51 protein-coding genes and 1 pseudogene (1 of these 52 cut by a window edge) are annotated in these 57,671 nt (G+C 69.9%); 31 read left to right on the forward strand and 21 right to left on the reverse strand.

Features of this window, described 5'->3' with window-relative positions:
• The 11 genes from INP57_RS16160 to INP57_RS16210 form a co-directional block, all read right to left on the reverse strand.
• A protein-coding gene (locus tag INP57_RS16160; protein WP_200071043.1) for an SDR family NAD(P)-dependent oxidoreductase crosses the window boundary here: on the reverse strand, window positions 1–481 show its 5' portion. The gene continues 263 nt to the left of window position 1, outside the view; only the first 481 of its 744 coding nucleotides appear in the window; its start codon is at window positions 479–481; the stop codon falls past the left edge of the window.
• 62 nt (window positions 482–543) lie between these two features.
• Complete coding sequence (locus tag INP57_RS16165; protein WP_200071044.1) at window positions 544–1,560, reverse strand: VOC family protein; 1,017 nt, start codon at window positions 1,558–1,560, stop codon at window positions 544–546.
• A 126-nt stretch (window positions 1,561–1,686) separates the two neighbouring features.
• Window positions 1,687–3,237, reverse strand: a complete 1,551-nt coding sequence (locus INP57_RS16170) for a 4-hydroxyphenylacetate 3-hydroxylase N-terminal domain-containing protein (protein ID WP_200071045.1) — start codon at window positions 3,235–3,237, stop codon at window positions 1,687–1,689.
• On the reverse strand, window positions 3,227–4,834 hold the full coding sequence (locus INP57_RS16175; RefSeq protein WP_200071046.1) for an acetolactate synthase large subunit: 1,608 nt from the start codon (window positions 4,832–4,834) through the stop codon (window positions 3,227–3,229). Before INP57_RS16175 ends, INP57_RS16170 begins: the two co-directional genes overlap by 11 nt.
• A gap of 64 nt (window positions 4,835–4,898) precedes the next feature.
• A complete protein-coding gene (locus INP57_RS16180; RefSeq protein WP_200071047.1) occupies window positions 4,899–5,708 on the reverse strand; it encodes a class II aldolase/adducin family protein in 810 nt (269 codons plus the stop codon).
• 24 nt (window positions 5,709–5,732) lie between these two features.
• Window positions 5,733–7,241: an FAD/NAD(P)-binding protein gene (locus tag INP57_RS16185; RefSeq protein WP_200071048.1), complete on the reverse strand. Its 1,509-nt coding sequence runs from the start codon at window positions 7,239–7,241 to the stop codon at window positions 5,733–5,735.
• Entirely contained in the window at window positions 7,234–7,638 is a 405-nt protein-coding gene (locus tag INP57_RS16190) for a carboxymuconolactone decarboxylase family protein (protein ID WP_307850111.1), read from the reverse strand. The genes INP57_RS16185 and INP57_RS16190 overlap by 8 nt, the downstream gene beginning before the upstream one ends.
• A gap of 113 nt (window positions 7,639–7,751) precedes the next feature.
• Window positions 7,752–9,674 (reverse strand): FAD/NAD(P)-binding protein, encoded by a 1,923-nt coding sequence (locus INP57_RS16195; RefSeq protein WP_307850112.1) that lies wholly within the window; start codon window positions 9,672–9,674, stop codon window positions 7,752–7,754.
• Window positions 9,675–9,738: 64 nt separating this feature from the next.
• Window positions 9,739–9,930, reverse strand: coding sequence for a tautomerase family protein (locus INP57_RS16200; RefSeq protein ID WP_200071050.1), 192 nt, complete (start codon window positions 9,928–9,930; stop codon window positions 9,739–9,741).
• A 62-nt stretch (window positions 9,931–9,992) separates the two neighbouring features.
• On the reverse strand, window positions 9,993–11,195 hold the full coding sequence (locus tag INP57_RS16205; RefSeq protein WP_200071051.1) for a YbfB/YjiJ family MFS transporter: 1,203 nt from the start codon (window positions 11,193–11,195) through the stop codon (window positions 9,993–9,995).
• A gap of 7 nt (window positions 11,196–11,202) precedes the next feature.
• Window positions 11,203–12,282, reverse strand: a complete 1,080-nt coding sequence (locus INP57_RS16210; protein ID WP_307850113.1) for a nitronate monooxygenase — start codon at window positions 12,280–12,282, stop codon at window positions 11,203–11,205.
• Between the two features lie 62 nt (window positions 12,283–12,344).
• On the opposite strand from INP57_RS16210, the gene INP57_RS16215 reads away from it, so the two are divergent.
• Complete coding sequence (locus tag INP57_RS16215; RefSeq protein ID WP_200071053.1) at window positions 12,345–13,217, forward strand: LysR family transcriptional regulator; 873 nt, start codon at window positions 12,345–12,347, stop codon at window positions 13,215–13,217.
• Between the two features lie 151 nt (window positions 13,218–13,368).
• Here INP57_RS16215 and INP57_RS16220 read toward each other — a convergent pair whose 3' ends face one another.
• Window positions 13,369–14,685, reverse strand: a complete 1,317-nt coding sequence (locus INP57_RS16220; RefSeq protein WP_200071054.1) for a family 43 glycosylhydrolase — start codon at window positions 14,683–14,685, stop codon at window positions 13,369–13,371.
• A 386-nt stretch (window positions 14,686–15,071) separates the two neighbouring features.
• Here INP57_RS16220 and INP57_RS16225 point away from each other — a divergent pair, with 386 nt between their 5' ends.
• Window positions 15,072–15,890 carry an SAM-dependent methyltransferase gene (locus tag INP57_RS16225; protein WP_200071055.1) on the forward strand — a complete coding sequence of 273 codons (819 nt, stop codon included), beginning with the start codon at window positions 15,072–15,074 and terminating at the stop codon, window positions 15,888–15,890.
• 241 nt (window positions 15,891–16,131) lie between these two features.
• Here INP57_RS16225 and INP57_RS16230 read toward each other — a convergent pair whose 3' ends face one another.
• Both INP57_RS16230 and INP57_RS16235 read right to left on the reverse strand, forming a co-directional pair.
• Window positions 16,132–16,392: a hypothetical protein gene (locus INP57_RS16230; protein WP_200071056.1), complete on the reverse strand. Its 261-nt coding sequence runs from the start codon at window positions 16,390–16,392 to the stop codon at window positions 16,132–16,134.
• A 217-nt stretch (window positions 16,393–16,609) separates the two neighbouring features.
• A complete protein-coding gene (locus INP57_RS16235; RefSeq protein WP_233627644.1) occupies window positions 16,610–17,359 on the reverse strand; it encodes a TetR/AcrR family transcriptional regulator in 750 nt (249 codons plus the stop codon).
• Between the two features lie 131 nt (window positions 17,360–17,490).
• Here INP57_RS16235 and INP57_RS16240 point away from each other — a divergent pair, with 131 nt between their 5' ends.
• Window positions 17,491–18,366 (forward strand): LLM class F420-dependent oxidoreductase, encoded by an 876-nt coding sequence (locus INP57_RS16240; protein WP_200071057.1) that lies wholly within the window; start codon window positions 17,491–17,493, stop codon window positions 18,364–18,366.
• 135 nt (window positions 18,367–18,501) lie between these two features.
• Here INP57_RS16240 and INP57_RS16245 read toward each other — a convergent pair whose 3' ends face one another.
• The 3 genes from INP57_RS16245 to INP57_RS16255 all read right to left on the reverse strand — a co-directional run bounded on the left by INP57_RS16245 (window position 18,502) and on the right by INP57_RS16255 (window position 21,616).
• A complete protein-coding gene (locus INP57_RS16245) occupies window positions 18,502–19,803 on the reverse strand; it encodes an amidohydrolase (RefSeq protein WP_200071058.1) in 1,302 nt (433 codons plus the stop codon).
• Between the two features lie 141 nt (window positions 19,804–19,944).
• Window positions 19,945–20,082 (reverse strand): MFS transporter small subunit, encoded by a 138-nt coding sequence (locus INP57_RS16250; protein ID WP_200071059.1) that lies wholly within the window; start codon window positions 20,080–20,082, stop codon window positions 19,945–19,947.
• Window positions 20,083–20,098: 16 nt separating this feature from the next.
• A complete protein-coding gene (locus tag INP57_RS16255) occupies window positions 20,099–21,616 on the reverse strand; it encodes an L-lactate MFS transporter (protein ID WP_200071060.1) in 1,518 nt (505 codons plus the stop codon).
• A 437-nt stretch (window positions 21,617–22,053) separates the two neighbouring features.
• Between INP57_RS16255 and INP57_RS16260 the strand changes: the two genes are divergently transcribed.
• The 9 genes and pseudogenes from INP57_RS16260 (at window position 22,054) to INP57_RS30360 (ending at window position 34,316) form a co-directional block, all read left to right on the forward strand.
• Window positions 22,054–22,461: a DUF485 domain-containing protein gene (locus INP57_RS16260; protein WP_200071061.1), complete on the forward strand. Its 408-nt coding sequence runs from the start codon at window positions 22,054–22,056 to the stop codon at window positions 22,459–22,461.
• Window positions 22,461–24,080, forward strand: coding sequence for a monocarboxylic acid transporter (locus INP57_RS16265; RefSeq protein ID WP_200071062.1), 1,620 nt, complete (start codon window positions 22,461–22,463; stop codon window positions 24,078–24,080). Before INP57_RS16260 ends, INP57_RS16265 begins: the two co-directional genes overlap by 1 nt.
• A 68-nt stretch (window positions 24,081–24,148) precedes the next feature.
• Window positions 24,149–24,382: a Scr1 family TA system antitoxin-like transcriptional regulator gene (locus INP57_RS30510; protein ID WP_374220951.1), complete on the forward strand. Its 234-nt coding sequence runs from the start codon at window positions 24,149–24,151 to the stop codon at window positions 24,380–24,382.
• Window positions 24,383–24,438: 56 nt separating this feature from the next.
• Window positions 24,439–24,573, forward strand: a pseudogene (locus INP57_RS16270) (DUF397 domain-containing protein); the annotation flags it as partial.
• 157 nt (window positions 24,574–24,730) lie between these two features.
• Window positions 24,731–25,060, forward strand: a complete 330-nt coding sequence (locus INP57_RS30355; protein WP_374220948.1) for a WhiB family transcriptional regulator — start codon at window positions 24,731–24,733, stop codon at window positions 25,058–25,060.
• Between the two features lie 39 nt (window positions 25,061–25,099).
• Window positions 25,100–25,684 carry a YbaB/EbfC family nucleoid-associated protein gene (locus tag INP57_RS16280; RefSeq protein ID WP_307850114.1) on the forward strand — a complete coding sequence of 195 codons (585 nt, stop codon included), beginning with the start codon at window positions 25,100–25,102 and terminating at the stop codon, window positions 25,682–25,684.
• Entirely contained in the window at window positions 25,684–26,007 is a 324-nt protein-coding gene (locus INP57_RS16285) for a WXG100 family type VII secretion target (protein WP_200071064.1), read from the forward strand. Before INP57_RS16280 ends, INP57_RS16285 begins: the two co-directional genes overlap by 1 nt.
• A 3-nt stretch (window positions 26,008–26,010) precedes the next feature.
• Entirely contained in the window at window positions 26,011–32,043 is a 6,033-nt protein-coding gene (locus INP57_RS16290) for a WXG100-like domain-containing protein (protein WP_200071065.1), read from the forward strand.
• Window positions 32,040–34,316 carry an ADP-ribosylglycohydrolase family protein gene (locus INP57_RS30360; protein WP_200071066.1) on the forward strand — a complete coding sequence of 759 codons (2,277 nt, stop codon included), beginning with the start codon at window positions 32,040–32,042 and terminating at the stop codon, window positions 34,314–34,316. The genes INP57_RS16290 and INP57_RS30360 overlap by 4 nt, the downstream gene beginning before the upstream one ends.
• 57 nt (window positions 34,317–34,373) lie before the next feature.
• On the opposite strand, the gene INP57_RS16300 is transcribed toward INP57_RS30360, so the two are convergent.
• A complete protein-coding gene (locus tag INP57_RS16300; protein WP_200071067.1) occupies window positions 34,374–35,516 on the reverse strand; it encodes a YDG/SRA domain-containing protein in 1,143 nt (380 codons plus the stop codon).
• Window positions 35,517–35,656: 140 nt separating this feature from the next.
• Between INP57_RS16300 and INP57_RS16305 the strand changes: the two genes are divergently transcribed.
• The 10 genes from INP57_RS16305 to INP57_RS16350 all read left to right on the forward strand — a co-directional run bounded on the left by INP57_RS16305 (window position 35,657) and on the right by INP57_RS16350 (window position 47,274).
• Complete coding sequence (locus INP57_RS16305; protein ID WP_200071068.1) at window positions 35,657–36,154, forward strand: 2Fe-2S iron-sulfur cluster-binding protein; 498 nt, start codon at window positions 35,657–35,659, stop codon at window positions 36,152–36,154.
• Window positions 36,151–37,131: an FAD binding domain-containing protein gene (locus INP57_RS16310; protein ID WP_200071069.1), complete on the forward strand. Its 981-nt coding sequence runs from the start codon at window positions 36,151–36,153 to the stop codon at window positions 37,129–37,131. Before INP57_RS16305 ends, INP57_RS16310 begins: the two co-directional genes overlap by 4 nt.
• On the forward strand, window positions 37,128–39,206 hold the full coding sequence (locus INP57_RS16315) for a xanthine dehydrogenase family protein molybdopterin-binding subunit (RefSeq protein ID WP_200071070.1): 2,079 nt from the start codon (window positions 37,128–37,130) through the stop codon (window positions 39,204–39,206). Before INP57_RS16310 ends, INP57_RS16315 begins: the two co-directional genes overlap by 4 nt.
• A 146-nt stretch (window positions 39,207–39,352) precedes the next feature.
• Window positions 39,353–40,327, forward strand: coding sequence for a DUF3048 domain-containing protein (locus INP57_RS16320; protein WP_200071071.1), 975 nt, complete (start codon window positions 39,353–39,355; stop codon window positions 40,325–40,327).
• 143 nt (window positions 40,328–40,470) lie between these two features.
• Window positions 40,471–42,684, forward strand: coding sequence for a helicase domain-containing protein (locus INP57_RS16325; RefSeq protein WP_233627645.1), 2,214 nt, complete (start codon window positions 40,471–40,473; stop codon window positions 42,682–42,684).
• Window positions 42,685–42,754: 70 nt separating this feature from the next.
• On the forward strand, window positions 42,755–43,576 hold the full coding sequence (gene mshB / locus INP57_RS16330; protein ID WP_200071164.1) for an N-acetyl-1-D-myo-inositol-2-amino-2-deoxy-alpha-D-glucopyranoside deacetylase: 822 nt from the start codon (window positions 42,755–42,757) through the stop codon (window positions 43,574–43,576).
• Window positions 43,577–43,683: 107 nt separating this feature from the next.
• Entirely contained in the window at window positions 43,684–44,637 is a 954-nt protein-coding gene (locus tag INP57_RS16335; RefSeq protein ID WP_200071072.1) for an ABC transporter ATP-binding protein, read from the forward strand.
• Window positions 44,634–45,437 (forward strand): ABC transporter permease, encoded by an 804-nt coding sequence (locus INP57_RS16340; RefSeq protein ID WP_200071073.1) that lies wholly within the window; start codon window positions 44,634–44,636, stop codon window positions 45,435–45,437. Before INP57_RS16335 ends, INP57_RS16340 begins: the two co-directional genes overlap by 4 nt.
• A 62-nt stretch (window positions 45,438–45,499) precedes the next feature.
• Complete coding sequence (locus INP57_RS16345; protein ID WP_200071074.1) at window positions 45,500–46,780, forward strand: amidohydrolase family protein; 1,281 nt, start codon at window positions 45,500–45,502, stop codon at window positions 46,778–46,780.
• A 152-nt stretch (window positions 46,781–46,932) separates the two neighbouring features.
• Window positions 46,933–47,274 (forward strand): type 1 periplasmic-binding domain-containing protein, encoded by a 342-nt coding sequence (locus INP57_RS16350; protein ID WP_200071075.1) that lies wholly within the window; start codon window positions 46,933–46,935, stop codon window positions 47,272–47,274.
• On the opposite strand, the gene INP57_RS16355 is transcribed toward INP57_RS16350, so the two are convergent.
• Both INP57_RS16355 and INP57_RS16360 read right to left on the reverse strand, forming a co-directional pair.
• Window positions 47,246–48,085, reverse strand: coding sequence for an SAM-dependent methyltransferase (locus INP57_RS16355; protein WP_200071076.1), 840 nt, complete (start codon window positions 48,083–48,085; stop codon window positions 47,246–47,248). The genes INP57_RS16350 and INP57_RS16355 overlap by 29 nt on opposite strands.
• A gap of 69 nt (window positions 48,086–48,154) precedes the next feature.
• Complete coding sequence (locus INP57_RS16360; RefSeq protein WP_200071077.1) at window positions 48,155–48,871, reverse strand: GntR family transcriptional regulator; 717 nt, start codon at window positions 48,869–48,871, stop codon at window positions 48,155–48,157.
• Between the two features lie 318 nt (window positions 48,872–49,189).
• Here INP57_RS16360 and INP57_RS16365 point away from each other — a divergent pair, with 318 nt between their 5' ends.
• The 9 genes from INP57_RS16365 to INP57_RS16405 all read left to right on the forward strand — a co-directional run bounded on the left by INP57_RS16365 (window position 49,190) and on the right by INP57_RS16405 (window position 57,065).
• Window positions 49,190–50,398, forward strand: coding sequence for an NRAMP family divalent metal transporter (locus INP57_RS16365; protein WP_200071078.1), 1,209 nt, complete (start codon window positions 49,190–49,192; stop codon window positions 50,396–50,398).
• Window positions 50,399–50,424: 26 nt separating this feature from the next.
• On the forward strand, window positions 50,425–51,195 hold the full coding sequence (locus INP57_RS16370) for a LamB/YcsF family protein (protein WP_200071079.1): 771 nt from the start codon (window positions 50,425–50,427) through the stop codon (window positions 51,193–51,195).
• A 4-nt stretch (window positions 51,196–51,199) separates the two neighbouring features.
• Window positions 51,200–51,808, forward strand: coding sequence for a 5-oxoprolinase subunit B family protein (locus tag INP57_RS16375; protein WP_200071080.1), 609 nt, complete (start codon window positions 51,200–51,202; stop codon window positions 51,806–51,808).
• Window positions 51,805–52,659: a 5-oxoprolinase subunit C family protein gene (locus INP57_RS16380; RefSeq protein WP_200071081.1), complete on the forward strand. Its 855-nt coding sequence runs from the start codon at window positions 51,805–51,807 to the stop codon at window positions 52,657–52,659. Before INP57_RS16375 ends, INP57_RS16380 begins: the two co-directional genes overlap by 4 nt.
• 13 nt (window positions 52,660–52,672) lie before the next feature.
• Window positions 52,673–53,458 carry a putative hydro-lyase gene (locus tag INP57_RS16385; RefSeq protein WP_255520879.1) on the forward strand — a complete coding sequence of 262 codons (786 nt, stop codon included), beginning with the start codon at window positions 52,673–52,675 and terminating at the stop codon, window positions 53,456–53,458.
• Between the two features lie 127 nt (window positions 53,459–53,585).
• Window positions 53,586–54,446, forward strand: a complete 861-nt coding sequence (locus INP57_RS16390; RefSeq protein WP_200071082.1) for an SAM-dependent methyltransferase — start codon at window positions 53,586–53,588, stop codon at window positions 54,444–54,446.
• A gap of 66 nt (window positions 54,447–54,512) precedes the next feature.
• Window positions 54,513–54,977 carry a hypothetical protein gene (locus tag INP57_RS16395; RefSeq protein ID WP_200071083.1) on the forward strand — a complete coding sequence of 155 codons (465 nt, stop codon included), beginning with the start codon at window positions 54,513–54,515 and terminating at the stop codon, window positions 54,975–54,977.
• 324 nt (window positions 54,978–55,301) lie between these two features.
• On the forward strand, window positions 55,302–55,880 hold the full coding sequence (locus tag INP57_RS16400; protein ID WP_307850115.1) for a TMEM165/GDT1 family protein: 579 nt from the start codon (window positions 55,302–55,304) through the stop codon (window positions 55,878–55,880).
• A 147-nt stretch (window positions 55,881–56,027) separates the two neighbouring features.
• Window positions 56,028–57,065 (forward strand): saccharopine dehydrogenase family protein, encoded by a 1,038-nt coding sequence (locus tag INP57_RS16405; RefSeq protein ID WP_233627735.1) that lies wholly within the window; start codon window positions 56,028–56,030, stop codon window positions 57,063–57,065.
• Window positions 57,066–57,068: 3 nt separating this feature from the next.
• Here INP57_RS16405 and INP57_RS16410 read toward each other — a convergent pair whose 3' ends face one another.
• Window positions 57,069–57,620 carry a VOC family protein gene (locus tag INP57_RS16410; protein ID WP_200071085.1) on the reverse strand — a complete coding sequence of 184 codons (552 nt, stop codon included), beginning with the start codon at window positions 57,618–57,620 and terminating at the stop codon, window positions 57,069–57,071.
• Window positions 57,621–57,671 lie beyond the last annotated feature (51 nt).

The following is a 57,671-nucleotide window of genomic DNA, read 5'->3' on the forward strand; positions in this document are numbered from 1 at the left end:
CGAACTTGGTCGCGTTGTAACCGGCGAACCCGTTGCGTACGACCCGCCCGGCCAGCGAGGAGACCTGCACGAGCGTTCCGCGCGCCGCCAGTAGGTGTGGCAATGCAGCGTGCGTCAAGTACATCAGGCCGAGCACGTTGGTGTTGACCATCCGCGTCCAGTCCGAGGTGTCGGCATCCTCCACCGGACCGAGCAACATCACCCCGGCGTTGTTGACCAGGACGTCGAGCCCGCCGAGCGTGTCCACAGTGGATTCCACGGCGGCGCGGCAGGCGTCCTCATCGCTCACGTCGAGTGCGATGGGGTGGACGGTCGCACCGCTTGCGGTGAGCTCGTCGGCCATCGCCGTCAGCCGCTCGTACCTGCGCGCGGCGATAGCGACGGCGGCTCCTTCGCGGGCCAGGCCGCGGGCGATCGCGGCTCCGATGCCGGAGCTCGCACCCGTCACGAGCGCGACCTTGCCGTTCAGCTGTCCAGACACCGCAGAAATCCTTTCGCTGGGGAAATGCTGTGCGGAATGCGATCGTTCGGCGTGCGGCAGTGTCAGTCCGGCACCGGAGCCGGATCGGAGGTGGCGGCACCCGTGGTGCCGTCGTGCGGCGCTTCCACGGGAGGCGTGCCGTAGGTGAAGTACGTTTCCCAAGGCAGTTGTGCTCCGCCGATGGCCATGCCCACATCGATCTCGTCCATCGTCCAAGTCCTGGTTCGGAAATCCGGCTCCAGCACGAGCACCCCCGGGTCTCCGAACAGTTCCACCCGGTTGCCACCCGGCTCGAAGACGTACAGGAACGCTCCTTGGGAGATCCCGTGCCGATCGGGGCCGGCTTCGATGGGCACGCCCTGCTCCCGGAACATCTCGGCGGCGTCGGCGTTGTGCTGCGCGACGCCGTAGTAGAAGGCGACGTGGTGGAAGCGACCGAGCGCACCCCGCGCGTCCCGCATGACCGCCACCTCATGCCCGAGGTTGTTGCTGCTCATCCAGGTACCGACCTCGGCGTCGCCGTCGACGAGCCGTTCGCGGGTGCGCATCCCGAGCAGGTCCTCACAGGTGCGCCGGACGGCGCTGACGTCGGCGGCCATGAGGTTCAAATGGTCGATGCGCCGGACCGGAACCCCGTGCAACGGCTTCTTCGACGGCCGGGTCAAGATTTTGCTGCGCAGATCAGGAGGAGCGAGGTACTGCTCGGCCTCCCACAGCAGGCGGAGCTCGTGGCCGTCCGGGGTGTGGAAGCGGTATGCCGGACCGTGGCCGAAGTCGCCGTCGATCCACCCGTCGCCGAGTCCCGCGGCCGCGACGGCTCGGACCCGTCGGTGCAACGCGTCCGCGGACGAGGTCCGCAAGCTCGCGTGCACCATCCGCGGCGTCGGGCCTTCGGTGATCTTCAGGCTCCACGGATACGGGTCTTCGTAACCGCGCAGGTAGACCGATTGGCCGCGGCGTTCGGTCACGTACATGCCGAGCAGTTGCGTGAAGAACCACTCGCTGCCCGCCGGGTCCGGGGAGCACAGCTCGATGCAGGCCAGATGGGCGATCTCGTGGTGCGGACGGGTTTCGTGCATGGTCGGTTCCCTCGGGGTTGGTGGGGACCTTGCAGGGACTTCTGCGGACACGAGCCGCGGGCGCCCGCGGCAGCGACCCGCTCAGCGGCGTGGTCGCGGCGTTCGTCCGGGTGGCGCTGACCAGGTTCAACGCGCTGCTCGGTCGGCGGGGCCGAACAGATCTGGCCGGGTCCATCCATCGAGGTCGTACTCGGACATGCACCGCTCGGCGAAACCTTTCAGCTCGCCGTCCCTGCCGGATTTCTGGTAAGCGAACAGGGTTTGGGCGCGCACGCTGTCGTGGTCTCCGCCGTAGTTGCGCTCGTACAATTCGTGCCTGCCGGCGAATTCGGTGCCGACCGCGTCCCAGAGGAGTTTGAGCAGCTGCACCCGGTCGACCGCCTCGATGCCGTGCGAGCCGCGCACGTACTTGTCCAGGTAGGGCCGGATGTCCGGGTGCTGCCAGTCGGCGGCGTGCGAGTTGAGGTAAATCAGCGCGCTGCCCAAGGTCTGCTGGATGATCTCCTTGACCCGCGGGTAGCCGGTGCCCATGAAGGTGCGATAGGCGAGCCCGTAGTGCAGGTTGGGTTGCACGCTGCCGCCCGTCCACGGTTCCGGGAAGCCGGCCATCGCGTCGGAGAGGGCCCAGAACAGGTCCCGCCAGTTGAGGATCTCGCCCACCCGGGACTGCACGGACCGGGTTTCGCCGGTGCCGGTCATCTCCACCCCTTTGAGCACGCAGCCGGCGATGAAGTCGAGTTTGACGGCGAGCCTGGTGCATCCGTGGAAGGTGAACCGCTCCAGGAACCCGGTGCTGGAAGCGAACGAGTTGGCCGCGTCCGCGTCGTACATCAGGACGTTCTCCCACGGAACCAGCACGCGATCCAGGACCAGGATCGCGTCGTTCTCGTCCATCCTGCTCGACAGCGGGTAGTCGAACGGGCTACCGGTGGCCGCGGCGATCCGCTCGTAGGACGTGCGGCAGAACAACTTCATCCCGCTGGTGTCCGCGGGCAGGATGAACACCAGCCCGAACCGCTTGTCCCGCACCGGAATCCCGTAGTGCGCCACGAACGTCGCGTTCGTCAGCGCCGCGCCGGTCGCGACGACCTTCGCCCCCGAAACGATGAGCCCTGCGTCGGTTTCCCGCTCGACGTGTACGCAGACGTCCGCGATCTCGTCCGCGGGCCGGTCTCGATCGATCGGCGGGTGCACGAGCGCGTGGCTCAGGTGCAGCACGCGCTCCTGCGCGTCTTTGTACCAGCGGCGCGCGTTGTCCCGGAATTCCCCGTAGAACTCCGCGTTCGGGCCCAGCGTTCCGAGGAAGGACGCCTTGTAGTCCGGTGTGCGCCCCATCCACCCGTAGACCAGGCGTTGCCAGGCAGCGATCGCGTCCCGGGCCTGCAGGAGGTCGTCGGCGCTGTGGGCGGTGCGGAAGAACGGATGGGTGAACCCGCCGTTCCCGGTGTCGGTGGGAACGCGCAGCACGCCTTCTGCGGCAGGTTCGTGCATCGCGTCGTAGAGCTGCGCCAAGGAACGCGCGCTGTTGCGGAACGCCGCATGGCCCGTCACGTCACCGACGCGCTCGCCGTAGATGTAGACCTCGCGGTCGTCGCGGAGCGAATCCAGGAATTGCGTGCCGGTGAACGGGCGGACCTCGTTGCGGGTGGCGGAATCAGTGGTCGCTTCAACTGCCATCTGTGGTCCTCTGCGAAGTCGGGGAAGGCATGCTGGTCGCAGCAGCAGGCGTGGGTGCGATGAAGGCTTCGATCAGCTGCGGTCCGGGCTCGGACACCGCTCGCCGGAGCGCGGTGGTGAGCTCTTCGGCCGTGCGGACGCGCACGGCCTGGACACCGGTGCCCGCTGCGAGCGCGGTGAAATCCAGTCCTGGGCGCTGCAGGGCGAGCATTTCCCGGGCGCGGCGGCCCGGCCGACCAACACCGTCCAATTCGGACTGGAGTACTGCGTAGGCGCCGTTGTTGATCACTACCGTCGTGACGTCGAGCCCTTCACGGGCCTGCGTCCACAAGGCTTGGATGGTGTACATCGCGCTGCCGTCGGCTTCCAGCAGCACCACGGGCCGGTCCGGTGCGGCCAGCGCGGCGCCGGTGGCCACCGGCAGCCCCTGTCCGATAGCGCCGCCGGTGACGGTCAGCAGGTCGTGTGCCGGACCCCGCGCGAACGCCTGCGGGAGGCCGGAACCCGCCGTGTTGGCCTCGTCGACCACGATGGCGTTTTCCGGCAGGGCAGCCGCGACCGCACCGGCGAAGTTCGCGACGCCGAGCAGGCCGCTCGTCGGCATCGGTCGCGCGGACCATGCCGCTCCGACCGGGCGGTGACCCGGCGCGAGCCGGTCGGCGAGGGTTTCCAGCGCGGCAACGACGTCCTGGTCCGGCTCGGCCAGGACGTCGACCTCGCAATCCGGTGGTACCAGGTCGCCCGGATGCTCGGGGTAGGCGAAGAAGGTCACCGGCCAATCGGCTCCGGCGAGCACGATCCGGTCGTGTCCGGTGAGTTGCTGCGCGGCGGCCGCAGGCGGGTAGGCCACCCGCGGAAACGCCGGCACGTCCGCGCCGCCGCGCATCCGTGCGGGGAAGCGCTCGACGAGCACCGTCGCACCGGTCGCCGAGCGCAGCCGGCCCGCCGCGCGGAGTCCCCGCTCGCCCAGGGCAGCACCGCCGAGTAGTAGCAACGGCCGTTCCGCGTCATCCCGAAGCGTCGTGGTGACCGCTTCCAGCCCCGCTTCCCGGACGGGCTCGGGAGTCCGCGCTTCCCGCGGCGGCGCCGACACCACCCCTTCGGACCAGGCGACGTCGGCGGGCACGACCAGCGTCGCGATCCGACCGGCCGGTCCGCGCGCCGCGGCCACCGCCGATGCGGCATCTCGCGCCAGGTCGCGCGGGTGACCGGTGGTGCGCATCCAGCCGGACACCGTGCCCGCGATCGGCCGGATGTCGGACTGCAGCGGGGCGTCGTAGCGCTCGTGCCAGGTCGCATGGGTACCGACGAGCGCGACCATCGGCGTGCCCGCCCGCCAGGCGTTGTGCAGGTTCGCCAAACCGTTGCCGAGCCCGGGGCCCAAGTGCAGCAGGACCGATGCGGGCCGCTGCGCGATCCGCGCGTAGCCGTCCGCCGCGCCGGTGGCCACTCCCTCGAACAACGTCAGCACGCCGCGGAGCTCAGGCACGGCGTCCAGCGCGTGCACGAAGTGGATCTCCGAGGTGCCCGGGTTCATGAAGCACACGTCGACGCCGGAGTCGACCAGCGTGCGCAACAGGGCATGTGCTCCGTTCACGCCGTCCTCCACGTGTTCGGGGGCGTCAGCACGCGCCGGGGCGCGCCATTTCTGCGCACGGGGCTCACTCCTCGAACATGTCCGGTTGTTCCGCGGTGATCTCGTCGTAGAGCAGCTGGAAGCTGAACCAGCCGAGCTGCGAGTCGCCGAACCCCGCCTTGGCGCTCACCGCCTGTTCGTGGGTCATGGGCAGTGGCTGCCCCGCTGCCGCGGCCAGCAGCTGCACCCGCGCGCACCCGTCGAAGGTGACGAACCGGTGCACCGCCTCGTCGAGCGAAGCACCGACGGTGATCAGCCCGTGGTGGCGCAGCAGGATGGCCCGGCTCCCGCCGAGCTTCTCCGCGATGTCGCGGCCCTGGTCGATCGTGATGGACGGTCCCTCGTAGGCGTCGTAGAGCACCTGGTCTTGGTAGAAGGCGGCGGATTCCTGGTCGAGCGGTTCGAGCAATCGCCCCAGCGCGCCCAGTGCGCGGGAGGATTCGGTGTGCGCATGTGCCGCGGCGACCGCGTCCGGGCACAGTTCGTGGATCTTGGAGTGGATGACGAACGCGCTCGGGTTGATCTTGTGCATGCCTTCGACGACGTTGCCCGCCGCGTCCACCCGCACCAGATCCCGGACCTTCACCTGCTGAAAGGACACGCCGAACGGGTTGGCCCAGAAGTGTTCCGGATGTTCGGGGTCGCGCACCGACAGGTGCCCGGAAATGCCTTCTCCGTATTCGTACTTGCCGAACAGCCGGATGGCCGCGACGAGCCGGCGTTTCCGGTCCCGGCGCTCGTCCTGCGCGGAGTCGAAGACGGGACCGCCGGGCAGTGGCAGGCCGGTGCGCGTGTCAGCGAGGTGCTGTTGCTCTTGCTGGGGTGCGGCGTTCATGTGCTTCCTTCCTGTGTTTCCCGCTCAAGCGGTCGGCACCCGGGTCATCGAGGATTGCGACCGCAGGTGCTCGAGAAGTGCGTTGCTGATGTCGCGGGCGCGGTCGACCAGGGACGGGACTCCGAACGTGAAGAACAGCGAGCCGCCGGCCAGGTCGCCGAGCGCGTACCACCGCGGATCAGCGGTGCCGCCGACGACGAACCGGCTGGTGAACGGGTCGACGCGCACACCGCCGCGGGGATGGAGTTCGGCGATTCCACGGCGGGCCAGCGACTTGATCAGCGGTTGGTCCGCCGCGGCGGCCCGGTGCGGCGGCACCGCGTTGATCACGGTGGTCGCCCGGTACCGGCCGCCCGAGGCGCTGATCCGGAACGGTTCGCCGGAAGGCTTGGCCACACCGCGCACTCCATGGACGAACCGCAGCTGTCCCGACTCGGCCAGCTCGACAAGACCGGCCGCGCTCGTCGGCGGCATCGGACAGCAAAGGCTCATCACCGTCCGCAGCCACGAGTGCGTCAAGGCCGACTTCTCGTGTTCGGGCAGCAGCGTCCAGACGTCCGGGCCCGCCTCGGGCACCGCCCGCTGAACGATGCGCAGGGCCAGGCTCGGGGAATCGACGCCCGCGAGGGCACGTCGCAGCCGCGATACGGGAGTGCCCGCGGTCAACGAGCGCACGGCGTCGGCCACCGCTTCCAGCGCCTCGCCCGCGGAGGCCAGTTCGGCCCGCATCACCTCGGTCAGCTGCCCCACGGTCATGGTCTCGTTGCGCCTGGCGGCAGCGTTCAGGCGCTCCCGGGTGAACAACCGCAGCGGGTGCTCGACCGGGCGCTGGCGGACCGCCGGGAGCGCACCGGTGCGCGAGACGAGGTGAATGCGGCCGCGATGGCCCCGCGCTGCCAGCGCGAGCACCGCGTCCACACCGGTCAGTCCGCTGCCGAGCACCGCCACATCGGTGTCTGGCGCCACCGATTCGAACCGGTGCGCGATCGGGTAAGGATCCGCGACGAACCCCGGTCGCCCGGTCAAGCCGTATGGATCAGCGGGCCGCCCGCCGCCGACGCAGAGCACGACGTGGCTGGCCCACACCTGCTGTCCGTTGCTGGTCTGCAACCGCACGCCCCCGTGGCAGGCGACCGCCGAATTCACGCGCTCGCCGAGCAGCCGAACCGACCATCCTCGCTCGGCCAGCCGCCGCAGCGCCGTCCGCGCCGATTCCTCCAGGTACTCGCCGAAAACGCTGCGCGGGCAGTAAGGCGTGCCGGTGAACGGATCTTCGTGCCAGGCCGCTCCGCGCACGGCGAGCCAGCGGGCGAAATGACCGGTGTCCCCGTCGCGCACGGACATGTCCTGCGGTGGTGCGTTCACCCGCAGCACGGCGTCGTCGTCCTGGAACGGGCGGCCCCGCCACCAGCTCTCGGCTGACTCGAACAGCGTGATCGATCCCGGCTCGCAATCAGCCTGCGCGAGCGCGTCGAGCAGGCACACCGCGGAGGCACCGCTGCCCACCACGCCGATCCGCAATCCCTCACCCATCGGTGGGTTCCTGCTGCGCGGAGCCGTGCATTTCGTCGGCGACTCGCCTGATGACGTGCATCGCGTCGATCCCCGACGGGATCCCGGCGTAGACCGCGCCCTGCAAGGCCACTTCCGCCAGTTCCTCGACAGTGCACCCGTTGCGCAGGGCACCCCCGACGTGCAGTTCGAGCTCCCGCGGCCGGTTGAGGGCGACCAGCAGCGCTACTGTGATCAGGCTTCGGGCGCGCCGGTCCACCGCATCGCGGTTCCACAGGTAGCCCCAGGAGTACTCCGTGATGAGTTCCAGCAGCGGGGCTGCGGGACTCCATCCGCGCAGCATGTTGTTGACGTACTCGTCGCCGAGCACTTCTCGCCGGGCGCGATCACCGGCGCGGTAGCGGTCATCGGTGTCCACGTTCTGCCTCCTCGTCGTTGCGGTTCCTGCCGGTAACGGCGGCGGTTGCGGGGATGCCGCAGTAGTGGTGGAAGTTCGCGGGTGCAGCGGTCGGCGCGTGCTCGGCGCGCGGATCACGCCGGTGCGCTGGTCGCGGGGCCTGCCTCGGCAGTCCTCCGGGTGTCGGCGGCGCTCAGCGCGCCGCGCGCGACGGCATCGGCGTCGGACAGCGACACCGAGTTCACACCGGGCCGCGCGCCTGCTGCGGTCACCCAGTTCACGGCTTCGATCGGCACCCCGAAGGCGAAGCGTGCGGGGTGCCCCTGCCCGTGCGCGTTCTGGAGGAAGAACGGCCGTCCGGAAACCGCCAGGCCGTTGCTGAGATACGGTTCCGACGGGTCGCCGATCTCGTAGCGGCGGCATTGGCCGGTTTCCGCCAAGTGCCGCAGGAGCGGGTCCGCCGTCCCCCGCAATCCGGGTTCCGGCAGCCGTGCCTCGATGAGGTTCCGGCCGCGCACGATGTCCTCGGGTGCGTGCGCCGAAGACATCCGAAACGCCCCGGAGTCCTCGTCCACCCGCACGCCGGGCGGCAACACCTCCAGGACACCGGCCTCGATCAGCGCGATCATCTCCTGGATGCGGCGCATCGGCGGGCCGATCGAGACGAACGCCGTCAGCGGAGTGAACCAGGGCTTGAGTTCGTCCCGGTAGGAGGTGCCGCTGATGCCGCCGTGATCGACGATCAGCCGGATCTCGTTGCGCAGGTCGCGCATGGCGTCCAGTGCCGCCTTCAACGGCCCGGAAACATTGCCCTTGGCCGCCTCCGCAACGTCCGCGCGCAGGTAGCCCAGCAACCAGTCGCGGAACTCCGACCGCCCGGAGAACACGCGGTCCCCGTACGGTTTGGCGATCCAGTCCCAGCTCCAGCGCTGCCCTCGCGCAATGCCGAACTGGTAGAGCAGCTCCTGCTCGGATTGCCACACGTCGTGCAGGAAGCGCTTCTCGAACAGCACGGCCGCGTGCTCGCCGGCGCGTTCCCGCAGCAGGGTGGTGTAGTAGAGGAGCTTGATCTCCTTGTCGACCAGCGGCCACACGTCCGTGCGGAAGTGCGGCGGATCGCCGCCGTCCGCCCGTCGCCGGAAGTCCGCGATCACCTCGTCGGTGAGCAACCGCGGGAAGTACCGGCCGTGCGCGCCCTTCTGGTTCGCCGCCCGCGCGTGGTACGGCACACCTCGGCGAGTCCCGGCGACCAGGTGCGGCTCGTTGCCGCTGGGCCGGTAACGAAGTCCATCGCCATCCGGTTCGAAGCGGCCACCACGCCCTGCGGTGAACAAGGCCATGTGGTCGAAGAAGTTGAGGCCCATCCCGCGCAGCAGCACCGTTTCGGAAGCTGGGATGTCGTCCAGGTGCAGATCGGCCGGGTTGGCCGGGGACAGGTAGGTCAGCCCGTGCTCGTCGGCGAAGCTGCGCAGCTGCTGCTCCTGAGCGGTCGGCTCGGCCGGGCGGTGGCCCTGTGCCAGGACGACGGCATCGAGCCCGCGCAACCGTTCGTCATTGGAAAGCAGGACGGTCTGCGAACCGTCGGGCTCGTCGTCGAGTTCCCGCGCCTCGGCCTGGTGGACCTGAACGCGCAGGTTCGGCGGGGCAGAGGCGATGGCCCGCTCGAAGAACCAGCGCAGGTAGCGCCCGTATAATCGTCGGGTCGGGTAGTCGTCCGGGCCGAGCTCGGCGATTTCCCGGCGATTTTGCTCGTCGTGCTGGTCGTGGTGGGCAGCTTGCGCCCACTCGTACAGGCTCGGCCCGGGCCTGATCGGCCCGTCGCACACCACGCTGTCGTCGGTGAACAACGTGACCTGCGAACTCACGGTGTTCATGAGGAGTTCACCGGACTGATCGACGCGCCACACCTTTCCAGGACCCGGCGGGAATGCGTCTACTGCGTGGACGGTGATCGACGCTTCGATTTCGAGAGCGACCGCGTTCGCGGCCATTCTTTCCAGCACTGCGGTGCCGCGCGGACCGCAGCCGACGATGCACAATTCGATATGACGGCGCACAGAAACCCCCAAGTTTCCATTTATCAGCGTGCGCTACGGCTTTATTTGAGAACTGCGGTTAGCTTCAATCGGCCAGATCGGATTGAAATGTTCCGCCCCGGAAGAAATGTGTGCGGGGCACGTCGACGAAATGGACCTGAACGTCTGTGGCGGACGCGCGCAAGTGCTGCTGCGCAGCGTCCGCGACGGCGCGGGCGAATTTCCGGCGCTGCTCGGCATCGCGGCCTTCGAGCATGCGGACGACGATGAACGGCAAGTTGACCCCCAGAGTCGGTGCCGAATGGCGGCGTGAAACAGCCGGTAGCAGGAGCGGCCCGGTCAGCCGGGCGACGGCCTCCTCCTGGTCAGCGAAGCGGCCAGCAGCACGATCAGCGCAGCCGCCAGCACCAGCCCGCCCGCGAGCCATAGCGCGGGCAGGAGCGAACCACCCGTCGACATGGCCTCCGCGGCAGGCGGCCCGAGCACCTGACCGAGTCCGTAGCTGGTGATCAGGACAGGTGCGCTGGCCGCGGCGCTACGCCCGGCCCACTGCCTGCCCAAGGGCATGATCAGCGTGACGATGGCCATGAACGTGCCGCCGAAGATCAGCGAGGAGATCACCACCGACACCGGATGCGGATTCCAGGCGGGCAACGCGAGCCCCACAGCTTGCAGCAGCAGGGACCCCAGCAGCGTCGACGTCTGCCCGAAGCGCTGCGCGGCCCACGCCCACAACGGGCAGGAGGGGATGGCGGCGAGCCCGACCAGCACCCACGCGGACGCGCTCAGCCAAGCCGGGCCGAATTCGCCCACGATGGTCACCAGGTAGGTCCCGGTGATGATGTAACCGGCGCCTTCCAACAGGTAGGCGATGACGAGCAGCGCGAACGGCAGCCGCATCGGGTCCGGCCCGGCCGGTGCCGCTTCGGCCGCGTGTCGATGCCGGGCGCCACCGGGGCTTTTCAGCAGCACGAACGGGATCACGAGCGCGATCAGCACCGCGCCGGCCAGCCACGGGCCGCGCCAGCCGGCGAAATCCACGGACGGCGGCGTGATCAGTCCGGACAGGGCGATCCCGGTGCCGACGCCGCCGTAGAACCAGCCGACCGCGTAGCGTCGTCCGGGCTGCACCGAGTCGAGCACGAAATCAGTGGCGGCCACGAACACCAGCGCGCTCGCCACCCCGCTGCCGAAGCGCATGAACAGCCACGGCGCCGCGGAAGTCGTGGCGGCCATGCTCGCGGTCAATCCGGCGCTGCCGATCAGCCCCGCCACCAGCAGCGGCCGGCGCAGCTTGGCGACGTCGAGGAACACCGTGACCAGCGCCCCGACCAGGTAGCCGAGGTAGTTCGCGGTCGCCAGCGAGCCGGCCACGTGTGCGGACAACCCGGCGGCGCGCTGCATCTCGGGCATGACCGGTGTGTAGAGGAAGCGTCCGATCCCCATCACGGCCGCCAACGCCAGCGCACCCGCGGTGATCAAGCCCTGCGGGGACGGCGTCACCGCTCCCTCGGAAATCCGGGCCCCCAGTTTGTCGGTCATCGCCAGGTCACTGCCCTCGGTCGGACTGCGTGGCGAGTCGGTCCGCGACCGCGGCCACGATTTCCCCGGCGGGACGGGCTTCGGCCAGCTCGTGGCGGGTCCCCGCCCACAGGTTCAATCGGTCGATGTCCCCGGCCTTGCCCGCCGCGGCGCGCAGGGGTGCGGTCAGGTAGTGCACGTGCGGGTAGTTGGCGGGTGCCTGGGCGTCGTGCTCCCGCATGAACGAGTTGACCAGGCCGCGGGCGCGCCGGCCGCTGAACGCGCGGGTCACCGCGGTTTCGCTGTAGCGGGGATCGACCAAAGCGTCTTTGTGCCCGGGGTTCGCGCCGGACTCCGCCGCGCGCAGGAACGCGGTGCCCAGCTGCGCGGCCACGGCACCGGCGTCGAGGACTGCCCGGACGTGCTCGGCGTTCATCACGCCGCCGGCACCGATCAGCGGCAACGAACTCCGCCTCCGCACGGCGGTGAGCAGGTCCACCAGCGGCGTCGTGCGCTCCTCGGCGTCGTTGAACGATGCTTGGTGCCCGCCCGCCTCGCTGCCCTGCACGCACAGCGCGTCGACTCCGGCGGCTTGCGCTTGCTCGGCCTCGGCGACGCCGGTGACCGTGCCCACCACGGCGCTGCCGACGTCGTGCAAGCTGGACACGACGTCGGCGGGTGGGCAGCCGAAGGTGAAGCTCACCACCGGCACCGGGTCGGCGAGCAGCAGCGCGACCTTGGCCTCCCAGTCGTCATCGGTCCACAACGGATCACCCGGTTCGGCGCCCAGTTCGTGCGCTGTGGTGGAAATCCGTTCCCGATAGGCGCGCACGCCGGCTGGATCAGGCTCGTCGATTTCCGGAACGAAAAGGTTCACCCCGAAGTCGGCCGAGGTGAGTTGGCGCAACTGGTCGATCTGTTCGCCGAGCTTCGCGGCATTCTTGTAGCCCGCTGCGAGGAATCCCAGTCCGCCCGCATTGGAGACTGCCGCGGCCAGCGCGGGCGTTCCCGCGCCTCCTGCCATTGGTCCGAGTATCACCGGAACCCGCGGTAGCGGAAACTCAGCACGTGACAATGTCGACTCCTCATTCGGTGAGCTCGCGGCCACAGACTAGGCGGTTAGGTTAAACGAGACAAATGCGTTCCGGTAATGCTCTATGCTCTGGCGGTATGGACGACGTCGACCTGCAGCAGCTGCGGGCTTTCGAAGAGCTCTGCAAAGACCTGCACTTCACCCGCGCGGCAGGCCGGTTGGAGGTGACGCAGCCGACGCTGACGAGAATGATCCGGAAACTGGAGGATGCCCTCGGGGTGCATCTGGTGGATCGCACTACGCGGAACGTGCACCTCACACCGGCCGGGCAACGGTTGCACGGCGGTTTGCGCCGGGTGCTGCCCAGTCTGGACAGTGTCCTTCAGCACACGATGGAAGGCGCCGTGCTGCGCCTCGGGTTCGCGTGGGTGCTCCCGAGCGGCTGGGCACAGCAGGTCACCCAGCGCTTCGAAGCCGAGACCAGCGCCCAGGTCCAGCTGGTTCGCATCGATGATCGCACCGCTGGTCTCGATCACGGCGGGGTCGATGTCGCGGTGATCCGGGGCGAGGTCGACGACCTCGGGTTGCGCACGACCACGTTGACGCACGAAACCCGGGTCGCGGTGGTGGCGCTGTCGCACCCGCTCGCGGCGGAACCCGCGGTCCGATGGGCCGAATTGGCCGCGCATCCACTGGTGATGAACACGGTGAGCGGTACGACCACCCCGGATTTGTGGCCGGGAGATGGCCCAGCGGTGGCGGTGCGGTGCGGCAACTTCGACGAATGGCTCGAAGCCGTGGCCGCCGGGCAAGGGGTGGGGGTCGTTCCGGTTTCGGCCAAGCTGCACCACCCGCACCCGCAGGTGCGCTACATCCCGATCGAAGGCGCTCCGCCGGTCCGGCTTTCCATCGCGAGCGCGGCGGAGCGGGAGCTGCCGTTGGTCGAGGCGTTCCACCGGATCGCCGCGGAATCCGAGATCGACCGGAACGACCGGCCGGATCGAACTTGATGTCCGGTGCGAGTGAACTCGACCGCAACAGGAACTGCGTGTCCACAGCAGCGCTGTTCAGGCGCTGTTCGCCCGGCTGCCGTGATCACCCGGGTCAGCGTGATCGTACGGTCGGTGGTTCCGCCACGAAGCGCCGTCATGCCAGGCACCCTCACTTCCGGCGTTGGACGTAGATCCGGTCGCGGCCCGGGCCGGTCCACTCCATTCGGACCACGCCGGGCACGGCGGCGTCCTCGACCCGTGACGGGTCGGCCCAGTAGCCGGCGACCGGGTTGCGGAAGAACGTCGCCCACAGCCGGCCGTCGGCGTCCACGAAGAGGTTGTTGTGGCCGGCGCCGACACCCGCGGTCCAGCGCTTCGAGTACGGACCTTCGAACGTGTCCGAGACGGCGATGATCGCGTCGTACTGGTACTGCTCGCTCTCGTTTTCGGGCGTGTTGTAGGCGTAGCGCTTGCTGCCGTCGGGTTCGGTCGACGTCCGATTCCAGGCGGCGTGCATCATGTAGTACTTCTCTTCGTATTTGAGCACGAACGCGCCTTCGAGGTACGGCTCCGGTGCGTACCGCGTCTGCTCGAACTCCGGGAGGTTCGTTTTCGGGACGATGTCCTCCATGTCGTCCCGGAATTCCGCGTACAGGTCGTTGTGCAGCACGAGCCACGCTTTGCCGTCTTCGGTGTAGAGCCCGCCGTCGATGTGGTGGTAGATCTCCGGGTCGACGAAATCCGGCCCGTCGGGGGCCAGGTCGCCGAACGGTTTTTCGAGGTTGCCCTCGACGACCCGGTACGGGCCCTGCACGCCGCCCTCGCTCTTGAGCATGAACGACCCGACCTTCCTGGAGTGATCGCCCATGCACGCGACGAGGTACCAGGTGCCGCGGAAGTAGTGCAGCTCCGGTGCCCAAACGTTGCCGCGCTTGCCGTATTCCTCGTCGTGCCAGTACTCCTGCCACGGGGCGACGACGGTGCGTCCGGGCTCGTTCTCGCCGACGAACTCCGGTGACCACACCTTGCCCTTGTCCGCATCGGGCCGGATGCCGGTCGTGTCCACCAGCTTCCACGGGCCGTCCAAGGAGTCGGCGACCCACACGAAGATGCCGTCGTTCCACGGCGATGCCGCGTCGAGATCACCGGCGCGGGTGGTGCCCGTGGCGACGTAGAGCGCCTTCCCGTCGACCGTGAAGCAGTTGACGTAGGTGTCCCGGATCCAGATCCTGCCGAGCTCCTCGTCCCGAGGGCGCAGCTCGAGATCGAGAATGCGCGAGTTGTCGTCCCTCGGCCACAGGTCCTTCCGGGTGTCCGCGGTGCCGTAGGGTTTCTTTTCCGGCCAGTTCGGCGGGTATTCCTGCTTCGGCGCGGCGCCCTTGGCCGATGCGACGGCGGGCAGCACGGTCGCCAGTCCCACGGTGCCCGCGGTACCCAGCAGCAGGGACCGCCGGTTCAGCGGCGAGCCGGATTCGTAGGTGGACATCGGTTGCTCCCGATCGTGTCGACTCGAATGGCGGGTCGAGACCGGCCAACCGCTCGGTCCCGTGATCGAGATTACATCGGCTCGGTTGCGCGGGGATCGACGACGAAACCACTTCGCGAATCCACAAAACGCCGCTGTGTAGGCATGATCGCCGTCGGCGGTGCACGTCCGCGGCAGTCCGCGGGCTGCTGCTGCGAGGACGCACGCGGTGCTGCGACAGGGAAACCCTTCGCGAAGGTGGTGGCGGGCCGTCCCGCGGATTCCTCCTGACCGATCCGGGCGTTCTGTCCACTGTGGTCACCGGGGTTGGTCGTTCGTAGCTCCGGGGTGCGCTGTGCGATGCTGATCAAGTTGGTTGCACGAGTGCTTTGATCGGGGAGAGCACGATGAGCGATGGGATTCCGCGGCCTGCCGCGGACCTCCGGACGGACCGGGCGCACGGTGCGCGGATCTACGACTACATACTCGGCGGCAAGGACAACTACGCCGTCGACAGAGCCGCTGCGGACGCCACCGTGCAGGTCTGGCCCGCGTTGCCGGTGCACATGCGGGCCAACCGGGAGTTCCTGCACCGGGCCGCCCGCTACTTGGTCACCGAGTGCGGTGTGGACCAGTTCCTGGACATCGGCACCGGCATCCCCACCTCGCCGAACTTGCACGAGGTCGTGCAGGAGGTGCGCCCGCAGTCCCGTGTCGTCTACACCGACAACGATCCCATCGTGCTCGCGCACGCCCGCGCGCTGCTGACCAGCGGCGAGCGCGGTCGCACCGCCTACCTGGACGCGGACCTGCGCGATCCGGAGGCGATCCTGTCCGCGCCCGAGCTGCGCGACACGCTCGACCCGGACAAGCCGATCGGGCTGATGCTCATCGCCGTCGTGCACTTCATCGAGGATGACGACGAAGCGCTTGCGGTCACCCGGCGGATCATCGATGCGCTGCCGTCCGGAAGTTACGTGGCCGCCACGATCGCCACCGACGACTTCGCCCCGGAGATGCTGGCCAAGGTGCGCCAGACCTACCACGATCACGGCGAGACGCTGCGCTGGCGCGACCGCGAGCAGTCCGCACGTTTCCTGGAAGGCCTGGAACTGGTCGAACCCGGCATCGTGCAGATGCACAAGTGGAAGCCGGACAGCGACACCTACGAAGCGGTTCCGGACGCGGACATCGCGATGTACGGGGCGGTCGGGCGCAAGCCGTGACGCCGTCGTCCTAGCCGGAACGATTAGGCCGATCACGTACTTCGTCGCTTGCGCGTGCCCGATGCCATCCCGGCTGTCGAGCGGCTTTCAACGAGCCGTTCCGGCGCCGCCGTTGACGTTGATGACTCGGCCGGTGATGAAACGGGCACGAGGCGTTTCGCACGTAGGTGAGACCGGCTTGCCCTGGACCGTCCACTTCGGACTTGTTCGCGCTCCCGGCGCCTCGTTCGGCTCCATCGGATCAGCGGCGGGCGAGCCCGCGCTGCGAATCCTCCTGGTCGTGCGGGCGGGCGGCTGCGTCGTCCGGGAATTCTGATGGGAGTCCGGGAGCCAGTACGAGCAGCGCGTCCAGTACGACGTCCTTGCCCTGTCGTTGCACGATGCGGTCGAAAGCGGCGATCGCGCTGTGCTCGTCCGTGCCGGCCAGCGCGAGGAGCCGGCGCAGCTGATCGACCAGCTCCAGCGGCGCGGAGGACTCATGTCCGGATTGGCAAAGGCTCATGCCGGCACCCCACACCATGATCCCGAGACCGCCCAACACACGTGGAGCAGGACGGTCCGAACGAGTGACCGATGGACAGGCCGGGTTCACCGTCTGCACTTAAAGGTCGGTGGCGCCCGACGGACGCTGAACCGTGCGGCCGTCAGCCGCGTTCCGACCCGATATCCGAGTGCGCGCACGACCGGGACCGCGATGTGGTCGGCGGCGACAGACCCGGCTAATCGAGCGGACGCGCTCCTCGCAGGAATTGGTCGATCGCGGTGTGGACGATCCCGTCGAGCAGTTCCGCTTCGACGAGGTTGCCGTTGATGATCGTCGTGATGCCCTGGACGGTCGCGTACAGCACCATGCCGAGCTGCTGGGGATCGCCCGCCTCGAGCGCGCCCTGCTCTTGGCCTTCCGCGATCAGGCCGATCATCAGGCCGAACGGCGCTTCGGCCGCCTCGAGGATCCGCGTCGCACCCGGCCGGTGCTTGCTGGTGTGCATCAGCTCGAGCAGTGCGGCGTTCTCGGTGGCGAAGCGGGTGTAGGCGACCATCGTGGCCCGCAGGCGCGCCGGGAAGTCGTCGTCGGCGGCCGTCAGCGCGGTGCGCAGCGCGGTGTCCAGCCGGGCGAAGCCGGTTTCGGCGAGCGCGTCGAGCAGCGCCTGACGATCCGGGAAATGCCGTCGCGGCGCGGCATGGCTCACGCCGATCTCCCTGGCCAGGTCGCGCAGCGACAGCTGGTCGGCGCCGTGCTCGCGCAGGCCCCGCTCTGCTGCGTCGAGCAGTGCGCAGCGGAGGTTCCCGTGGTGGTAGCGGCCGTCGTCGGTCATGGCTGGCACGGGCCGACGATAGCGCGCGGAGTTGTCGTTGACGACATTGTTGTCACTGGCTACTTTGTGGTCAATGGCCCGCTGCTGCCGACGTTCCCGTGCGTTCGCGGACAAGGGAGCACGCGTCGTGCCCGCCGCGCGCAACGTGGCCAACGACCTCGAAGGCCATCGTGATCGGCGATCGCGTCGAGATCCGGCAGCAGGCGATGACTTCTGGCGGCAGGATCGCCACGAGGGCCAACCGGCAGCAGCACACCATCCACGCATCCAGAGGAGCTCGGTCCATGCGCCTAGGTATCCACTTCGCGAACTTCACCCTGCCCGGCGGCTCGGAAGCCATCGCCGGGACCCTGTCGGCCACCGCCGCCGCGGCCGAGGAGGTCGGCGTCAGCCGGTTCAGCCTGATGGACCACTGGTTCCAGATGGAGCAGCTCGCCACCGCGCAGGATCCGATGCTGGAGGGCTACACCTCGCTGGGCTACCTGGCGGGCAAGACGTCCACGATGGACCTGGGGCTGCTGGCCACCGGGATCACCTACCGGCATCCGGGGCTGCTCGCCAAGATCGCGACCACGCTGGACGTGCTCTCCGGCGGCCGGGCGCTGTTCGCCGTCGGCGCCGCCTGGTACGAGCGCGAGCACAAGGCGCTGGGCGTGCCGTTCCCGCCGCTGAAGGAGCGCTTCGAGCGGCTCGAGGAAACCGTCCGGATCGCGCGCCAGATGTGGAGCGACGACGACGGGCCGTTCCACGGCGAGCACTACCAGCTGGCCGAGACGATCTGCCGGCCAGGGCCGATCCAGCAGCCCGGCCCGCCGGTGCTCATCGCGGGCAGCGGCGAGCGCAAGACGCTCAAGCTGGTCGCCCGCTACGGGGACGCCTGCAACCTGTTCGGCTTCGACCCGGACGACGTCGCGCGCAAGCTCGACGTGCTCAAGCGGCACTGCGACGACGAGGGCACGGACTACTCCCGGATCGAGAAGACCATCATCGTGCCCTCCTGGGAAGCCAACAACGACCCCGACGCGTTCCTGTCCGCGATGGAGCCGTACGCCAAGCTCGGCATCGAGCTGGCCGAGGTCGTGCCCGGCAGCGACGACCCGGCCCGGGAAGTCGCCTCGTTCGGCGGCCGCGTGGTGCCGCGCCTGGCCGAAATGGGCTGAGGCCATCGGGCGAACCCCGCCCGTGCTCGCAACGGGCGGGGATTTCCCGTTCCGGCGGGACATCCGGAATCGGCGCGGCCGGGGCGATGGCTTCCTGATCGCCGACCTGCGCGACCACGTGTTGCGCAGCAGCGCTCAGGAAGCCGCGCCTTCCGCCGAGCGGGACTCGCCGGTGCCGGGATCGCGCGCGAGCCAGGCGAGCGCGGCGGTGGTGAGGGCCCGGATGCCGGTGTCCAGGGTCGGCTGCGGCACGGGAGCGAAGTGCGGGCTGTGGTTGCTCGGGATGTCCTGCGCCGCGGTGCCCCGTCGCTGAGCCCGCGCGTACTCGGCGGGGTCCGTTCCGCCGATGCCCCAGTAGGTGTAGGGGATGCCGAACGCCTGCGGGATTTCGCTCATGTCCTCGCTGGCGGTTTGCAGGTCGATGGTGTGCGCGTCGTCGCCGAAGTGCGCGGCGAACGCGCGGGCGACGGTTTCGGTGGTGGCCGCGTCGTTGACGGTGGCGGGGAAGTCGGCGAGCCGCTCGAACTCCGGTTCCGCGGGTGCGCCGGAGGCTTCGGCTTCGGCCCGCACGATCCGCTCGATCGATGCCAGCACCTGCTCGCGCACCGCCGGGTCGTAGGTGCGCACGCTCAGCTGCATCGTGGCGCGGTCGGGGATGACGTTCGAGCTCTGCCCGGCTTGAATGCTGCCGACGGTGAGCACCGCCGGTGTCGTGGCCGCGATCTCCCGCGACACGACGGTTTGCAGCCGGACCGCGGTCATCGCCGCCATGATCACCGGGTCGATGCCGGACTGCGGCGCGGAGCCGTGCGCACCGCGGCCGTGGAAGGTGACGCGCAGGCTGTCGGCGGCGGACAGGAAGGATCCGCTGCGGGTGCCCACGTAGCCGGCGGGGTAGGGCAGCACGTGCTGCGCGAGCGCCACATCCGGTTTCGGGATCTTGCCCGCCAGGTCGTCGGCGAGCATGGCGCGTGCGCCGCCGCCGGTCTCCTCGGACGGCTGGAACAGCGCGATCACGGTACCCGACCACGCGTCGGTGGCTCGTGCCATGAGCTGCGCGAACCCGAGCAGGCAGGCGACGTGCACGTCGTGTCCGCAGGCGTGCATGACCGGTTGTTCGGCGCCTTCGGCGTCGGTCGCGGTGACTTCGGAGCTGTAGGGCAGTCCGGTGTCCTCACGCAGCGGCAAGGCGTCCATGTCCGCGCGCAGCAGCACCGCCGGGCCCCGGCCGCGGGAGAGGACGCCGACGACTCCGGTGCCGCCGATGCCTTCGGTGACCTCGCAGCCGGTCCGGCGCAGCGCCTCGGCGACCTTCGCCGCGGTGCGGTGTTCTTGGAAGCCGAGTTCGGGGTTGGCGTGCAGGTCCCGGTAGAAGTCTTCGACGCCGCCGCGGATTCCGTCCAGTCCGGCGAGCACCGCCGTCCCGCTGTCGTCCACTGTGATCAGTCCTTTCCGTGCGGAGCACGCCACCAAGTTAGGCCAGCACGCCGCGCGCGGACAGCTCGCCGCGGAACGAGCCGTGCCGCCCGGAACCGGAGCGCGTTGCGCGGCGGCCCGGGCGGCACGGCTCGGTGGAACTCAGGTGAACAGCTTGGACGCCTTCACCACCAGCTCGTAGACGCCGATGGCGAATGGAATCCCCACCCACGCCCAGGAAAAGACCAGCAGGACCCGGGTCTTGGCGTCCGGAGCCTGCTCGTCGTGCTGCTCGGTCATCTTCGCCCAGCTCCTCTTAGGTGGTCTGCTTGTCGGAGGCGTCGTCGTGCCCGGCGTCGCCGTTGCCGGTCGGGTCGGCGCCGGTGGCGCTGTCACCGGTGGTGCTGTTCTCGGAACCGCTTTCATCGGAACCGGTTTCCTCGGTCTCGGCGGCTGCGCCGCCATCCGCCGTAGCGCTGTGGGCGGTGCCGCTGTCCGCGCCCGCGTGCGCCGCTGCTCCCGCGGGCTCGTGGAACCGGCTGTGCACCGGCCGGATCAGCTCATTGGCCACGAAACCGACGATCAGGAACCCGGTCATCAGGTAGAACGAGGTGGTGTAGAGCGCGGCACCGGACGCACCAGAGCTCTCGCCCGCGTCGGCCAGCGCGTCGACGATCAGCGGCCCGAGCACCCCGGCCACCGACCACGCGGTCAGCAGCCTGCCGTGGATCGCGCCGACCTCGAACGTTCCGAACAGGTCCTTGAGATAGGCCGGGATGGTGGAGAAACCCGCGCCGTAGAACGACATGAGCAGCATCGCGGCGACCACGAACAGCGCCACGCTGCTGTCCCCGGCGAACAGCAGCACCAGGTAGGCCGCCGCACCGACACCGAGGTAGAGCCGGTAGATGTTCTTGCGCCCGGTGCGGTCGGACAGCGCCGACCACACGAACCGGCCGAGCATGTTCGCCAGCGACAGCAGCGAGACGAACCCGGTCGCCGCGGCGGCCACCACCGGGGTGCTGGTGCCGGAGAAGAAGTCCTGGATCATCGGCGAAGCCTTCTGCAGGATGCCGATGCCCGCGGTGACGTTCAGGCACAGCACGATCCACAGCAGCCAGAACTGCGGGGTGCGCAGCGCGTTGTTCGCCGACACGCGGATCGACCCGGTGCTCTCGGCGACCGCGGCCGGCGTCCAGCCCGCCGGTGCCCAGCCGGGCGGCGGAACCCGCACGAGCAGCACGCCCAGCGTCATGAACACCGCGTAGACGATGCCGTGCACCAGGAACGTCGTGGCGATGCCGTCGGTGCCCTTGCCGAACGCGGACAGCATCGCGCTCGACCACGGCGAGGCGATGATCGCACCGCCGCCGAATCCCATGATGGCGATGCCGGTCGCCAGGCCCGGCCGGTCCGGGAACCACTTCATCAGCGTCGAAACCGGCGCGATGTAGCCGATTCCGAGCCCGATGCCGCCGACCACGCCGTAACCGACGACCACCAGCCAGTACTGCCCGATCGCCATGCCCAGCGCGGAGATCAGGAATCCGGCCGCGAAGCTGACGGTGGACACCGCCATCGCCCAGCGCGGGCCGCGCGCCTCCACGAACTTGCCGCCGAACGCCGCGGACAACCCGAGGAAGAAGATCGCCACCTGGAACGGCAACGCGCTGCCGGTTCCGGAGATCTGCAGGCTCGACTCGAGCGGGCTTTTGAAAACGCTCCACGCGTACGCCTGGCCGATGGACAGGTGGATGGCCAGCGCGGCGGGTGGTACCAGCCAACGGTTCCAGGTCGGCGGCGCAACGACCGAGAATCCGTTACGCACGGTCACTAGTTACCTCCTCGTTCACGGCAGCCGAGACTGCCGCCAGAAATGAGTTCGCGCCTCGGCGCGCATGGATCTGGGATGCTACCGGCGGGGTCAATCCGGCATCGCGGTGCAACCTCCGGAATCTTGGTGCATCGATTCCGAGGGAATTCCCTGGAGTTCGGCCGAGATCGTACCGGGCGGGTTGCGCGGATCGTTCCGCGGACTCGCGCTGCGCTGCGACGACGCTGAGTTCGCCAGGCTAACCGACGGTTGATCAAGTTCTCCGGTGGCCGCGGTGAACCCTTTTCGTGATCGCGCCGATGCCGATTCTTTGCCGGTGTTTAGTGGATCGACCAGTGTGTTGAACCGCCGGGTTTTCCCTGCGCACCGAGTCCCTACACTCCTCAATCCGCAAGCCGGGCGATCCGCGAACCGGCGCAGCGAGAAGGGCGCGCAGCATGACTCGACCACCGGACCCGCGGGTCCGCCCGCACCCCGGCGCGGTAGAGCCGCAGTTCGGAAACATCGCCAAGCACAGCTGGCGGCCCCGCGGTCCCGTCGAAACCGACTACGAGCAGATCCGGCACAGCGCCGACTTCCGGTTGCTGCGCCGCCGGTTCCGCGGCTTCGTGTTCCCGATGACGCTGCTCGCGCTCGCTTGGTACTTCACCTACGCCGCCTTGGGCGCGTTCGCCGAGGAATTCATGAGCCGGCCGCTTTACGGCTCGATCAACGTGGGAATCCTGATGGGATTCCTGCAATTCGTCTCGACGGCCGTGCTGACCGTGTTGTACGGGCGATACGTGCGCAAGCGCATCGATCCGCTCGTGGACGACCTCCGCAACCAGGAAAGGGCTGCGCGCTGATGGACTCGACGTTGGCCGCGGGCAGCGGCCCGGTCGGCGAGCCGGTGATCACGATCAGCGTTTTCGCGCTGTTCGTGCTGCTGACGCTCTACATCGTTTACCGGGTTTCCACCCGGAACACCACCGCCGCCGACTACTACGTCGCGGGCGGCAACATCACCGGTGCGCAGAACGGCGTCGCGCTCGCGGGCGACTGGCTGTCGGCGGCCTCGTTCCTCGGGGTGGCCGGTGCGATCGCGGTGCACGGCTACGACGGATTCCTCTACTCGGTGGGATTCCTGGTGGCGTGGCTGCTCGAGCTGATGCTCATCGCCGAACTCGTGCGCAACACCGGGCGGTTCACGATGGGCGATGTGCTGGCCTACCGGATGCGCCCGCGCCCGGTCCGGGCCGCCGCGGCCAACAGCACGCTGGTCATCTCGTTCTTCTACATGGTCGCGCAGATGGCGGGCGCCGGTGGCCTGGTCGCGTTGCTGCTGGACGTGCAGAGCAAGTTCGGCCAAGCGCTGGTCATCGGGTTCGTCGGCATCGTGATGATCCTGTACGTGCTCATCGGCGGGATGAAGGGCACCACCTGGGTGCAGATCATCAAAGCGACGTTGCTGATGGTCTGCGTGTCGCTGATGGCCGTGTTCCTGATCGGAAGGTTCTCCTACGACCTGCCGCGGTTGCTGGACACGGCCAGCGCGAACAGCCCGCTGGGCGCGGGCCTGCTCGAACCGGGCGCGCAGTACGGGCACGACCTGCTCTCCCGGATCGATTTCCTCTCGCTGGCGATGGCGATCGTGTTCGGCATTTCCTGCCTGCCGCACATCATGATGCGCTTCTACACGGTGCCGAGTGCGCGGGAAGCGCGGCGATCGGTCGTCTGGATCACGTGGATGATGGTCGTGTTCTACCTGGCGACGATGGTGCTCGGGTTCGGTGCGACCGCGCTGGTCGGCTCGGACGCGATCATCGCAGCGCCGGGCAAGGAGAATTCCGCCGCGCTGCTGCTGGCGCACCGGGTCGGTGGTTCACCGCTGCTGGGCATCGTCGCGGCGATCGCGTTCGCCACCATCCTCGCGGTGGTCGCCGGTCTGACCCTGACGTCTTCGGCCGCGTTCGCGCACGACGTGTACGCGAACGTCATCAAGCGCGGCCGGGCGAAACCGGGAGCGGAGATCAAGGTCGCGCGCATCACCGCGTTGGTGATCGGAGTGCTTTCCACCGCGGGCGGTATCGCCGCGATCGGGCAGAACGCGGCGTTTATGGTTTCGCTGGCCTTGGCGTTGGCGGCCTCGGCGAACCTGCCGACGGTGCTGTACACGCTGTTCTGGCGGCGGTTCAACACGGCGGGGACGTTGTGGTCGATGTATTCCGGACTGGTCTCGTGCATCGTGCTGATCGCGTTCTCGCCCGCGGTCTCCGGCCGTCCCACGTCGATGTTCCCGCAGGTGGACTTCCACTTCTTCCCGCTGACGAACCCGGGCATCGTGTCGATCCCGCTGGCGTTCCTGGCGGGCATCTTCGGGACCTTCGTGGGCCGCGCGGACCAGGATCCGGCCAAGCAGGCGGAGATGGAGGTGCGCTCGCTGACCGGCATCGGCTCCGGGCTGGTGGAACCGCAGCGCAGTTGACGTCCTCCGGCGGAACATCGGTTCCGCGCCGGTCGGTGCGCCAGGGAGAGGTGACGCACCGACCGGCTGTGCGGTCCGGCGCCGGGACGGGGGAGGGAGCGCCGGACCGGGCTTTTCGAGTTCTCCAAGGGGCGCCGATCGTCCCTCTGGCGCACTACAGCTCCGCCGTATTTCTGCACGAGTCGGCCGACACTGCTGCTTATCGGTCGGCTACCGATGCCCTGCGCTCGCTGGCGATGACCCCGGGAGAGTCAGTAGGGCTCATCGCTCGTGCCGTCGAGGAGATGGAGAGCGAGGGATGATGGTGCAGCCGATCGGCTGGAGGAAATCCAGTTAAACGCACCAGCAGACTGAGTGCGTCGAAGTCGGGCGTCTTGGCTCGGGTGCCGCGGTTCGCGACTCGAAGAATCGCCCCGCGGGCTATGTCGAAGTGCCCGCGCAGGCATGGCGCTCGTTCATGACCGCGCTCAAGACCGGCCGCTACGACCGCTGACCGGTCGCGCCCGGTCTGTTGGCCGGGCGGCCGGGCGCGGCACGCGAATCGCGACCGCCCGCTGTGATCGTTGCTTGAGCACATTTCCGTCATGGCGGCCCGCCCGCCGCGTCTCGACCCGCGCATCCGCACCCGCGGAGCAAGACGGAAGTCGAGAGTGGAGGGCCGAAGCATCCGGCTCGGAAGTACGGCCGCAACGCGGCCCGGTGTACCGGATTGGTACGCGTCCGCCCTGTGCGCTCAGGCGGATCCGGAGGCGTTCTTCCCGGAGAAGGGCGAGTCCGCGAACATCGCGAAGCGCATCTGCGGTGGCTGCGAGGTGCGGGACGACTGCCTCGCGCACGCGCTCGGACACGGCGAGCACCATGGGATTTGGGGCGGGTTGAGCGAGACCGAGCGCCGCGAGCTGCGGTCGGCCGCGGCGCGGCGCGGTCCGTCCGATGCGGATTCGATCGAAGCGGTCTACCGGCGGTCCCGGGCGGGGTAGGGTCTGCGCGCCTGGCTCAGCCAGGGGGAGACCGTCGCAGTGGGGGAGAACGTGACCCAGCCCGGGCAGGACCGCGCCGCGCTCGAAGCGCGCAACGCGGCAATGCGCGAACAGGTGGACGGTCTGCTGGACAAGTTCCACCAGCAGACCGCGCAGCTGCAGCAGGCGCAGGTCGCCGCCGAGCAGGTGAGCGCCACGATCACTTCGGACGACGGTTTGGTGACCGCCACCGTCGATTCCGCGGGTTCGCTGGTGAGCATGGCGTTCGCCGCGTCGTCGTTCCAGCGCAGCGACCCGAAGCGGCTCGCAAGCACCGCCACCGAGACGGTGCGCCGCGCCACCGCGGAGGTGCAGCGGCAGAAGACCGAGCTGATGGCCCCGATCACCGAGGGCCTGCCGGACCTGGCCGACATCGTCGAAGGCGCGCCCTCGCTGCAAGGACTCATGCCGAAGGTGCCGGGCGAGGAATCCGCGCAACAGCAGGCTCCCGCCCGGGAAGCCGGGCCGGACACGACCCGCCCGGAAACGGCACCGCCGAACCCGCGGCCGCGCGCCAGGCGCCGTCCGGACGACGACGATGACGACGGCATGCAGCAGAGCTGGCTGCTGCCGGGAGGCCGCTGATGAGCGGTCCCGGCGGCGCGCACATCGACCCGGACCGGGTGCGCGCCGGCGCCACGAAGTTCGACGTGGCCGCCGACCGGCTCGAACAGGTCCACCAAGACCTTCAGCGGCAGTTGCAGGAGCAGGGGCCGTGCTGGGGTGCGGACGAGTCCGGTCAGGCGTTCGCGAAGGACTACGAGCCCGGTGCGGACGGGATGGAGCAGGCGCTGCAGTCGCTCACCGGTGCGCTGCGGTCGATGCGCGAGCAGGTGCAGGGCGTGGCCGACGACTCGCAGGCCACCGACCAGCGCAATGCCGAGGTTATCGGCGGGGCGGGGAACTGACGCATGGGCTTGGAGATTCCCGACGAGCTCAAGTGGCTGACTTGGCTGGTCGGGGAGAGCTGGCCGGAAGGCGACGAGGACAAGCTGCGCGCGCTGCGCGACGCCTGGACGCAGACCGGGCAGGCCATCCCCGACGTGGTCGACGCGGGCGACGCCGCCGCGCGCGAAGTGCTGGGCAGCTGGCAGGGGGAGTCCGCGGACGCCTTCGAGCGGCAGTGGAAGAACCTCACCGAAGGCGAGCAGGCGGCCTTTCAGCACATCCAGGAGATGTGCGAGCAGCTGGCGCAGTCCTGCGACCAGACCGCGCTGGACGTCGAATACACCAAATACATGATCATCGCGTCGCTGGTGCTGCTGGCGATCCAGATCGCCGCGATGATCGCCGCCGCGTTCGTCAGCGCCGGTGCTTCCACCGCCGCGATCGTGCCCGCCCAGCTCGCGACCCGGGCGGCCGTGCAGATGGCGTTCCGCCAGCTCGTGCAGAAGCTGATGCAGCAGGGCGTCAAGCAGGTCGCCAAGGAAGCCCTGGAGAAGGTTCTCCGAGAGGGGCTGGAGAAGCTCGGCAAGCAGGGGATGAAGAACCTCGCGGGCATGGCGGCGAAGAACGCCGGCGCGCAGGTGGCGCTGGACGCCGGGATCCAAGGTGCGCAGGTCGCCGCGGGGGATCGGAAGTCGTGGGACTGGGACAAGACCGGCGATGCCGCCGCCAGCGGGGCGGGCGAAGGACTCGCCGGGCACTTGGTCAACGGTCCCGGCGCCGGTGCGGGCAGCGTGCTCGGGCACGCGGTGAAAGGCGGGGCGGAAGGCGCGCTCGGCAGCGTCGCCGGGGCGGCGGCTACCGGTGATCTCGGCAGTCTTTCCGCCGGGGACGTGTTCTCGGGCGCGCTCGGTGGGTCGGTCGACGGCGGTGTCGGTGGGGCGAAGGACGGCTTCAGCGGGGCTGCGGATGCGGCGGCTGCGCGGCAGGCGGCGGATGCGGCCGATTCGGTGCGCGGGGCGGATTCGGGTGCGGACGTTGGTGGTTCGCACACCGGTGGTTCGGGGCCGGGTGATTCCGGTGGCGCCGATGGCTCTGGCGGCACCGATGGCTCTGGCGGAGCGGACGGCTCCGGCGGACCTGGTAGTTCGAGCGGAGCCAGTGGTCCAGGGGGCGCCGATGGCCCGAACAGTGCGGATGGTTCGGGCGGCGCGGTCGGCTCGGGCAGTGCCGCTGGCGCGGACGCCTCGTCGGGTTCGTCCGGTGGCTCGGGCGGTTCTGGAAATGGCGGTGTCGCGGCGAATTTCGGCGACTCGGCGGGTGCGGGTTCCGGCACCGCTGCCTCGGGCGGTTCCGGCGAAACGGGAAATCCCGCGGATTCCGGGACGCAGTCCGGTTCGGGCGCGGGCGGCGGCGAGCCCGGCGGCCGGGGTTCGGTAGCGGGTTCCTCGGGTTCGGGCAACGGTGTTCCGGACGCGCCGGCGGCAACCGCCGCGTCTTCGGCCGTTCCGCCGGAAGCTCCGGCAGGCGCCTATGGCAGCGGAGCCCCGGGTATGGGCGGGATGCCACCGGCGGCCGCGCACCATCCCGGCAACCAAGGTGGTGGGCCGGGCGGGCCACCTGGTCAGGGCGTTCCGGGTGCTCCTTCTGGCGGGATGCCGGGCGGGGCACCGGCAGGCGGTGGATTCGCCGCACCGGGAGGCCGCGGCGGGCCCTACGCGCAGCAGCCGCCCGCGAACCCGCAACAGTCCACAATGGACCATTCGGGCCGGGGTGCTCCTTCGCAGCAAGGTGGTTTCCGCGGCACCACCGGCTTTCCGCAAGGGCAGCACCCGGCGCATCCCAACGCCAATCCCGCGCACCCGAATCCCGGTCAGTTCAACGGTCCTGCGAACCGTCCGGGCACACCCGCAGGACCGGCGCAATCTCCCGGGGCGCCGCATCCTGGTGCGGCGCAAGGCCGTCCGGGGATGCCCGGAGGTCCGAACCCGGCGGGAGCTCCCGGCCACCCGAACTCCCCGACACCGCAGAGTTCTCCAGCACCGCAGAGTTTCCCAGCGCCGCAGAACTCGCCAGCGCCGCAGAACTCGTCAGCGCCGCAGGGAAGCCCCAACCAGGGAATGCCGGGAGGTGGTCAGCACCCCGGCGCGTCGCAGGGCGGCCATCCCGGTCGCGGTATGCCGCAGGGTGGCCAGCCGGGTGCACCGCAGGGCGGTCAGCCGAATCCCGTTGGGCCGCACGCTCAACCCGATCGCGGTGCGCCGCAGGGCGGTCAGCCGGATCGCGGCGCGGCAAACCCGAACCACGCCCAGCACGGCGGCCATCCCGCCCGGCCCCCGCTCGGCCCGCCGCCCAACAACGCGCCGCAGAACTTCGCTCAGCCGAACGCACCACAGCGCCCGCAACCGGCTCCGGGACAAGGACCGCCGCAGGGCGGTTACGCCCCGCCGCAAGGGTTCCAGCAGCAAGGCCCGCCGGCTCCGCCCGCGCGCCCCGGCGGACCGCAGCCGCCGAACGCCTTCCAGCAAGGACCTCCCCAGCAAGGCCGCCCCCAGCACCCGGGTCGGCCGAACGGCGGACGACCGGAAAGCCCGCAGCAGGGCGGAAACGACCTCGGCCGCGTCCAGCAGGGCCGTCCGCAGCAGCCCGCGTCCCAGCCGGGCCACGATCCGCGACAGCCCGGCCGGCCACAACAACCCGGTACACCGCAGCAGGCCAATCCACCGCAGCAGCCCGTCCAGCAGCAAGCCGGCCCGGACCGCTCCACGACGGAGGCACGGGCGACTCACCAATCTCCACCAGCGGGTGTGCAGGATCGGCCGGCTACACGCCACGACCCGCAAACCCCGGAACACACACCGAAAACCGACCAACCCACAGCGGAATCGCCGCCGCACACCGCCGAACATCCGCAGACCAAGGATTCGCAGGCAGACGAGTCCACAACGGACACCACCGGTGACACCGCACGGGACGGAGCCCCCGACCCGGATGCTGGGCACCGAACCGACACGCACACCTCCCACGATCAGCCCCGACACGACGATTCGACAGCCGCACAGGAAGCCGCAGCGCCGGACGCGACCAACGAGGCCCCGGACCACACCGAGAACCCGCAGGACGACCAGGAGCCGCCGCTGAGCCCCGAGGAGAACGCCCGCCGCCTCCTCGAATTCAGCACCGACCCCGATCACCGCGCGCGCACGGAAGATTTCGAGGCACTCGAGCGGCATCTCGGGGCGGAAAGCCAAGAGCCCCACGGGCGGGATCGCTACGAATTCCTCCAGCAGCGCACCGCCGAACGGCTCGCCGAGCACCCGAACGCCGACGCGCTCTCGCCGCGCAACGCCTTCGCCGCGCACTGTTACAGCGCGCACGACGTGTACAAGGAACTCAACGCCGCAGGCCGACACGGTGAGCTCACCGAGACCCAGCTGCACCAGACTCGCGCCATCCTCTCCGGGCTCAACGAGCTGCCCAAGCAGGACGGCTTGATGATCCGGACGCTGGCGTTCCACGGCGATCCGCTCGGCCCGGAACTGGCGGCCGCGCATTACGAGCCCGGTCGGATCACCGTCGAGCCGACGTTCAGCAGCCTCGCGATGACCTCGCCGGACAACAACGCACCGTTGTTCGACGGCGATGTCGACCTGCGCGTTGAGGCGAAAACCGCGCGGCGCCTCATGGAGCTGGCCAGCAACCCCGCCGAGCGGGAAGCGGTGCTCCCACCCGGTTCGCAACTTCTGGTGCACAGCAAGGAATACGTCAGCTACACGAACGAGAACGGCGACGTCCGGCACAAGTGGGTGATCGAAGCCGAGGAGATCACCCCGGACGATCCGCGCCACCTCGGGCAGCAAGACGCGCACCAGCGAATGGTCGAGCGCTTCGAGCGCTCACGTGCCGATGCGGAGCTGGCCGCGGCCCACCGCCCGTCGATTCAGCAGATGCTTTCGGGTGAGCCGCTGCACGGAGCCGACACCGGGCAACCGCACCCGGGCACGTCCGCGGACCAGGTGGCGGACTCCCAGCACGATGCCGGTGAACCGGATTCGCCGCGGCAGCCGAACGAGCCGGAAACCGGCGACCGCCCTGAGCAGCCGGAATCCGGCGGCACCAGCAAGATCGAGCAGTGCTTGGCACCGGACGATGCCGTCTATTCCGGCGCGCACGGTGCCGCGGACTCGACACCCGCCGACCCCTACGGCGCCCCGCCGCTGCCGCTGGACGCCGACGGCAACCCCGACTGGAGCACGCTCGGCAGTGGCCACCCGCCTGCGCACCAGCTGCCCGCGATCCACGGGGGCACCGCGCACCCGGAGCATCAGAACGCCTATGTCGGACAGCGCCATCCCGAGCTGACCGAGGTCAACCCGAACTTCACCGAGCCGAACGCCTACCGCGACGGTTATCAGACCAACTGCACCCGCTGCGTGGTCTCGTACGCGCACCGGCTGATCGGCGAGGACTCACGAGCCGATCCGGTGTTGCCCGAGGAACTGGCCGCCAAGGGCACGTTGCCATGGGTGCAGGAGCAGCTCGGCGGCCAGTGGGAGCGACACGGCAGCTACGACGACGTGATCCGGCGGATGAGCGAGCAGCCCGCCGGTGCGCACGCCGTCCTCGGCGTGCTCTACCCGGACCAGCTGGACAGGCCCGTGGGGCACGTGGCGATGGTGACCAACACGCCCGAAGGCGTCGCGTTCATCGACCCGCAGACGGGTGGGCTGATGACATTGCCGCAGCCTGCGTTGCAGCTCGACTTGCTGCCGTTCGGCTCGCTGGACGAGCAGGTCACCGGTTCCGGGAGTGCGGCATCCGATGTGGACGGTGCTGGTGCGGAGGCCGCGCAGGTGCTCGAACCCGCTGCGGACGAGGCCCCTGGCGCGGACCGCGAGGCCCGCGTCCCGGGGGCCGGCCCGGGTACGGACCGGGTCGAGCTTCCGGGCAGCGAGCGCGCCGAAGAGTCCACTTCGGATAGTTCGCGGCGAGACGCGGATCGTGTCGATGAACCGGAACAACGCGAGGCCTCGACCCGCCACGGCGGTCCGTGGTTCGGGCAGCACACCAACCCGTTCCGGCCTTCTTTCCCCGAAGAGGACGAGGACGAGCCCGGTCTGCCGCAGCCGCCGGATCCGGTTTCCGCTGCGCAGGATTCCCTGCCGACAGCGCCCCCGGCAGGCACAGCGCCTCCTGGCGGTGCGGCGACGCAAACTCCGGGTGCGGCACCACCGGAAACTCGGAACGCGACACCACCGGCCGCTGCTGAGCCCGCAGCGGTTCCATCCGCGGTTCCCACCGGGTCGTCGGAGCCGTCACCGCCCGGGCTGAACAGATCGCTCAGCGGCACATTGGACCCGGAACCACCCACGGCAGCGGACAGTCCGCGGCGTGCGGACTCCGGATCGGCGCCGGAAGCGGCGACTCCCAGCTCGATCGACCCCGGCAGCCCGATGCACCCGGGCGCGTCGACCGGTGCGGGGGGAGCGCTCCCCGGTTCCGCACCGGCCCCACCCGAGCATCAGACGCCCCAAGCCGGGCCAGGCCCAGGTGCGGCGCCTCCCGGACAACCCGCCGCGCCGATGGGCGCAGGTGCCCCGGCGACGGGCGGCAACGGCGCCGAGTCCCGGGATCGCCAGCCGTGGCGCCCCGGCGACACCGGGTCGATCACGCACCATAGGGAGCGGACGATCCCGCCGGACCTGGCCGCCCGGTACCTCGGCAATCAGGATCCCGGCCCGGTCGCGACGCACGACGGGAGGCAGGCCATGTTCCGCAAGGACGCGCTGGTCGACCTCGGTTCCGGCGGCTTCGACGATGCGGCGGGCGTGAAGCTGCGCTTCGAGACACCGGACCAGGAGGGCGTCTTGGATGGGCCAGGCGGCGCGGAGTTCGGCGGCCCCGCCGAGCTCGTCGCGGAAGACCCCACCGGCGCCGAGGAAGTGCTCGGCACCTACCGGCCGGAAACCCAGAGCTGGACCCCCACCTCGGCCGGGCAGCGGTGGTTGCATGAGGCTGGAGCGGGCATGCCCGGACAGGATCGAGGAAGGACCCCGTGACCGTGGAGAAGGCCGACGCGATCGCGCTCGCGCAACGGTGGATGAGCGCCGTCGGGATGTCCCTCGACACTCCGGACGGCGTCCGGGTCGATCACGACAACGTGCGGCGCGGCCCGGAGGGCTGGGAAGTGCCGTGGGACAACGTGGCCTTCCTCGACGGCGGCGACTCCATGCAGCGGATCTTCCCGCCGCCGCGGCTGATCGTCACCGAGCCGGAGGGCGAGCTGCGGTCCGCGAACACCACGCCGCACCCGGGTTTCTCCGCTCCGGTGGACTGGCCGGGGCAGCCGAGATACCTCGAGATCATCGACCCGGAGTACCGGGAGGCGGGTTTCCACGCTCTGGGCGTGCCGCGGCACGCGGTGGCGGGCTGGCAGGTCGAGCACCCGGACGGCAGCCGGGAAGAGCGGCCGAACCCCGATTACCGGGTCGGCCCGGAGCGTGCCGGATTCCCCCGGTCGCAGAATCCGCTCGAGGCGTTGCTGAATTATCAGGCGATCCGGCTCCAACGGGCTCAGTTCCTGGTGGGGCTGCTGAAAACTGTCGTGCTCGTGCCAGTGGGTAACAGCGGTGATGACGTCACCGTCGACACTGCGGGTGGCAGGCGCAAACTCGACGTGTACAGCTCACCGCGCAAGATCCCGCAGGCGCTCCGATGGCTGCGGATGACCGTGCCGACCTTCGCCGAGCGGTTTCCCGGGACCGCGATGGTGCTCAACCCGCAGAGCTATCCGAGCACCGAGGTCACCGCCGAGGAACTCGCCCGCACCTGCGCCGACTATCCCGGTTTCCGGCCGGAGGAGCCGCAGCTGGTCACCGAGATCGGACCGGACGGTTCGCTGGATCAGGGCGCGGAGGAAATCCGGCAGCGGTTCGGCCTTGACTCGAAGCTGGGTGTCCCGGAAAGCGCGATCCGCCAGGCGCGGGAGAGCGGCTACGACCTGACCGGGCAGGAGCGGCAGCGCATGATCCTCGGGCAGGCGTGGCACGCGGCCAACGCCAGGGCGACCGTGCGCGTGAACCGATTCGGCGGGCTCGCGGACTCCGGCGACGACATCAGCGGGCAGAGCTGGCCATCGGACCTGCACGCCAACGGCCTCCTGGCGCGACACGACGACGCCGGCCGGTTGCGCCCGGATGTGGCGAACTTCGGGAAGTTCCCGAACGTCGGCGGATCCGACCTGCACCGTTCCTGGCATGCGGTAGTGGGTGCATACGCCGGTTTCGCGCTCGGCGACGCGCTGGGGGCCGCGGTGGACGGTTGGTCCTGGCAGGAGATCCAGGACCGGTTCGGCGCGCGGGGCGTGCAGGACATGGAGCCCGCTTTCGACCGTTCCGGCCAGGTGAGCTGGCGTACTCAACTGCTGCTGTTCCTGACCGAGGGCGCCATCCGCTGCATGGACTTCAAGGGACCGCAGCATCCATCCGACGTCACCGCCGCGATCGCTTCCGCGCACGCCCGGTGGTTGTCCGCGCAAGGCGTGCCGTGGCAGCAGGCGGCGGGACCGCTCGCCCCGCGGCATCCCGAACCGGACGGTTTCTTGAGCCGGGTGCCGGAGGTGCGATTCCGCCGCGGCGTTCCGGACGGGCTGTTGGCGGCGGTTCAGCGGGCAGTGGCCGATCCGTCGAACGACACCGGGCTGCACGGGCCGATGATGCTGATGTGGTCGTTGCCGGAAGCGGTCTCGTCGCACGGTGCCGGCTCGTTGGCTTACGGCTGGCACCGCGCGTCCGTCGACGCGGCCGCTGCGGATGCGTTGAGCGGTATCTTCTTCCGGCTCATCACCTCGGCGAAGTTCGTGAACCCGACTTGGATGCAGCTGCTCGAGCTGTTGGACCAGGAGTTCCGCGAGCCGGCCGGGCAGGCCGGCGAGCAGGTCGCGGGAACCCTCCGGCACGTGGCCGATCGCAGGCACGAATACCTCGCCGACGATGTCGATGAGCTCGAAGCCATCGGTACCGGGCAGGACACGACCTCGGTGCTCGGCCGCGCGCTGCTGGCGGCGGCCAAACGCGAAGCCCATCCCCGCGTCGCGCTGCTCAGCGCGGTCAACCACTCCGGCCGCAGCGCCCTAACCGGAGCGCTCGCGGGAGCCCTCATCGGTGCCCGCACCGGCGTCGCCGGATTGCCGCAGGACTGGCTCGAAGCCCTCGACCTCACCGACCTCGTCCAGGAAGTCGCCGACGACGCCTACTGGAACTTCGGTCGCCGCAACCCGTACCACGACGACTTCACCCGAGACGGCTGGCTGCGGCGATATCCGAGGTGGTGAGGTTGACGGGGTTCTCGCGGCCCTGTGCCCTCGACGCTTGCTGAACCGCGAAGAGCCCTAGCTCGTTGCGCGGTGATACGCCAGCTGTTCAAAGGAAGGATGACACTCCTTAACAACATGCAGTTTGCCGGCCGGTTCACCGTTTCGGCTTAGGTTCAGCTCGTCATCGACAGTTATTGCACCCGCATCGAACTGCGCGTGGCAATTGGGGCACAGGCAGAGCATGTTCTCGGCTACGTCTGGTCCATTGTGCGGGTACCCGACAGCGCGTATGTGCGCACCCTCCGCGTATGGCTGATCTTTTATCATGAGCCGGACTTCGCACGCTTGGCAGGTGAACCGGTAACTCTTCAAAACCTGCTTGCGCACCTCGGCTAGACGCTTGACCTGGCTTACGGTGCGGCGTGTCCGTTGTGGGTGTGAATTTCCCGCCGGGCTTTCTGATGATGGCTCTGCGACCTGGTCTGCGTCCTCCGTCAGCTGTGTCAAAAGAAACCGGCAGACCATATTTCCGCTCTTTCCCGGTTCACTCCAAGAGTCTTCTACTAGGTAGAGACCATCGTACCGCAGGCCCGTTTTGGGGAGGTGCTGGTTTTGACTTTTCGGGTTCGCTCCCCGGATTACTCTGACTGGTGATCCGGTCAGCTGGCTGAAGCGCAGGGCGGCATTTCCAGGTGCGCCGAAGCTTTGGTCGCCGAACTGGTGTCCGGTACCACCTCTGCCGCCATGACCGGTGTAGATCAGCCACGTCTTGTAGTCTTCATCGTCTTCGTATCCGTCGGAGGCGACGATGGACTCGGCGCCGTGCTCTCGGTTTCCGGTGATCCCCGCCTGAAGGGCTCGATGGGCGCCCAGCACGTGCGCCTCCCGTCGAGAACGGAAACGGTGGCCGGTCGTGATTCTGGGTATATCCCCAATTACCTTAGCGGGCTTCTCAGGCGTGCGCACCACCACATTTCCCATGGTTTCCAGGTGTGCAGCGAGGTGTGTTTCCGCTGAGGACAGTTCTACAGCTAGGCCGGTTTCTTCTTGGAGGATGCTTGCGATGGCGCGAAGTTCGTAATGCTTCCTGTCGCGTATAAGGAAGGATTGCCCTCCTGCTGGCGCTTGATGCGTGCGCCTAACCTGGTCAGGCTTAAGCTGGTCGTACTTTTGCAAGGTGCGTTGCAAATCGCTCTCAGCGAGGTTCGCCAGATCCACGTCGTCACTCTACGGGGTAACACCTGTCCGCGAGGTCGTTTTGTGGCGCTCTTCGTTTTGCCTGGTGAGAGCCGCGAGTCGAGCGAGTGACGCGCGCGGCCGTCACTCTGAAGGATCGCGGCATCGGAAGGAGGTACGCCATGCGGATCACTTGGACAGTGGATGGCACGGAGCGTGAGCTGGACGTGGAGCCGCGGGTCACGGTGCTCGACGCGCTGCGGGACCGGCTGGGGGTGGTGTCGCCCAAGAAGGGGTGCGATCACGGCCAGTGCGGTGCCTGCACGGTGCTGGTGGACGGGTGGCGGGTGACGACCTGCCTGTCGCTCGCCGTGGCGCAGGACGGGGCGGAGATCACCACGGCGGCGGGGCTGGCCGACGACGGTGAGCTGCACCCGGTCGCTCGCGCGTTCGTGCAGCACGACGGGTTCCAGTGCGGTTATTGCACGCCGGGACAGGTTTGTTCCGCGGTGGGAATGCTGGACGAGGCAGAGCAGGGCTGGCCGAGCCACGCCACCGCGGACGTGGCCGCCGAACCCGCGCTCACCGACGACGAGATCCGCGAGCGGATGAGCGGGAACCTGTGCCGCTGCGGGGCTTACGTGAACATCCTGGCCGCGATCCGCGAGGTGGCGACATGATCCCGTTCGACTACGAGCGCGCCACGGACGCCGCGGGCGCGGTTGCGACGGTGGCGCGGAACCCGAACGCGCGGTTCCTCGCCGGGGGCACGAACCTGGTGGATCACTTGAAGCTGGGGGTGAGCGAACCGGAGCTGCTGGTCGACGTGTCGCGGCTGCCGTTCGGCGAGGTCCAGGAGCAGGACGGCGTGGTCCGGGCGGGCGCGTCGGTGCGCAACAGCGAGCTCGCCGCGCACCCGCTGATCCGGCAGCGGTTCCCGGTGCTCGCGCAGGCATTGCTGGCCGGCGCCTCCGGGCAGCTGCGCAACCTCGCCACGACCGGCGGGAACCTGCTGCAGCGCACCCGCTGCCCGTACTTCCAGGACGTCACGACACCGTGCAACAAGCGGGAACCCGGCTCCGGATGTTCGGCGATCAGCGGGCACAACCGCGACATGGCGATCCTCGGGTCGTCCGAGCAGTGCGTGGCCACGCACCCGTCGGACATGGCGGTGGCGATGACGGCGCTGGACGCGGTGGTGCGGATACAGGGCGTCGATGGCGAACGAACCGTCCCGGTCGCGGAGTTCCACCGGTTGCCCGGGGATTCACCGGAGCGCGACACGGTGCTGCAGCACGGCGAGCTCATAACCGCGGTCGATATCCCTGGAGCCGCGCCGATTTCCGCTTACCGCAAAGTGCGGGACCGCGCTTCGTACGCGTTCGCGCTCGTTTCGGTGGCCGCGGTCGCCGACGTGGCCGGCGGCGTGGTGCAGGACGTGCGGCTCGCGCTGGGCGGTGTGGCGCACAAGCCGTGGCGGGCGCGGCGCGCCGAAGCCGCGCTGCGCGGAAGCCGCGCCACCGAGCAAGCGTTCCGGGAGGCCGCCGAGGCCGAACTGGCCGACGCGGGCCCGCTCGCGGGCAACGCCTTCAAAGTTCCGATGGCCAAGAACACGATCGTCGCCGCGCTGCGCGACCTGACCGGGGAGCAGCTATGACCGAGCAGCTGGAGCGCAACGCCATCGGGACGTCGCTGGAACGCCTCGACGGCCACGCCAAGGTGACCGGCACGGCGGCCTACGCCTACGAACAACCGGTCCGCGAACCGCTCTACGTGCACCCCGTGCAGGCCACGGTCGCGCGCGGGCGCATCCGCCACATCGATACCGACGCAGCCGAGGACCTCGAAGGCGTCGCCGCTGTCCTCACCCACCTCAACGCACCGCGCCTGACCACCGGCGACGACCTGGAGATGTGGGTGCTGCAGTCCGATCGCATCGCGTTCCGCGGCCAGCTGATCGGCGCGGTGCTCGCCGAAACACCGGAGGTCGCCAGGCAGGCGGCCGGTCTGGTGCGGACCGACTACGAGCAGGAACAGCACGACGTGGTGCTGCGCAGCAACTACGAACGGTTCTACACGCCGGAGATCGTCAACGGGGGCTTCGGCACCGACACGCACTCCGGCGAGGTCGAAAGCGTCGAGCCGGACGTGCTGGTCGACCGGACCTACACGACACCGATGGAGCACAACAACCCGATGGAGCCGCACACCAGCGTCGCCATCTGGCGGGACGGCTCGTTGACGCTCTACGACTCCACGCAGGGCGTGTTCGCCACGAGGTCCCGGCTCGCACCCGTGCTCGGTCTGGAAGAGCAACGCGTGCGCGTGATCTCGCCGTACGTCGGAGGCGGTTTCGGCTCGAAGGGCACCGCGCACGCGCACAACGTCCTCGCCGCGCTGGCGGCCCGCGTGGCCGGGGGCAGGCCGGTGAAGCTGGCCCTGACCCGGCAGCAGATGTTCGACCTGGTCGGGCACCGCACGCCGACGATCCAGCACGTGCGGCTCGGCGCCGGCCGCGACGGCACGCTGTCGCTGGTGACCCACGACGTCGTCGAGCACACCTCGACGGTGCAGGAGTTCGCCGAACAGACCGCGGTGGCCACCAGGACCATGTATCCCGCGCCGAACCGCCGCACCACGCACCGGCTGGCCGCGCTGGACGTGCCGGTGCCGTTCTGGATGCGCGCTCCCGGGGAGGCTCCGGGCATGTTCGCGACCGAGGTCGCGATGGACGAATTGGCCGAGGCTTGCGGACTCGATCCGATCGAGCTGCGCCTGCGCAACGAGCCCGACGTCGACCCGGAATCCGGCCTGCCGTATTCGGCGCGGAACCTGGCGCGCTGCCTGCGGGAGGGCGCCGAGCGGTTCGGCTGGCCCGGCCGGGATCCCCGCCCGCGTGCCCGGCGGGACGGGAACTGGCTGATCGGTACCGGCGTCGCGAGTTCGACGTATCCGCGGTTCACCTTCCCCGGTTCGGTCGCCGACATCCGGTTCAGCGGCGGGCGCTACGAGGTCCGCATCGGCGCCGCGGACATCGGCACCGGGACTTGGACGGCGTTGACGCAGGTCGCAGCGGACGCGCTCGGCTGCCCGGTGGAATCGGTGCGGTTGCAGCTCGGCGACACCGACCTGCCGGTGGCGACCGTGGAAGGTGGTTCCTCGGGGCTGTCGTCCTGGGGTGCGACGATCGTCGACGCCGCCCGCCGGTTCCGGGAGAAGTTCGGCACCGACCCTTCCGATGGGGACGAGGCGGACGGCATGACGCCGGACAACCCGGATGACGACCGGTTCTCCATGCATTCGTTCGGCGCGATCTTCGCCGAGGCCCGGGTCAACGCCGACACCGGTGAAGTCCGGGTGCCGCGAATGCTCGGCGTGTTCTCGGTGGGGCAGGTGATCAATCCGACCACGGCGCGTTCGCAGCTGCTCGGCGGTATGACGATGGGGCTGTCGATGGCGCTGCACGAGGAAAGCGTGCTGGACCCGCGGTTCGGCCACGTCATCAACCGCGACTTCGCGCAGTACCACGTGCCGGTGCACGCCGACATCGCCGACATGCAGGCGACGTGGCTGGACGAGCACGACGCGCACGCGAATCCGATGGGCGCGCGCGGGATCGGCGAGATCGGCATTGTCGGGTCGCCTGCGGCGGTCGCCAACGCCGTGCACCACGCCACCGGGGTCCGCGCACGCGACCTGCCGATCACTCCGGACAAGTTGTTCCGCGAATGACCGGAAACCGTTATCCCGCGCAGGGGTGAGCGATTACCACCGGAAAGTAATGGTCGACGCGCGCATTTCCCCTGTTCGGCAGGTTTGGTGCCTTGTTTGTCACCCGGCTGAGGAGCACGCTGGGTGTTCAGGCAAGGGGGTACCAGGTGCGGAGAACGTTCAGCTCGGTCGTGCGCGCGTTCGCGGTGCTGGTCGCCGTGTTCGTGGTCGGTCTGGCCTGCCAGCCGACCCGCACCCAGCCCGCGCCGCCGCCTCCGCAGCCTGCCCCGCCGCAACAGCCCGCGCCCGCGCCGCCGGGGCCGCCCGCGCCCGGCCCGCCGGTGCTCGCCGTGAAGATCGACAACGTCCCGGAGGCGCGTCCTGCGGTGGGCATCGGTTCGGCCGATCTCGTGGTGGTCGAACCGGTGGAGGGCGGGCTGAGCAGGCTCGTCGCCGTGTTCGGCGGAGATCGCCCGCCGGTGGTCGGGCCGGTGCGCAGCGCGCGGGAGACGGACATGGAGCTGCTGGCGCAGTTCGGCAGGCCGACGCTGGTCTTCTCCGGCGCCGCCCCGCAACTGCTGCCGAGGCTTTCCGGCGCTGCGCTGGACCCGGTCCCGCCGGAGCGCGACCCGAGCGCGTTCTTCCGCGGCACCGACCGGGAATCTCCGCACAACCTGTTCGTGCGGCCTTCGGCCGTGCCGGCAGGCGCGCCGTGGTCCCCGAAGGCTCCGATGGTGTTCGGTCCCGCCCCGGCGGGCGGGCAGCCCCGCGAGTCCGCGCAGGTCGCCTACAAGTCAGCGTCGACGAGTTTCACCTGGTCACCGCAGCAGCAGCGGTATCTCGTCGGGATGGACGGGAAACCGGCCGCGGCTGCGGATTCGGGCCGGCTCGGTGCGGGAACCGTGGTGCTCCAAGAGGTCGCCATCCACCAGTCGTCCGTGAGCGATGTCGCCGGCAGCGCCTCGCCGTACGCGGAGTCCGTGGGCAGCGGACGCGCCTTGGTGCTGCGGGACGGCATGGCTTTCGATGCGCGGTGGAACCGGCCGAACCCGGACGTGGGGACGACCTACACGACGGAGTCGGGAGATCCGCTGCCGTTCGCGCCCGGACCGGTGTGGGTCGCGCTGACCGGCAAGCTGTGAGCGTCCGCCGTCGAATTCGCGCAGCAACCGCTGATCCGCATCGCTGATTTCGGCCTCGGCTTGACACGCCCGCAAGAATGGAGAATTGCGCTCAAGCGCGCGCGAAGAACGCTTTTCTTTATTCTAGCAGGGGTGGGACGGAATTGTCAAAGCGGCCGAAGAACGAGGAATTGTTCGCCGAACGCACCTACGTGGCGGGGTTGTACGAGCGGCTCGACGCCGCGCGGCGGGCGGCGTCCGCCGCGCTCACCGCCTCGCTGCCGGCGAGCAGCACGCTGGAAACGGCCTGGCAGCGCGACGTCGAGGTCGCGCACAACCGAGCGCGGCTCGCGCGGACGCGGATCGCTGACGCCGGGTTGTGCTTCGGCCGCATCGACGACGCGGACGGGCCCGGCTACATCGGCCGGATCGGTCTGTTCGACTCCGATAACGAATACGAGCCGCTGCTGCTGGATTGGCGGGCGCCAGCGGCCCGCCCGTTCTACTGCGCGACCGGTGCGAATCCGGAGGGTCTGTTGCGCAGGCGGCACTTCCGCACTTCCGGACGGTTGATCGAGGACTTCCAGGACGAGGTCTTCGACGGCGTCGGCGAGGAGGAGCCCGGCGGCGCGAGCACCGCGCTGATGGACGCGCTGAACGCCCCTCGCGAGTCGGTGATGCGCGACATCGTCACGACCATCCAGGCCGAGCAGGACGAGATCATCCGGCTGGAGCGGCCGGGCGTGCTCGTCGTCGAGGGCGGCCCCGGCACCGGCAAGACGGCCGTGGCGCTGCACCGCGTCGCCTACCTGCTCTACACCCGGCGCGAGCGGTTGTCGCGGCGCGGTGCGCTGGTGCTCGGCCCGAACCCGGAGTTTCTCAGCTACATCGGTCAGGTGCTGCCGTCGCTCGGGGAGTCCGGCGTCGTGTTCGCCACCACCGGTGAGCTGTTCCCCGGCGTGTACACCGAGATGGAGGATTCGCCTGCGGCGCAACGGGTCAAAGGCGGTGCCGAGATGGTGCAGGTGCTCGCCGCCGCCGTCGCGGACCGGCAGGAGCTGCCGGACGAGCCGATCGGCATCGAGCTCTCGGACGTCACGGTGCCGCTGGACCGCGGGATGGCGGCTCGCGTGCGGGAGCGGGCGCGGGCGAGCGGCTTGCCGCACAACCCGGCCCGGCGGGTGTTCCGCGAGGAGCTGGTCGACGAACTGGTCGAGCGGGCCGTCGAGCTCATCGGGGAGGGGTGGCTGGATGCCGGGGACGTCGGGCTGCGGGCGGATTTCGCCGCGGACGTGCGCTACGAGCTGTCCGCGCACGCCGGTCTGCGGGATGTGCTGGATCGGTTGTGGCCGTTGCTGACTCCGCAGCGGTTGCTCGCCGAGCTGTTCTGCGCACCGCAGCGGCTGGCGGCCGCCTGCGGTGTTCTGTCCACATCGGATCGAGATGCGCTGCTGCGCGCGGACGGTTCTGCGTGGACGGTCGCCGATGTCGCGTTGCTGGACGAATCCGTGGAGTTCCTCGGGACATTTCCCCGCGATGCGCAGGAGCGACGGGCGCGGCGCAGCCGGGAGCACGATGCGGAACGCGTGTTGTCCACTTTGGACTACGACGACGATGACGGGGAGACGCTGCGAGCGGCGGACGTGCTAGACGCGGCGGAGCTGGCCGAGCGGTACGAGAAGCGCGACGAGCGCCCGCTGGCCGAACGCGCCGCCGCGGACCGCGACTGGACCTACGGGCACGTCGTGGCCGACGAAGCCCAGGAACTGTCCGCAATGGACTGGCGGCTGCTGATGCGGCGCTGTCCGAGCAAGGAGTTCACCGTGGTCGGCGACCTGGCGCAGCGCCGCTCGCCGGCCGGTGCGCACTCCTGGAGCGAGGTGTTCGAGCCGCACGTGCGGGACCGCTGGACCTACCGCGAGCTGCGCACGAACTACCGCACGCCTGCCGAGATCATGGACGTTGCCGGACGAGTCCTCGCAGCGCACGACCCCGCGTTGCGGCCGCCGACCTCGGTGCGCCGCACCGGAGTGCTGCCGTGGGCGCGCCGGGTTCCAGCGGGCGAGCTGGCCGCGGCGGTACTGGCGGTGGCCGCCGACGAAGCCGCGCGCACCGGGACCTTCGCGGTGCTGAGCGAAGCCGATCTCGACCTGCCGCCGGACGTGCCGATCCTCGCCCCGGCCGCGGCCAAGGGCCGTGAGTTCGACTCCGTGCTGCTGGTCGAGCCGGAGCTGATCCGGCGCGGACCGTGCGGCGGGGCGCAGCTCTACGTCGCGCTGACCCGCGCGACCCAGCGGCTCGGGATCGTGCACACCGAACCGCTGTCCGCGGACCTCGTCGAAGGAGTGCGCGCAGCTGTTCCGAGCCGGCCGGTGTGACGGTGCTCGAACCGCGCACACCGGCCCCACCCGGGTCTCTATCCTCGAAAGCATGAGCGATCGACGGTTGCTGCTGGTGCACGCCCATCCGGATGACGAGTCCACGGTCACAGGCGCGACGATGGCCCGCTACGCCGCGGAAGGCGCCACGGTCACGCTCGTGACCTGCACCAGCGGGGAACTCGGCGAGGTCGTGGCGCCGGAGCTCGCGCACCTGCGGGACTCCCCGGAGGCGCTCGGCGAGCACCGCCGCCGGGAACTCGACGGCGCGCTCGCCGAGTTCGGCGACATCCGGCAGCACTGGCTCGGCGGACCCGGCAGGTGGCGCGACAGCGGCATGGCCGGGCTGACCAGCAACAGCGCCGAAGGCGTGTTCGCCGCCGCCGACCCGGGCGAGGTGACCCGCGAAGTGGTTCGGCTGCTGCGCGCCGAACGCCCGCACGTCGTGGTCACCTACGACGACTACGGCGGCTACGGCCACCCCGACCACATCGCCGCGAACCGCGCGGTGATGAACGCGCTGGACCCGGCAGCGGACGCGGACTGGGAGCCGCAGCTCGGCGAAGCTTGGACGGTGCCGAAGGTCTACTGGATCACGCTGCCCACCTCGTTCGTCGAACGGATGCACGCCGCCGGGGCCACCGACTTCAACCCGGGCGCCGTACCGGACGCGAAGATCACCGCCGTGCTCGACGGCACCGCGCAGCACCCGCGCAAACTCGCCGCGCTGCGGCACTACCGCAGCCAGGTCGACGTCGATGACGACGGCTTCTTCGCCCGGATGGTGCGCCAACCCGAGTTCGTCCAGGAGCACTTCCTGCTGGTCCGCGGCGAACGCGGGCCCGGCGCGGGCGAGCACGACCAGGAAACCGACTTGTTCGCGGGGCTGTGAGCGCAGGCCCCGACGAAGACCAGCACCGACGCTGCGCACCAGGCGGAAAACCCCGGGAAAAGACGTACGGTTGACGGCGGAATCCCGTAGACCGGCTGGGGGAGCGCATGACCACGAGGGACCGCGCGGCCGGGCGCGCAGGGGCGGAGGCGACGACCGTCCCCGCGCTCGCGCTGCGCGGTGTGGTCAAGCGATACGGCGAGATCACCGCGGTGGACGGGCTGGACCTGACCGTGCCCGCCGGGACCTGCCTCGGGCTGCTCGGGCCGAACGGCGCGGGCAAGTCCACCACCATGCGGATGATCACCGCGCAGACCCGGGCGGACTCCGGCGAGATCGACGTGCTCGGTTTCGCGGTGCCGCGGCAGTCGAAGCGCGCGCGGGCCGTGATGGGCGTGGTGCCGCAGCTGGACAACCTGGACGAAGAGCTCACAGCTCGGCAGAACCTGGAGGTGTTCGCGCAGCTCTACCGGATTCCGCGCGGGCGGCGGGCGCAGGCGGTGCACCGGGCGCTGCGGCTGGCCCAGCTCGACAGGCGCGCCGAGACCAAGACCGACGAACTCTCCGGCGGGATGCGGCGCAGGCTGCTGATCGCGCGCGGGCTGGTGCACTCGCCGCGGCTGATGCTGCTGGACGAGCCGACCGTCGGGCTGGACCCGCAGGTGCGGCAGGAGCTCTGGGCGCTGATCGACGCGTTGCGCGCGGAAGGCGTGACCGTGCTGATGTCCACACACTACATCGAGGAGGCCGAACGCCTCGCCGACGACGTGGCGGTGATGTCCCGCGGCCGGGTCGTCGCCCACGGCAAACCCGATGACCTGCGCGATGAGCACGCCGGTCGGGAAGTGCTGGAGTACTACGGCCCGCCGCACCGGCTCAGCGAGGTGGAGACGATCGCGGTGGACGCGGGCCTGGTGACCCGGCGGACCGGGCCTTCGGTTTCGGTGCTGCGCGCCGAGCTCATGCCCGAAGCCACGGCCGCGCGGCTCGGCGGCGGGCACCGCAGGGTCAGCAACCTGGAGGACGTGTTCGTGTCGCTGACCGGGGAGGTCGTGGAATGACCGCGCACGCGCCCGGACAGGCTCCGCAGCGGTTGCGGCGTTTCGAACTCGCCGCGTTCGCCGGGGTCTGGAAGCGGGAGATGACCCTGTTCCGCCGGTACTGGATCTCCAGCACGTTCTCCTCGGTGGTGGAGCCGACGATCTACCTGCTGGCGTTCGGGTTCGGTTTCGGCACGCTGATCGCCACGATCGGCGGACTGCCCTACATCGAGTTCCTCGGCACCGGTGTGGTGGCCACGTCGGTGCTGTTCACCAGCGCCTTCGGCGGCATGTTCACCACGTTCGTGCGGCGCAAGTTCCAGCACTCCTACGACGCGATGCTGGCCGCGCCGGTGGACGTGCACGAACTCGTCACCGCCGAGGCGCTGTGGCTGGGGGTCAAGGCCGGTGTGTACGGCTGCGCGCCGCTGCTGGTGGCGATGGTGTTCGGGCTGGATCCGGCGCCGGGCATGCTGCTGGTGCCGCCGACCGGGGTGATCACCGGTCTCGGCTTCGCGTTGTTCGGCATCTGGTGCTCGGCGATCGTGCCCGCGATCGACTCGTTCAACTACATCGTCAGCGCGGTGATCACACCGCTGTTCCTGGTGGCGGGCACGTTCTTCCCGATCTCGCAGTTGCCGGGCTGGGCGGGGACCGCAGCGGCGTTCAACCCGCTGTACCACTGCGTCGAGCTGGTCCGGCACGCCGCGTTCGGGCCGCAGCCCGCGGTGGACGTCCTGCACGTGCTGGCGCTGGCCGGGTTCGCTGGACTGATGTGGTTGCTCGCCTACACCGCGATGCGCCGCAGGCTGATCGACTGAGCGACGGCATGGTTGACCATGCTGGTTTCCTGGTGTGGCTGGGAGAACACTGGGGGTAGTCGATGCACGATTCCGTACCGGCGCGGATCGGCAGACGGACGGCGCTGGCAGGCGCCGTGGGCGCTTCGATCAGCACCGCGATCACCGCGCCCGCCGCCGCATCCGGGCCGACGTTCGCGATAGCAGGTGCCGCCGTCTTCGACGGCAGGCGATCGCTCGGCCCCGGCGCCGTCGTCGTGCGGGGCGCGCGCATCCTCGCGGTCGGTCCGGAAACCTCGTTGCCACGCGGCATCGACATCGTCGACGGGCGCGGGAAGACGGTGCTGCCGGGTCTGATCGATGCGCACGTGCACGCGTTCGGCCTCGACGCCGACCCGGTCCGCTTCGGCGTCACCACCGAACTGGACATGTTCGCGTTCCTGGACCGGCTCGGGCCGTACCGCGAGCAGCGCGAATCCACGGCACCGACCCGGTTCTCCGATCTGTGGACGGCGGGCACGCTGCTGACCGTTCCCGGCGGGCACGGCACGGAGTACGGCCCGATCCCCACGGTCGCCCCGGACGCCGGGCGCGCGGAGATCGCGCGATTCGTCGGTGCGCGCCTGGCCGAAGGTTCGGACTACATCAAGGTGATCAAGGACGACGGCACCTTGTTCGGCGGGCGGACTCCCACCCTCAGCGACCGGCAAGTGGGGTATGCGATCGAAGCCGCGCACGCGCGCGGAGCCCGATGCGTCGTGCACGTGGTCCAGCAGCGCGACGCGCTGACCGCGTTGGAAGCCGGAGCGGACGGGCTCGCGCACGTGCCGGCGGACCCGATGCCGCCCGAGGTCGTCGAGCTGGCGCGCCGCAGCGGGGCGTTCGTGACCGCGACGTTGAGCGTGTTCAACGCGTTGAGCTGCGCGGGCGAAGCGGACCGGGTGCTGCGCGACCCGTCGCTGGCCCCGTACCTGTCGCAGCGGCAACGCGACGGGCTGAGCGCGCGGTACAGGTGCAAGCCGGGACTTTTCGCCGCGGCGCGGGACAACGTTCGCGCCCTGCATGCGGCAGGTGTCCCGATACTCGCCGGAACCGATGTTCCGAACTCGGGAACCGCGCGCGGTGTCAGCGTGCTGTCCGAACTCGGGTTGCTGGTCGACGCGGGCATGAGTCCGCTCGAGGCGCTGCGCTCGGCCACCGGACTCCCGGCGCAGCGGTTCGGCCTGGAAGGCAGGGGCGTGCTCGAACCCGGCGCCCGAGCCGACCTGTTGCTCGCCGACGGCGACCCGACCAGCGACATCAATGCCATTCGTGACATAGCCGCCATTTGGCGCAACGGACGCCGGGTGGATCGAGCCGCCTAGGTAGTGTTCGAATTCGCAACCTGCACCGCCGGACGGCGTACCGAATTCGTCGAGGACGGCTGCCCGGACAATGATGACCAGGGCTGACAGTGGCGGTATTCCGATTCCGCGCCGCTACCGCTGCCCGGTCGATGCTGCAACGGCACCTTGCGATGTCCAACTACGACGCGGTCAAACTCGCGGCCGAAGCCGCACGCAACACGTCATCGGTGACGAGGAACCTCAAGGAGGTGGCGGGCACGATCAAGCATACGACCACATGCGCCAGGCCGTTTTACGGCGCCACCGGCATGATCGCGTTCAGCCCGGAGAGTCACGGAAACCCGATCAACAAGGCCATGCCGATCATGCAGATCGATGCTGACGGGAAAACAAAGCAGGTGGACCTCGTGTGGTCGGACGGGGGCCTTTCAACGAGGAAAACCGCAAATCGAGCAGCAGCGGACAAGGATAGTGAACGCGGGCTCAGGGTTTGCGGCCGATGGCGCCCATGATGCAGCGCTGCACGACGCCCGGTTCGACGACCGTCGGTCCGTCCGGCCACCACTCCAGCAGCGGCACCAGACCCTCGGCGGTCGCCGGGCCGGACGGGACGAGCTCCAGCCCGGGCAGCATCTCCGAGATCTGCTCGCGGGAGCGGAAGTGCTCACCGTCGAGGCCCTGCTCCAGCATGACCTCGCGGATGCGCCGCACCATGGCGCCCGCTTCGCCGCCCGGATCCCAGAAGTGGCTCAACGCCACGTACGAACCGGGCGCCAGCGCCGCCACGTAGTCGCGCATGATCCCGACCAGGTCCAGGTCGTCGGGCTGGTGGTGCAGGGTCGCGCTCTGGTACAGCGCGATCGGCTGCGACAGGTCCAGATGATCGCGCACCACCGGATCGCCGAAGATCTCTTCCGGCTTGGTGAGGTCGCCTTCGATGTAGCGCACCGAGGCGTCGTCGTCGAGCAGCACGCGGCCGTGCGCGGCCGCCGACGGATCGTTGTCCACGTAGACCACGCGGGCCTCGCGGTCCATCCGGTGCACGACCTCGTGGGTGTTCTCCGCGGTCGGCAGCCCCGCGCCCAGGTCCAGGTACTGCTTGATGCCCGCCCGCTCGGACAGGAACCGGGTGGCCCGGATGTGCCACGAGCGGTTCACCTTCGCCAGCACCCCGGCTTCCGGCACCAGCTCTTCGGTGGCGGCAACCGCGGCCCGGTCGACCTCGAAGTTGTCCTTGCCGCCGAGCGCGTAGTCGTAGCAGCGCGCCACGCTGGGCACGCTCACGTCCACGCGCGGCGGAACCTGGTAACTCTCCCCGACCACAGGTACCTCCCCGGTGTGCTGCGAACGCAGATGATCATAACCGGCCGTCCGGAGCAGCAGAACCGGCTGTCAGCGGTGGGATTCGTACGCCTGGATCAGGTGGTCCTCCGCGTCGGAGAGGTAGCCGGCCAGGTCGGTGGCGGCGGATTCCAGCTCGTCGCGCGCGACCTTGTCGGCGATGACCCGGTTGCGTTCCACGTATTTCTCGTAGAAGCCGCGGGTGCGTTCCGGGTCGAGGTTGCCGTCCTCGTCGGTCGACATCACGTGGAACGCCAGCCGCAGCTCGGCCAGCAGCCCGGCCATGGCGTCGTTGATCCGGGGGCTGTCGGCGAGCCCGACCAGTGCTTCGTGGAAGCGCATGTTCGCGGTGCCGACCTCCACCCAGTCGGCGTCGCCGGTGGCCCGCTCACCTGCCGCGACCGCCCGGTCCACGGCCTCCACCAGCGACTTCTTGGTGGTCTCGGCGTAGCGGACGGCGCCGACCTCGATGATCCGCCGCAGCCGGTACAGGTCGGTGACATCGGCGGTGGTGGGTTTGCGCACCGAGACGCCCTTGTGCATCTCGTGCACCAGCAGCCGCTCGTGCCCGAGCAGCCGGAACGCCTCGCGCAGGGTGTTGCGCGAAACCCCGAGCGCGTCCTTGGCGCTGACCTCGGAGAGCTGGGTGCCCGGCGGCAGCTCGCCCTGGATGATGCGCTGCCGCAGCAGGTCGGTGACGCGCTCGACGGTGCTGGTCCGTTCGAGCAGGACGCGGTCGGCGGCCAACCGGTCGACCCACTGGGTCATGTGCGCTCCAGACTCGGGCTTGATCGGGAACCGAAAGTTTAACGACGGCGCCGCGGAACGTAGGGACGTCCGACGACCGAACGATACGCGCAGCTCAAGCCGCACCCCGACCGCCTCCGTGGGATTGTTGAACGATCGAACGTTCTACATGGGAAACGTGGATACGTTCTCAAGTCCTATTGATCCCGAGGTGAACGAGCCCTATCGTGTTCCCACCGCCGGGACGGCGGCACACCACGCCGGGGAAAGCCCAGCGCACGGCATTTGGGCAGGGTCCGCCCGGGCAGGGAACCCGCAGTGCAGCGGGAGGGGAGCGCAATGAGCGACACCAAGACGACCGGCGTCAACCGCGGCGCGCTGATCGGGGCGGTCTTCCTGATGGCCACCAGCGCCATCGGCCCCGGTTTCATCACTCAGACCACCGAGTTCACCGTGCAGCTCGGCGCCGCGTTCGCGTTCGCCATCCTGCTGTCGGTGCTGATCGACGTGGCCGTGCAGCTCAACGTGTGGCGGGTCATCGGGGTCTCCGGGATGCGGGCGCAGGACCTCGGCAACCGGGTGCTGCCCGGGCTCGGTTACGCGATGGCGGCGCTGGTGGTCTTCGGCGGGCTGGTGTTCAACGTCGCCAACGTCGCGGGCACCTCGCTCGGGCTCGATGCGCTGTTCGGACTGGACGCCAAGATCGGCGGCGCGCTCTCCGCGCTGGTCGCCATCGGCATCTTCCTGAGCAAGCGGGCCGGTGTGGCGATGGACCGGATCGTGGTCGTGCTCGGCGTGGTCATGATCGGGCTGACCAGCTACGTCGCCGTCGTGTCCGGGCCGCCGGTGGGGCAGGCGCTGCGGCAGGCGGTGCTGCCGGACACCGTCGACTTCCTGTCCATCACCACGCTCATCGGCGGGACCGTCGGCGGCTACATCACCTATGCGGGCGCGCACCGGCTGGTCGACGCCGGGGTTACCGGACCGGAGCGCATCGTCGAGGTCAGCCGCAGTTCGGTGTGGTCGCTGCTGGTCACCGGGCTGATGCGGGCGGTGCTGTTCCTCGCGGTGCTCGGCGTCGTGGCCTCCGGGGTGTCGTTGAGCGCCGCGGGCAACCCGACCGCGGCGGCGTTCGGGCACGCCGCGGGCGAGGTCGGCGTGCGGATGTTCGGCATGATCCTGTGGGCGGCCTCGATCACCTCGGTCGTCGGTGCGGCCTACACCTCGGTGTCGTTCCTGGTGACCTTCTCGCCCGCGCTGCAACGCCGCCGCACCTGGCTGGTCGTCGCGTTCATCGCGGTGTCCACGGCGGTGTTCCTGCTGCTGAACCAGGCACCGACGACCCTGCTGGTGCTGGCCGGTGCGCTGAACGGGCTGATCCTGCCGGTCGGGTTCGGCGTGCTGCTGTGGGTGGGCGCGCGGCGCCGCGACCTGCTCGGCGGGTACCGCTACCCGCGCTGGCTGCTGGTGATCGGGGTGCTGGCCTGGCTGCTGTCGCTGTACTTGGGCATCAACTCGCTCAGCGGCATCGCCGGGCTCTGGCAGTGAGCGGGCGTCCCGGGAGAGGAGCGGACATGCGGATCGACTTGAACTCCGACCTGGCCGAGGGCTTCGGCCGTTGGGAACTCGGCGACGACGCGGCGCTGCTGGCCGTGGTCACCAGCGCGAACGTGGCCTGCGGGTTCCACGCCGGGGATCCTTCGGTGATCCGGCGGGCGTGCGCGGAGGCCGCCGCGCGCGAGGTCGCCGTGGGGGCGCAGGTCGGCTACCGGGATCTGGCCGGGTTCGGCAGGCGGTTCATCGACGTGCCGCCGCGGGAACTCACCGACGAGGTGCTCTACCAGCTGGCCGCGCTGGACGGCCTCGCCCGCGTCGAAGGCACCGAGGTCACCTACGTCAAACCGCACGGCGCGCTCTACAACGCGATCGTGCGGGACGAGCAGCAGGCCGCCGCGGTGGTCGACGCGGTGACCGCCTACGACCGGAACCTCGCCGTCCTCGGGCTGCCCGGCTCGAAGTGGCTGGAACTGGCGGAGTCGGCGGGTCTGCGCACCGTGCGCGAAGCCTTCGCCGACCGCGCCTACACCCCGCAGGCCACGCTGGTGTCCCGCCGCGAACCCGGTGCCGTGCTGCACGATCCGGACGCCATCGCGCAGCGCTGCCTGCGGCTGGCGAACGGCGAACCGATCGAGGCGGTCGACGGCAGCGAGGTCGCCGTGCACGCGCAGTCGATCTGCGTGCACGGCGACAGCCCCGGCGCGGTGGTGATCGCCGAAACCCTGCGGGACCGGCTGCTGGCCCAAGGCGTCGAGCTGGCGCCGTTCGCCCCGACCAGGGTCGGGTGAGCCGATGCGGACGATGCGCTGCGCGGACTCCGGTCTGCTCGTCGAACTCGACGGCCTGCGCGAGGTGCAGGCGCTCTACGGCGCGCTGACCCGGGCCGCCCCGGAAGGCGTGCTCGACGTCGTGCCCGCCGCGCGGACGCTGCTGCTGCACTTGGAGGCCGGCGCGGACATCGCCGAGGTCGAACGCGCCGTGCGGGAGACGCGACCGGCGGATTCCCAGCCCGACGACGGCGGCCTGCTGCGCGTTCCGGTGGTCTACGACGGCGAAGACCTGGCCGAGGTGGCGAAGCTGACCGGCCTCACCGAGCGCGAGGTGGTCGAGGCGCACACCGACTTCCCGTGGACGGTCGCGTTCGGCGGCTTCGCCCCGGGGTTCGGCTACCTCACGGGCGGCTCGCCGAAGCTGGCGGTGCCACGGCGCACCGAGTCGCGCACCTGCGTGCCCGCGGGTGCGGTCGGGCTCGCGGGCGAGTTCAGCGGCATCTACCCGCGCGAATCCCCCGGTGGCTGGCAGCTGATCGGCCGCACCGACGTGGAGATCTGGCGGCTCGACCGGGATCCGCCCGCGCTGCTGCGGCCCGGTGTGCGGGTGCGGTTCGAGGAGGCCGGATGATCGAGATCGAGCGGACCGGTCCGCTGGCCACGGTGCAGGACCTGGGCAGGCCCGGTCACGGCGGGATCGGAGTCGGCGTTTCCGGAGCCGCCGATCGGGGTTCGCTGAAGCTGGCGAACCGGCTGGTCGGCAACGACGAGGCCGCGGCGGCGCTGGAGATCACCTTCGGCGGCTTCCAGCTGCGCGCGCACCACGCCATGACGCTGGCGGTCACCGGAGCATCTTGTCCGGTCGTGGTGGACGGCAGGCCCGAACCGGTGAACGCGGTGCTGCGGGTGCGCGCCGGGCAGCGCGTCCGGCTCGACGCACCGGAAGCCGGATTGCGCAGCTACCTCGCGGTGCGCGGCGGGATCGCCGTGGAGCCGGTGCTGGGGTCGCGGTCCACCGACCTGCTCTCCGGGCTCGGGCCTGCCCGGCTCACCGAGGGCACGACGCTGGCCATCGGGCACGCGCACTGCCGGATCCCGCAGGTCGACGTGGCGCCGATGCCCGCCGAACCGGCCGGGGACCTGGAGCTGGCGGTCTCGCTCGGGCCGCGCGCGGACTGGTTCACCGACACCGCGGTCGAGGCGCTGCTCGGCGAACCGTTCGAGGTGGCCCCGCAGAGCAACCGGGTCGGGATGCGCCTGAACGGCCCGGAGCTGACCCGCGCGCGCACCGACGAACTGCCCAGCGAAGGCATGGTGGTGGGGTCGTTGCAGGTCCCGCCGTCCGGGCGGCCCACGCTGTTCCTCGCCGACCACCCCGTGACCGGCGGCTACCCGGTGATCGCGGTGTTGCCCGCGGCCGAGGTCGATCGCGCGGCGCAGGCCCGGCCGGGCCGCAAGCTGCGCTTCCGCCGGATTCGTTGAGAGGAGACGACGGTTGCGGACCGAATCGAAGGAGCTGAGCCCGCAGCAGGCGAGAGCGCAGTTCCGCGCCGGCCTGCGGGTGCCCACGTCGGGGTTCTGCGCGGGCTGGACGCAGGCGAACCTGATCACGCTGCCGCGCGAGCACGCCTACGACTTCCTGCTGTTCGCCCAGCGCAACCCGAAGTCGTGCCCGGTGCTGGACGTGACCGAGCCGGGCGGGACCGCGGCGCGGCTCTTCGACGGCGACCTGCGCACCGACCTGCCCGCCTACCGGATCTACCGGGACGGCGAACTGGTCGAGGAACGCGACGAGGTCACCGGGCTGTGGCGGGACGACCTGGTGTCGTTCCTGGTCGGCTGCAGCTTCACCTTCGAGGCCGCGCTGATCGAGGCGGGCGTCCCGGTCCGGCACCTGGACCAGGACCGCAACGTGCCGATGTACCGCACCGATCAGGAATGCCGCCCGGCGGGTGCGCTGTCCGGGCCGCTGGTGGTGTCGATGCGGCCGATGCCCGCCGATCAAGTGGCCACGGCGGTGCGGATCACGTCGCGCTACCCGGCAGTGCACGGCGCGCCGGTGCACATCGGCTCGCCCGCGGACATCGGCGTGCGCGACTTGGACGCGCCGGACTTCGGGGAGCCGGTGGAAGTTCGGCCCGGCGAGGTGGCGGTGTTCTGGGCGTGCGGCGTGACGCCGCAGGCGGCGGTGATGCGGTCCAAGCCGTCGCTGGCGATCGGGCACGCGCCAGGGCACATGGCGATCACCGATGCGCGGGACGGCGAATACCTGGTGCCTTGAGGCGGTGCCGGGACATCGCGGCGCGGATGCCCGCCTTCCCGATGCGGGAACTCGTTTTTCCCGGTTTTCGCTGTCCACGATCGTCGCGGCGATCTACGCTGGGGGCTCGCCGATTCTGGGGGCGTTGATGCAAGGATCCGACGCGGGCGGTGCGCTCGCCGGAGCGGAGCTTCCGCAGCGGCCGTCGATCGCGCGGATCTTCGACTACTACCTCGGCGGCAGCAGCCACTTCGAGGTCGACCGGGGCACCGCCGAAGACCTCACCGCCGTGCTGCCGAACCTGCGCGGGCACGTGCTTGCGGTGCACGGCTTCCTGCGGCGGGCGGTGCGCTACCTGGTGTCCAGCGGTATCGACCAGTTTCTCGACCTCGGAACCGGGCTGTCGACGACCGGGGACGTGCACGGCGCCGCGCAGCGGGCCGATCCTTGCGCGCGAGTGGCCTACGTCGACGCGGATCCGGTGACCGTGCGGCTCGCCGAACGGCAGCTGCACGACGTGCGCGGGGTGACCGTGACCGAGGCGGACCTGCGCCAACCGGCCAGCGTGCTCACCGCTCCCGGAGTGACCTCGGTGCTGGACTTCACCCGGCCGGTCGGGGTGCTCGCGGTGGCCGCGCTGCCGTTCATCACCGACGACGCCGAGCTGACCGGGGTGGTCGCCGCTTACCGGGACGCCTGCCCGGTGCACAGCGCGCTGGTGCTCTCGCACCTCTCGCCGGTGACCGCCACCCCGGCGCAGATCTCCGCGTTCGGACCCGTCGCCGCGCGGGTCGGGGCCACCCCGGCGTGGCGGTCGCCGGAGGATTTCCGCTCCTTGCTGGACGGATACGAGATCGTGGAACCGGGGCTGGTGCACACGACGAAATGGCGTCCCGAATTGGATGACGCGGCGGGTTTTCCGGTGGAAGCGGGCGCGGACACCTATTCGGCGGTGGGGCAGCTCGCTTCCCGGGAATCCACCGGGCCGCTCCGGCTCACCCTTCCGTGATCCCGGCCGACACGCCGACGAATGTTGTCCCGTTGACGGCGGTGTTCCGCTTCTAACGTCGTCGGCATGGATTTTCACGACGAACAGCGAGTGGGTGCGCACACCTACGGGATAACTGCGGGCACCGTGGCGGCGGAAAGCGGCCGTGCTCCAGCGGTGCGGATGCGGTTCACGGGATCGGACGCGGACGGCGTGGTCGTGTCCGAAGGCGACTTGACGATCACGGTCGACGAGCTGGCCGATGCCGGCGCGTTCCTGGGGCGGACGCTGGCCGGGTTGGCCGCGTTCCACGGGCGGCGGCCGCGAAAGCCGCGGGGAGCTGCGATGCACGCGGGCAGGCCTTGGTCGTCCGAGCACGGTGCGCGGTTGCGGTCGCGATGGCTGGACGGTGCGGCGGGGACTCCGGCGAGCACCGTGCTGGCCGAGCTGGCCGCCGAGCTGGGGCGCACCAGCAGCGCGGTGCGCGCCCAGCTGCCGCGCGTCGGCTGCGACCCCGACGTGCCGGGCAGGGAATTGCCGAACGGACCGTAGCAAGCCGTTCGGATCACCTGGAAATTGCGTCTGGGATTGCCGAAAAAGCACGTTGCGGCACGGCGAAAGAGCCGTTTGGGGATGAGGTGGTAATTGATTCGACGACTCGAGTTGGGTTGCACGCCTTGATTGTTCCGCGTGCGCCGGTAACCTCGTGGGCAGAAGGGGAGTAGCCCTCAATTCCGTGGTCGACACACTGGCGGCGAAGACGCGCCCGGGCACGGAGCCTCGCCGAATTCGGGCGGGCGGGCGAGACCTTCGATCCGGTACACGCCGGGTCGAAGGCTGCGCGCCTCCGGTCCGGCCGAGCAAGAGGGGTACGACGTGTTCACGAGCCTCGCGGTGAGTTCCGCGGCGATCTTCGTCGCCGAACTCGGGGACAAGTCCCAGCTGATGGCCATGACCTTCGCCACCAGGTTCCGCGCATGGCAGGTGCTGGTGGGCATCAGCCTGGCCACCGCGATCGTGCACCTGGCCTCGGTGGGGCTCGGCTTCGGCATGGGCGAACTGCTGCCGACCGAGTGGATCGGCCTGGTCGCCGGTGTCGCCTTCCTCGGTTTCGCGGCGTGGACGGTGCGCGGCGACCACCTCACCGAGCAGGACAAGAGCCGCGCGTCGCGCACCGCCCGATCCGCGGTCGTCGCGGTCACCGTGGCGTTCCTGCTGGCCGAGCTCGGCGACAAGACGATGCTCGCCACGGTCACCCTCGCCTCGCAGCACGACTGGCTCGGCACCTGGATCGGCTCGACGGTCGGCATGGTGCTGGCCGACGCGCTGGCCATCGGCGTCGGCCTGCTGCTGGGCAGGCACCTGCCGGACCGCGTCATCCGCTACGGCGCGGCGGCGCTGTTCGTGCTGTTCGGCGGCTGGCTCATCGTCGAATCCGCGCTCGCGCTGGCGTGACCGTCCGGCTGCGCGGCCGGTGAGTTCGCCTGCGACGGCCGCCGCCGGGAACTGCGCAGCGCGGCGGGTGAGCCAGGCAACCCGTTACGGGTGCGCGACGTGTTCGTTGGTCGGGCAGTAGCGGTGCTAGGAGGCTGCGTGACCTGGATGATCTACGGCGCTACCGGCTACACGGGCCAGCTCGTGGCGCAGCGCGCGATCGAGCGCGGGCAGCGGCCGCTGCTGGCCGGGCGGGACGCCGAGAAGGTCGCCAAGGTGGCCACCCCGCTGGGGCTGCCGCACCGGGTGTTCGACTTGCGCGACGGCGCGGGCGTGGCCGAGGCGCTCGGCGACGTCGACGTGGTCGCGCACTGCGCGGGACCGTTCTCGGCGACCTCGGCGCCGATGGTCGACGGGTGCCTGCGCACCGGGACGCACTACCTGGACGTCACCGGTGAGGTCGATGTCTTCGAGTCGGTGTTCGCGCGTCACGACGAGGCGCGGCGGGCGGGCGTGGTGCTGCTGCCGGGCTCCGGTTTCGACGTGGTGCCGACCGATTGCCTGGCCGCGCTGGTCGCCGCCGAGCTGCCCGCAGCGACCGAGCTGGACCTGGCGTTCCAGGCCAGCGGCGGGATCAGCGGCGGCACCATGAAGAGCGCGCTGGAAGGCGCGGCGATGGGCGGCCGGGCGCGGGTGGGCGGTTCGCTGCGGACCGTGCCGATGGGCTGGCGGCGCCGCGAAGTCCCGTTCCCGTCCGGGCACCGCACGGTGACCTCGCTACCGTGGGGCGACGTGAGCACCGCTTTCCGCAGCACGGGGATCGGCGACATCACCACGTTCGCGCGGTTGCCGGGGCTGGACCGGGTCGGGCCGCGCGCCTCCGCGTTCGGGCGGGTCGTGCTGGGCAAGCCGGTGGCGCAACGCATCGGCAAGGCCGTGATCGGTTCGCTGGTGCGCGGACCGGGCACTGCGCAACGCAGCAAGAGCTGGGTGGAGGTCTACGCGGAGGCCCGCGACGGGCAGGGGCGCAGCGCGTCCGCCGCGTTGATCGGGCCGGACACCTACGACTTCACCGCGGACTCGGTGCTGCGCACGGTCGACGGGTTGCTCGCGGGCGGCGTCGAGGCCGGTGCGCACACCCCGTCGACCGCGTTCGGTGCCGAGTTCGTCCGCCGGCTGCACGGAATCCGGGTCATCGGACCCTGATCTTCAGAGTTCCGGCAGCACCCGCAGCATTCCGGTGGTGGGACCGCCGAGCTTGAACTCCAGGTACGGGCCCGTCCGCGCCGTCGAGTGCAGTGCGATCAGGGCGGGGTCGCGCCGGACGACCTGCAATCCGGCGGAGACCCACCGCGCGGAGTCGGCCGAAGGGTCGGACGAGCCCACCACCACCGAAGCCACCGGCCCGGTGTCCACATCGGACTGCCTGGGTTCGAGCAGGCGGAGTTCGTTGCCCGCCGGGTCGGTCATCTCCTGCCACGGGACGTCTTCGCCCTCATCGGTGAACCGCGCTCCGGCGTTGAACAACCGCAGCAGCGTGTCGCGCTGGTGCTCGTAGGATTCGCTGCGCAGCTCCAGGTGCACGGCGTTCTTGCCCGCCTTGTCCGCCTCCGAGGCCGCGAACCGCAGCTCGACGCCGGGGCCGGTGGGCCGCACGACGTCGTCCGGGCCGACCGTCCACCGCAGCACGTGCGCCCACCAGTGCGCCAGCCGCTGCGGCTCGGGCGCGGCGAACTCGACGGTGAACCCGGTGCCGGTCATGAGCCCGGAGGTTAAGCCCTGCTGTTGAACTTGTCTTGCGGGAGAGGCCGG

The organism is Saccharopolyspora galaxeae (genome assembly GCF_016526145.1).
In the GTDB taxonomy this organism is placed as follows: domain Bacteria; phylum Actinomycetota; class Actinomycetes; order Mycobacteriales; family Pseudonocardiaceae; genus Saccharopolyspora_C; species Saccharopolyspora_C galaxeae.

Excerpts from the sequence above, each read along its gene's own strand:
- INP57_RS16380 (WP_200071081.1), top strand. The coding sequence starts at position 51,805 with ATGATCGAGATCGAGCGGACCGGTCCGCTGGCCACGGTGCAGGACCTG.
- INP57_RS16290 (WP_200071065.1), top strand. The coding sequence starts at position 26,011 with ATGGGCTTGGAGATTCCCGACGAGCTCAAGTGGCTGACTTGGCTGGTC.
- INP57_RS16405 (WP_233627735.1), top strand. The coding sequence starts at position 56,028 with ATGATCTACGGCGCTACCGGCTACACGGGCCAGCTCGTGGCGCAGCGC.
- INP57_RS16185 (WP_200071048.1), bottom strand. The coding sequence starts at position 7,241 with ATGGGTGAGGGATTGCGGATCGGCGTGGTGGGCAGCGGTGCCTCCGCG.
- INP57_RS16395 (WP_200071083.1), top strand. The coding sequence starts at position 54,513 with ATGGATTTTCACGACGAACAGCGAGTGGGTGCGCACACCTACGGGATA.
- INP57_RS16310 (WP_200071069.1), top strand. The coding sequence starts at position 36,151 with ATGATCCCGTTCGACTACGAGCGCGCCACGGACGCCGCGGGCGCGGTT.
- INP57_RS16180 (WP_200071047.1), bottom strand. The coding sequence starts at position 5,708 with ATGAACGCCGCACCCCAGCAAGAGCAACAGCACCTCGCTGACACGCGC.
- INP57_RS16370 (WP_200071079.1), top strand. The coding sequence starts at position 50,425 with ATGCGGATCGACTTGAACTCCGACCTGGCCGAGGGCTTCGGCCGTTGG.
- INP57_RS16250 (WP_200071059.1), bottom strand. The coding sequence starts at position 20,082 with ATGACCGAGCAGCACGACGAGCAGGCTCCGGACGCCAAGACCCGGGTC.
- INP57_RS16240 (WP_200071057.1), top strand. The coding sequence starts at position 17,491 with ATGCGCCTAGGTATCCACTTCGCGAACTTCACCCTGCCCGGCGGCTCG.
- INP57_RS16265 (WP_200071062.1), top strand. The coding sequence starts at position 22,461 with ATGGACTCGACGTTGGCCGCGGGCAGCGGCCCGGTCGGCGAGCCGGTG.
- INP57_RS16285 (WP_200071064.1), top strand. The coding sequence starts at position 25,684 with ATGAGCGGTCCCGGCGGCGCGCACATCGACCCGGACCGGGTGCGCGCC.
- INP57_RS16220 (WP_200071054.1), bottom strand. The coding sequence starts at position 14,685 with ATGTCCACCTACGAATCCGGCTCGCCGCTGAACCGGCGGTCCCTGCTG.
- INP57_RS16410 (WP_200071085.1), bottom strand. The coding sequence starts at position 57,620 with ATGACCGGCACCGGGTTCACCGTCGAGTTCGCCGCGCCCGAGCCGCAG.
- INP57_RS16165 (WP_200071044.1), bottom strand. The coding sequence starts at position 1,560 with ATGCACGAAACCCGTCCGCACCACGAGATCGCCCATCTGGCCTGCATC.
- INP57_RS16335 (WP_200071072.1), top strand. The coding sequence starts at position 43,684 with ATGACCACGAGGGACCGCGCGGCCGGGCGCGCAGGGGCGGAGGCGACG.
- INP57_RS16225 (WP_200071055.1), top strand. The coding sequence starts at position 15,072 with ATGAGCGATGGGATTCCGCGGCCTGCCGCGGACCTCCGGACGGACCGG.
- INP57_RS16340 (WP_200071073.1), top strand. The coding sequence starts at position 44,634 with ATGACCGCGCACGCGCCCGGACAGGCTCCGCAGCGGTTGCGGCGTTTC.
- INP57_RS16230 (WP_200071056.1), bottom strand. The coding sequence starts at position 16,392 with ATGAGCCTTTGCCAATCCGGACATGAGTCCTCCGCGCCGCTGGAGCTG.
- INP57_RS16170 (WP_200071045.1), bottom strand. The coding sequence starts at position 3,237 with ATGGCAGTTGAAGCGACCACTGATTCCGCCACCCGCAACGAGGTCCGC.
- INP57_RS16365 (WP_200071078.1), top strand. The coding sequence starts at position 49,190 with ATGAGCGACACCAAGACGACCGGCGTCAACCGCGGCGCGCTGATCGGG.
- INP57_RS16205 (WP_200071051.1), bottom strand. The coding sequence starts at position 11,195 with ATGACCGACAAACTGGGGGCCCGGATTTCCGAGGGAGCGGTGACGCCG.
- INP57_RS16390 (WP_200071082.1), top strand. The coding sequence starts at position 53,586 with ATGCAAGGATCCGACGCGGGCGGTGCGCTCGCCGGAGCGGAGCTTCCG.
- INP57_RS16215 (WP_200071053.1), top strand. The coding sequence starts at position 12,345 with ATGGACGACGTCGACCTGCAGCAGCTGCGGGCTTTCGAAGAGCTCTGC.
- INP57_RS16345 (WP_200071074.1), top strand. The coding sequence starts at position 45,500 with ATGCACGATTCCGTACCGGCGCGGATCGGCAGACGGACGGCGCTGGCA.
- INP57_RS16260 (WP_200071061.1), top strand. The coding sequence starts at position 22,054 with ATGACTCGACCACCGGACCCGCGGGTCCGCCCGCACCCCGGCGCGGTA.
- INP57_RS16360 (WP_200071077.1), bottom strand. The coding sequence starts at position 48,871 with ATGACCCAGTGGGTCGACCGGTTGGCCGCCGACCGCGTCCTGCTCGAA.
- INP57_RS16315 (WP_200071070.1), top strand. The coding sequence starts at position 37,128 with ATGACCGAGCAGCTGGAGCGCAACGCCATCGGGACGTCGCTGGAACGC.
- INP57_RS16375 (WP_200071080.1), top strand. The coding sequence starts at position 51,200 with ATGCGGACGATGCGCTGCGCGGACTCCGGTCTGCTCGTCGAACTCGAC.
- INP57_RS16305 (WP_200071068.1), top strand. The coding sequence starts at position 35,657 with ATGCGGATCACTTGGACAGTGGATGGCACGGAGCGTGAGCTGGACGTG.
- INP57_RS16350 (WP_200071075.1), top strand. The coding sequence starts at position 46,933 with ATGTCCAACTACGACGCGGTCAAACTCGCGGCCGAAGCCGCACGCAAC.